This window comes from Paenibacillus sp. 2RAB27, from assembly GCF_052115445.1.
In the GTDB taxonomy this organism is placed as follows: domain Bacteria; phylum Bacillota; class Bacilli; order Paenibacillales; family NBRC-103111; genus Paenibacillus_E.
On record NZ_JBFRGR010000038.1, the window covers coordinates 1 to 51,427 of the forward strand.

General features: G+C 46.5%; 52 protein-coding genes, 2 pseudogenes and 1 other annotated feature. Of the genes and pseudogenes, 48 read left to right on the plus strand and 6 right to left on the minus strand.

Annotation, left to right across the window (positions count from 1 at the left end; genetic code table 11):
- The 3 genes from AB4114_RS30370 to AB4114_RS30380 form a co-directional block, all read left to right on the plus strand.
- A partial coding sequence (locus AB4114_RS30370; protein WP_441991755.1) for an RsiV family protein occupies positions 1-857 on the plus strand: 857 nt, incomplete at its 5' end.
- A gap of 59 nt (positions 858-916) precedes the next feature.
- A complete protein-coding gene (locus AB4114_RS30375) occupies positions 917-1,159 on the plus strand; it encodes a hypothetical protein (protein WP_441991756.1) in 243 nt (80 codons plus the stop codon).
- Positions 1,160-1,224: 65 nt separating this feature from the next.
- Positions 1,225-1,488, plus strand: coding sequence for a DUF3892 domain-containing protein (locus AB4114_RS30380; RefSeq protein WP_235550656.1), 264 nt, complete (start codon positions 1,225-1,227; stop codon positions 1,486-1,488).
- A gap of 103 nt (positions 1,489-1,591) precedes the next feature.
- Here the strand turns inward: AB4114_RS30380 and AB4114_RS30385 are convergent, their stop codons facing one another.
- On the minus strand, positions 1,592-1,876 hold the full coding sequence (locus AB4114_RS30385) for a hypothetical protein (protein WP_171635927.1): 285 nt from the start codon (positions 1,874-1,876) through the stop codon (positions 1,592-1,594).
- A 92-nt stretch (positions 1,877-1,968) separates the two neighbouring features.
- On the minus strand, positions 1,969-2,832 hold the full coding sequence (locus tag AB4114_RS30390) for an AraC family transcriptional regulator (RefSeq protein WP_441991757.1): 864 nt from the start codon (positions 2,830-2,832) through the stop codon (positions 1,969-1,971).
- A 363-nt stretch (positions 2,833-3,195) separates the two neighbouring features.
- On the opposite strand from AB4114_RS30390, the gene AB4114_RS30395 reads away from it, so the two are divergent.
- From AB4114_RS30395 to AB4114_RS30415, 5 genes are all read left to right on the plus strand, one after another.
- Positions 3,196-3,927, plus strand: a complete 732-nt coding sequence (locus tag AB4114_RS30395; protein ID WP_441991758.1) for a hypothetical protein — start codon at positions 3,196-3,198, stop codon at positions 3,925-3,927.
- A gap of 161 nt (positions 3,928-4,088) precedes the next feature.
- Positions 4,089-4,292 carry a YwbE family protein gene (locus AB4114_RS30400; RefSeq protein WP_056625563.1) on the plus strand — a complete coding sequence of 68 codons (204 nt, stop codon included), beginning with the start codon at positions 4,089-4,091 and terminating at the stop codon, positions 4,290-4,292.
- A gap of 23 nt (positions 4,293-4,315) precedes the next feature.
- Positions 4,316-4,567, plus strand: coding sequence for a YolD-like family protein (locus AB4114_RS30405; RefSeq protein ID WP_056625207.1), 252 nt, complete (start codon positions 4,316-4,318; stop codon positions 4,565-4,567).
- Positions 4,568-4,735: 168 nt separating this feature from the next.
- Positions 4,736-5,659, plus strand: a complete 924-nt coding sequence (locus tag AB4114_RS30410) for a tyrosine-type recombinase/integrase (protein ID WP_441991759.1) — start codon at positions 4,736-4,738, stop codon at positions 5,657-5,659.
- An 89-nt stretch (positions 5,660-5,748) separates the two neighbouring features.
- Positions 5,749-6,672, plus strand: a complete 924-nt coding sequence (locus AB4114_RS30415; protein WP_441991760.1) for a S66 peptidase family protein — start codon at positions 5,749-5,751, stop codon at positions 6,670-6,672.
- 624 nt (positions 6,673-7,296) lie between these two features.
- Here AB4114_RS30415 and AB4114_RS30420 read toward each other — a convergent pair.
- Positions 7,297-7,923: a C40 family peptidase gene (locus AB4114_RS30420; protein WP_441991761.1), complete on the minus strand. Its 627-nt coding sequence runs from the start codon at positions 7,921-7,923 to the stop codon at positions 7,297-7,299.
- 331 nt (positions 7,924-8,254) lie between these two features.
- Between AB4114_RS30420 and AB4114_RS30425 the strand changes: the two genes are divergently transcribed.
- From AB4114_RS30425 to AB4114_RS30460, 8 genes are all read left to right on the plus strand, one after another.
- The gene (locus AB4114_RS30425) at positions 8,255-9,058 is read left to right on the plus strand and encodes an ABC transporter ATP-binding protein (RefSeq protein ID WP_441991762.1); all 804 of its coding nucleotides are present in this window, start codon (positions 8,255-8,257) and stop codon (positions 9,056-9,058) included.
- Positions 9,059-9,223: 165 nt separating this feature from the next.
- Entirely contained in the window at positions 9,224-10,597 is a 1,374-nt protein-coding gene (locus tag AB4114_RS30430) for an aspartate aminotransferase family protein (RefSeq protein WP_441991763.1), read from the plus strand.
- A gap of 15 nt (positions 10,598-10,612) precedes the next feature.
- The gene (locus AB4114_RS30435; RefSeq protein WP_441991796.1) at positions 10,613-11,875 is read left to right on the plus strand and encodes a M20 family metallo-hydrolase; all 1,263 of its coding nucleotides are present in this window, start codon (positions 10,613-10,615) and stop codon (positions 11,873-11,875) included.
- Positions 11,872-12,615 carry a nitrilase-related carbon-nitrogen hydrolase gene (locus AB4114_RS30440; RefSeq protein ID WP_441991764.1) on the plus strand — a complete coding sequence of 248 codons (744 nt, stop codon included), beginning with the start codon at positions 11,872-11,874 and terminating at the stop codon, positions 12,613-12,615. Before AB4114_RS30435 ends, AB4114_RS30440 begins: the two co-directional genes overlap by 4 nt.
- Positions 12,616-12,635: 20 nt before the next feature.
- Positions 12,636-14,003, plus strand: coding sequence for an NAD(P)-dependent oxidoreductase (locus tag AB4114_RS30445; RefSeq protein WP_441991765.1), 1,368 nt, complete (start codon positions 12,636-12,638; stop codon positions 14,001-14,003).
- 33 nt (positions 14,004-14,036) lie between these two features.
- Positions 14,037-15,332, plus strand: coding sequence for an NAD-dependent dihydropyrimidine dehydrogenase subunit PreA (preA, locus tag AB4114_RS30450; RefSeq protein WP_441991766.1), 1,296 nt, complete (start codon positions 14,037-14,039; stop codon positions 15,330-15,332).
- A 2-nt stretch (positions 15,333-15,334) separates the two neighbouring features.
- On the plus strand, positions 15,335-16,777 hold the full coding sequence (gene hydA / locus AB4114_RS30455) for a dihydropyrimidinase (protein ID WP_441991767.1): 1,443 nt from the start codon (positions 15,335-15,337) through the stop codon (positions 16,775-16,777).
- Positions 16,770-16,985, plus strand: coding sequence for a hypothetical protein (locus AB4114_RS30460; RefSeq protein ID WP_441991768.1), 216 nt, complete (start codon positions 16,770-16,772; stop codon positions 16,983-16,985). Before hydA ends, AB4114_RS30460 begins: the two co-directional genes overlap by 8 nt.
- Here the strand turns inward: AB4114_RS30460 and AB4114_RS30465 are convergent.
- Positions 16,982-18,586: a PucR family transcriptional regulator gene (locus AB4114_RS30465; RefSeq protein WP_441991769.1), complete on the minus strand. Its 1,605-nt coding sequence runs from the start codon at positions 18,584-18,586 to the stop codon at positions 16,982-16,984. The two genes, AB4114_RS30460 and AB4114_RS30465, sit on opposite strands and share 4 nt — an antisense overlap.
- A gap of 123 nt (positions 18,587-18,709) precedes the next feature.
- On the opposite strand from AB4114_RS30465, the gene AB4114_RS30470 reads away from it, so the two are divergent.
- The 18 genes from AB4114_RS30470 (at position 18,710) to AB4114_RS30555 (ending at position 39,741) form a co-directional block, all read left to right on the plus strand.
- The gene (locus AB4114_RS30470; protein ID WP_441991770.1) at positions 18,710-20,152 is read left to right on the plus strand and encodes a CoA-acylating methylmalonate-semialdehyde dehydrogenase; all 1,443 of its coding nucleotides are present in this window, start codon (positions 18,710-18,712) and stop codon (positions 20,150-20,152) included.
- A gap of 389 nt (positions 20,153-20,541) precedes the next feature.
- Entirely contained in the window at positions 20,542-22,305 is a 1,764-nt protein-coding gene (locus tag AB4114_RS30475; protein WP_441991771.1) for an ABC transporter ATP-binding protein, read from the plus strand.
- Complete coding sequence (locus AB4114_RS30480) at positions 22,302-24,110, plus strand: ABC transporter ATP-binding protein (RefSeq protein ID WP_441991772.1); 1,809 nt, start codon at positions 22,302-22,304, stop codon at positions 24,108-24,110. The genes AB4114_RS30475 and AB4114_RS30480 overlap by 4 nt, the downstream gene beginning before the upstream one ends.
- A gap of 550 nt (positions 24,111-24,660) precedes the next feature.
- Positions 24,661-25,455, plus strand: coding sequence for a lipid II flippase Amj family protein (locus AB4114_RS30485; RefSeq protein ID WP_441991773.1), 795 nt, complete (start codon positions 24,661-24,663; stop codon positions 25,453-25,455).
- 86 nt (positions 25,456-25,541) lie between these two features.
- A complete protein-coding gene (locus AB4114_RS30490; protein WP_441991774.1) occupies positions 25,542-26,420 on the plus strand; it encodes a radical SAM/SPASM domain-containing protein in 879 nt (292 codons plus the stop codon).
- A gap of 114 nt (positions 26,421-26,534) precedes the next feature.
- A complete protein-coding gene (locus AB4114_RS30495; RefSeq protein ID WP_441991775.1) occupies positions 26,535-28,481 on the plus strand; it encodes an ATP-dependent DNA helicase in 1,947 nt (648 codons plus the stop codon).
- A gap of 455 nt (positions 28,482-28,936) precedes the next feature.
- Complete coding sequence (locus AB4114_RS30500; RefSeq protein ID WP_441991776.1) at positions 28,937-30,070, plus strand: acyl-CoA dehydrogenase family protein; 1,134 nt, start codon at positions 28,937-28,939, stop codon at positions 30,068-30,070.
- Between the two features lie 17 nt (positions 30,071-30,087).
- Positions 30,088-31,239 carry a citrate synthase gene (gene mmgD, locus AB4114_RS30505; protein WP_441991777.1) on the plus strand — a complete coding sequence of 384 codons (1,152 nt, stop codon included), beginning with the start codon at positions 30,088-30,090 and terminating at the stop codon, positions 31,237-31,239.
- Complete coding sequence (locus tag AB4114_RS30510) at positions 31,236-32,684, plus strand: bifunctional 2-methylcitrate dehydratase/aconitate hydratase (protein WP_441991778.1); 1,449 nt, start codon at positions 31,236-31,238, stop codon at positions 32,682-32,684. The genes mmgD and AB4114_RS30510 overlap by 4 nt, the downstream gene beginning before the upstream one ends.
- 37 nt (positions 32,685-32,721) lie before the next feature.
- Positions 32,722-33,630, plus strand: coding sequence for a methylisocitrate lyase (gene prpB / locus AB4114_RS30515; RefSeq protein WP_441991779.1), 909 nt, complete (start codon positions 32,722-32,724; stop codon positions 33,628-33,630).
- A 30-nt stretch (positions 33,631-33,660) separates the two neighbouring features.
- Positions 33,661-34,800, plus strand: a complete 1,140-nt coding sequence (locus tag AB4114_RS30520) for an acyl-CoA dehydrogenase family protein (RefSeq protein ID WP_441991780.1) — start codon at positions 33,661-33,663, stop codon at positions 34,798-34,800.
- Positions 34,801-34,823: 23 nt separating this feature from the next.
- Positions 34,824-35,990: an acetyl-CoA C-acetyltransferase gene (locus AB4114_RS30525; protein WP_441991781.1), complete on the plus strand. Its 1,167-nt coding sequence runs from the start codon at positions 34,824-34,826 to the stop codon at positions 35,988-35,990.
- 60 nt (positions 35,991-36,050) lie between these two features.
- Positions 36,051-36,905, plus strand: coding sequence for a 3-hydroxybutyryl-CoA dehydrogenase (locus tag AB4114_RS30530; RefSeq protein WP_441991782.1), 855 nt, complete (start codon positions 36,051-36,053; stop codon positions 36,903-36,905).
- Positions 36,906-37,033: 128 nt separating this feature from the next.
- Complete coding sequence (locus AB4114_RS30535; protein ID WP_441991783.1) at positions 37,034-37,459, plus strand: HIT family protein; 426 nt, start codon at positions 37,034-37,036, stop codon at positions 37,457-37,459.
- Positions 37,460-37,581: 122 nt separating this feature from the next.
- Entirely contained in the window at positions 37,582-37,980 is a 399-nt protein-coding gene (locus AB4114_RS30540; protein ID WP_441991784.1) for a hypothetical protein, read from the plus strand.
- Positions 37,973-38,233: a hypothetical protein gene (locus tag AB4114_RS30545; RefSeq protein WP_441991785.1), complete on the plus strand. Its 261-nt coding sequence runs from the start codon at positions 37,973-37,975 to the stop codon at positions 38,231-38,233. Before AB4114_RS30540 ends, AB4114_RS30545 begins: the two co-directional genes overlap by 8 nt.
- Before the next feature lie 463 nt (positions 38,234-38,696).
- Positions 38,697-39,254 carry a shikimate kinase gene (locus tag AB4114_RS30550; protein ID WP_441991786.1) on the plus strand — a complete coding sequence of 186 codons (558 nt, stop codon included), beginning with the start codon at positions 38,697-38,699 and terminating at the stop codon, positions 39,252-39,254.
- Positions 39,255-39,288: 34 nt separating this feature from the next.
- Positions 39,289-39,741: a GNAT family N-acetyltransferase gene (locus tag AB4114_RS30555; protein WP_441991797.1), complete on the plus strand. Its 453-nt coding sequence runs from the start codon at positions 39,289-39,291 to the stop codon at positions 39,739-39,741.
- A gap of 185 nt (positions 39,742-39,926) precedes the next feature.
- On the opposite strand, the pseudogene AB4114_RS30560 reads toward AB4114_RS30555, so the two are convergent.
- Positions 39,927-40,295 (minus strand): annotated as a pseudogene (locus AB4114_RS30560) (SDR family NAD(P)-dependent oxidoreductase); the annotation flags it as partial.
- A 581-nt stretch (positions 40,296-40,876) separates the two neighbouring features.
- Here AB4114_RS30560 and AB4114_RS30565 point away from each other — a divergent pair.
- Complete coding sequence (locus tag AB4114_RS30565; RefSeq protein ID WP_441991787.1) at positions 40,877-41,035, plus strand: hypothetical protein; 159 nt, start codon at positions 40,877-40,879, stop codon at positions 41,033-41,035.
- 220 nt (positions 41,036-41,255) lie between these two features.
- On the opposite strand, the gene AB4114_RS30570 is transcribed toward AB4114_RS30565, so the two are convergent.
- Complete coding sequence (locus AB4114_RS30570) at positions 41,256-42,059, minus strand: protein-glutamine gamma-glutamyltransferase (RefSeq protein WP_441991788.1); 804 nt, start codon at positions 42,057-42,059, stop codon at positions 41,256-41,258.
- 321 nt (positions 42,060-42,380) lie between these two features.
- Between AB4114_RS30570 and AB4114_RS30575 the strand changes: the two are divergent.
- The 13 genes and pseudogenes from AB4114_RS30575 to AB4114_RS30635 form a co-directional block, all read left to right on the plus strand.
- Positions 42,381-42,674, plus strand: a pseudogene (locus AB4114_RS30575) (MerR family DNA-binding protein); the annotation flags it as partial.
- A gap of 219 nt (positions 42,675-42,893) precedes the next feature.
- Entirely contained in the window at positions 42,894-43,376 is a 483-nt protein-coding gene (locus AB4114_RS30580; protein WP_171635990.1) for a DUF6530 family protein, read from the plus strand.
- A gap of 5 nt (positions 43,377-43,381) precedes the next feature.
- The gene (locus AB4114_RS30585; protein ID WP_441991789.1) at positions 43,382-43,765 is read left to right on the plus strand and encodes a GIY-YIG nuclease family protein; all 384 of its coding nucleotides are present in this window, start codon (positions 43,382-43,384) and stop codon (positions 43,763-43,765) included.
- A 158-nt stretch (positions 43,766-43,923) separates the two neighbouring features.
- Entirely contained in the window at positions 43,924-44,907 is a 984-nt protein-coding gene (locus tag AB4114_RS30590) for an aldo/keto reductase (protein WP_441991798.1), read from the plus strand.
- Between the two features lie 38 nt (positions 44,908-44,945).
- Positions 44,946-45,560 (plus strand): DUF3990 domain-containing protein, encoded by a 615-nt coding sequence (locus tag AB4114_RS30595; RefSeq protein WP_171635994.1) that lies wholly within the window; start codon positions 44,946-44,948, stop codon positions 45,558-45,560.
- Positions 45,529-45,825 (plus strand): hypothetical protein, encoded by a 297-nt coding sequence (locus AB4114_RS30600; RefSeq protein WP_171635996.1) that lies wholly within the window; start codon positions 45,529-45,531, stop codon positions 45,823-45,825. The genes AB4114_RS30595 and AB4114_RS30600 overlap by 32 nt, the downstream gene beginning before the upstream one ends.
- A gap of 65 nt (positions 45,826-45,890) precedes the next feature.
- On the plus strand, positions 45,891-46,709 hold the full coding sequence (locus AB4114_RS30605) for a class I SAM-dependent methyltransferase (RefSeq protein WP_441991790.1): 819 nt from the start codon (positions 45,891-45,893) through the stop codon (positions 46,707-46,709).
- A 43-nt stretch (positions 46,710-46,752) separates the two neighbouring features.
- A complete protein-coding gene (locus tag AB4114_RS30610; RefSeq protein WP_441991799.1) occupies positions 46,753-47,898 on the plus strand; it encodes an MFS transporter in 1,146 nt (381 codons plus the stop codon).
- 87 nt (positions 47,899-47,985) lie between these two features.
- Positions 47,986-48,474 carry an SRPBCC family protein gene (locus AB4114_RS30615; RefSeq protein ID WP_441991791.1) on the plus strand — a complete coding sequence of 163 codons (489 nt, stop codon included), beginning with the start codon at positions 47,986-47,988 and terminating at the stop codon, positions 48,472-48,474.
- 145 nt (positions 48,475-48,619) lie between these two features.
- Entirely contained in the window at positions 48,620-49,453 is an 834-nt protein-coding gene (locus tag AB4114_RS30620) for a sugar phosphate isomerase/epimerase family protein (protein WP_441991792.1), read from the plus strand.
- Positions 49,454-49,538: 85 nt separating this feature from the next.
- Positions 49,539-49,958, plus strand: a complete 420-nt coding sequence (locus tag AB4114_RS30625; RefSeq protein ID WP_441991793.1) for an HIT family protein — start codon at positions 49,539-49,541, stop codon at positions 49,956-49,958.
- Between the two features lie 69 nt (positions 49,959-50,027).
- Positions 50,028-50,253, plus strand: a binding site (T-box leader).
- 46 nt (positions 50,254-50,299) lie between these two features.
- The gene (locus tag AB4114_RS30630) at positions 50,300-51,112 is read left to right on the plus strand and encodes a class I SAM-dependent methyltransferase (RefSeq protein ID WP_441991794.1); all 813 of its coding nucleotides are present in this window, start codon (positions 50,300-50,302) and stop codon (positions 51,110-51,112) included.
- Positions 51,113-51,116: 4 nt separating this feature from the next.
- Positions 51,117-51,427: NUDIX hydrolase (locus tag AB4114_RS30635; protein WP_441991795.1), on the plus strand; the 311-nt coding region annotated here is incomplete at its 3' end.

Consider the following 51,427-nt stretch of genomic DNA (forward strand, 5'->3'; position numbering starts at 1 on the left):
CCTATATGGACATCCCCATTCCTGCAGAACTCGATTTCATAGTCAATCAAGCGATAAAACAACATAGAAAAAAGCCTAGGACTAATCTGAAATGGTCATCAGTTGCTGTCGCGGCTGCAGTAATTGTATTTGTTGCGGGTCTTAATACGAGCCCTACTTTCGCTCATTCGTTAGCGGAGATGCCCGTCGTTGGCAAACTGATCAAAGTGCTGACCTTCCGAGAATACCTATATGACGATGGCGCACATAAAGCAAAAGTAGAAATCCCCATCATCACGAATTTGGATAATAAAGCGTTAGAGGAATCCCTAAATACGAAATACTTGGAAGAGAGCAAGAATCTCTACACGGATTTCATGAGCGACATTGAGAAGATGAAAGCAAGTGGATTAGAGGGACACCTTGGGGTAGATAGTGGTTATATTGTAAAAGCCGACAATGATCAAATCTTAGCGGTGGGCAGATATGTTGTCAACACAGTGGGTTCTTCGTCCACAACCTTTCAATATGACACGATTGATAAGAAAAATCAGTTGCTAATCACCTTACCGAGCTTATTTAAGGATGAAGGATATGTTCAAGTGATCAGTGATTATATTAAAGCGCAAATGATACAACGGATGAAAGATGATCCAGCTAAAATTTATTGGGTAGAGGGTGTTCCGAATGATGTGAAGTTTTATTTTAGTTCCATTAATAAAGATCAAAGCTTCTATATTAATAAGGATGGCAAGCTTGTCATTGTGTTTCAGAAATATGAGGTTACACCAGGTTATATGGGGACACCGGAATTCATCATACCGACCAACCTTTTAGCTGATCAATTAAGTACACATGCTTATCTTTTGCCMGAATAAAAAAGGACTAGGTTGCCTACATTAATTGGGTATGCAAAACATCAGCTGGGGGTATAACCATGCCGCAACAAAAGGAACTTGGTTTAGCGCAAATCAAAGATGTTGCCCAGAAAGCAGAGCAAGCAGCCGAACAAACCTTGCAGGTTGCTCAGCAAATCTATTCACAAGCTACAGCAGCGGCACTTACGGAGGCCGAGCAGCAGTTAGAGGATCTTCAATCTCAAATCAAGCAAGCGCAGCAGAAAACAGAAGATCTGAAGCAGGAAATTAAATCGCAGAGTGAGTCTACACAGTCTGAATGAAGCTATAATGTGACCCCACTTTCGTGGGGTTGAACAACTTGCAGGAAGATAGAGGAGGAGACATTATGCCGCGACGTCGTAATAGTGGTCCACATACGATTGATCCGAATAAAGCCATGATCCAATCCGTACATTATGAAAATGGAAGTATTGGGGCTGTTCAATTTCAAAATGGCCAAGTGGTCGATGTCCAGACTGCAATTGAGATGACCGAAGCCGATTTAATTGAAGATGCGAATACGGGGGTCAATCGGAAAGGCGAGAAAACCTTGCGATCCTATCCGGATGGAGACCCAAGCAATAATTTATCAAATTTACCGCGATTTTAAAGGATTTGAGAAAAGCTGTTTACCATTCATTGGTAAACAGCTTTTTTGTGCATTAAAAAAGCTGCTGAGTATTATCTCAGCAACTTTGAATGCGATTGCAAAATTATTTTTTAAAATAGCCTCCAACATAATTGTAGAGGACGCCAAGCACACCGATATAATAGGCGATTTTGATAATGAAATCGGTATGATCTAGCGGCATCATGTTGGAAAGTAAGAATAAAGGGAACACAAAGTACAAAAGATCTCTCAAGTAATTTGTAATCGTAGAACTGGAAAACGTGCCAGATGAGAACGATTTGAACAAGTCTACTACAAAGCTAAGACCCATGACTCCCAAGACAAGCCACATTGCATAAAGCATTAAACCCGATAGTGTAAGTGCCATGTCTGATTCACCCCCACATACGAAGATTTGCTTTCAATCTATCATATGCGGCAATGTGACAAGTCGTGCTAGGTAGTCGGAAATTTTTGTGACTAGGTGTGCATCGTATTTCGGAAGATATGAGGGGAGACGCCTACATACTTTTTGAAAATACGCGAGAAATAGAAGACGTCTTTATAACCAAGCGAGTCGGCAATTTCCTTTACGGAATTCGACGTATTCAGTAAAATATTTTTGGCTTCCGCCATTTTCATTCTATGCATATAGGTATTTAGCGGATAACCGGAATAATCACTAACGATTCTACGAAGGGTAGAAAGTGAAATGTGATGTCGTTTCGCAATGCTATGTGCATCAAATGGTTGATATAACGAATCACTGAGCTCATTGATAAGATTGATGAATTGTCCCGACTTCGTTGTTTCCGTTGTGGCTTCCGCCCGCTGAATGAATTCAAATARTAATGATTCAATAAGTAATGCTGCTCGATCAATATTAGCAGGAATGCCGCTTTCCATTGCGATGAATATTCGCTCAATTCGATTATGCTGGGCAGCTTCCTCATAACCAACCTGCTTCACTTGATCTAAATCGGTCAACCAACTGTTCTGCCATTCCTTCACTCGGCTGCCTTCGAGCGTAAAATAATACTCATCCCAGAAGCCTCCGGGATCAGGGCCATATTGATAAACTTGATTTGGCCGGAAGAAGAATAGGCTGCCGCTTTCCACTTTTTGAACCGGTCCCTCATTGACTCGGTAAGTTCCCTTGCCCCCTGCGATATATACAATGGCAAAGCTTTCGAATTTGGCATGTCCACGAAACATAATCCGCCCAGGCAGATGTCCGACATGTTGAATCCGTAGGGATTGCAGCTTTAATTTACTAGCGTCGATAGGTAAAGTAATGATTCGAAGTGGATAAGGACTTATCGTATCGTCCATGAACCTAGGCATAACATACATTCCTTCCGAACGGACTCCGTGATATGATTGTGAAAGTTAAACCGCATAAACTTTCGTATATGTTCATTATAAGGGAGAATTAATGCCTACGTAACTAGTTTATAAAAATTCTAAAAATTCGTTCTGAAAGAGTGGACAACATGACGACCGCATTAAAACGACTATTATGGATGAATATAAGTTCTGGCATTATTTTTAACTATATGGGCATATTTATTAATCTTTTTATTTGGGAAAAAGGAAATCAAATCTTCGACGTTGCGTGGTTTAATCTCGTTATGTTCCTAGCTTGGGGAGTGGCCTTCATGTACGGTGCCAATCTTCTATCTAAATTTACGATAGGCTCCGTGATGGATGGGATTCACTGCGTCCTTCTTCATTATGTTCTTCTTCATCGCACTTATGATTTTCACATCGTATTTCGTTCCACCTATTTCGTTAAAAGAAGCGAATGAACCCGTTTTTCGTAAGTTCCGCTTGGGTCAAGTATTTGCAACTCCCCAATTGAAATGGATGATTCCTTCGCTTGTTGCCGGCGGATTTTTCATTCAGTTTCAGGGGATATTCTCACTGATCTTTACCTTTTCGGTCACACAAGATAAGCTCAACATTGCATTGTTGCAAATTATGTACACATCGTTCACGATTGCCTGTGTATTCATCTATCGACGTTTTAGTCGTACGCGTAAGATAAGTGACAATAAATGGTTAACCTTTGGGATGGCAGCCGCGGCGGCAGGTTTCTTGTTAGCGTTATTCCCGACACCTTTGATTCTGATTCTTTCCAACATACTAACGACGATCGGATTGTTTTTCTTCGGCACAATTTGGAGTTCCCGACAATTTCTTGTGACCTATCCATTAGAACCGATTCATCAAACGAGAGTGATGGTATGGCGGGAACTCATCCTTGTTATTTCAAGAATGTTCCTACTGGCATTGATCCTCGGGATTCAGGATTTTGATGGATACGTATTTAAGGCTGTCATGATCTTTAGTTTCTCAAGCGCCTTGTTAATCCCCTATTTTTCAAGAAAAAGCGATGAATCAGCAGAGAAGGMTGTCTTAAAAGGCGAGGAATCTTAGGATTCTCGTTTTTTGTGTGCAATATTTTAATTTAATGAGATGAATTATTAATGACATTAATTAAATATTCGTGGTAAAATCCTTCATCGAGATGGGGTAGATGGGGAAACTATGGTATAATGAATCAACATTATGGCATGAAAGCAGGCGACTTAGGCAGCATGAATGGACAAAATCGGAAAGACGTTGTACCTGGCAGAGAAGTGAACATTGTGTTAAAGCAAGACCAACGAAGCGGGAAACTTACACGCGGGATCGTGAAGGATTTATTAACGAACTCACCTACACATCCTCATGGTATAAAAGTAAGACTCACGGATGGCCAAGTTGGTCGCGTGAAAGAAATTATTACGCCGTCCAACTGACGGAACATGGAGGAGAATAGGGGATGGCAAAAGCAAAAGTAGCGAAACGGCCAACACGCGATGAATTTGTATTAGAAGAAATCGGGAACCAGTTGTCGGAAGCGAAGATGGAGAACTCCGAGATTGTGCTAACGGTTTGGGGACGCGAAGAAACCGTGCGAGGCACGATCTCGACGATGGATTCACGTACAGGAAGAGTACATATGGATTGTAAAGGCGAGCTGGATAAGGTGCCGTTTATGGATATTATGAAGGTGGAGTATCCGCGGGATTAATAGGTACTTCTGAGATTTTTCCAACATTACGCTTATTCTTAACTCTAGTAATTATCAGTGGATCGAAACTGGTTCTGAGTCTAAAGAATAAGCGATTTTTCATGTCAGAAAATTGCACTAAATCTATATTTAACGCAATTTAGTTTGTAACGAACGGAGTTTACTAGAATGGACACTAGATTCACATATGATGACGACTATTTGGAGCTTTTTGATACCTGGATGAAGGATCAGGGGTTCACGAAACGAACACAACAAGCGTACTTAGGAGATGTTCGTTTATTTCTGACGAGCCTTGGAGAGAAAGAGTTGTCTACGATTGAAGCGATTGATATCATGCGCTTCTTGACGAAGATGCGACAAGGTGGGGCAGGAGATGCTGCGAGGAATCGCTACCTCTCATCGATCCGAACATTTTTCTCAGCACTCATCGAATTGCAGATGGTGAAGTACAATCCTTCTATCGCAGTCAAGAAATCGAAGGTAGAGAAAAATTCCGTTCCGACCTTTCTGAGTGAGGAGCTGCTTTCTGTCTTTCTTCAATCCATCGAAGGGAAATACCAGATTCGCAATGTAGCGATGTTCCTATTGATGAGCTATGCGGGGCTTCGCGTCAGTGAATTGCATCGTATGAACGTTTCGGATTTTAATCGCGGCACGAATTCATTGATGGTCTTAGGGAAAGGACGCAAGTGGCGTGTCATCCCGCTTCCTAGTGAAATCGTTCAGGTGCTTGAGCGCGCACTCGTTGAGCGACTGGAGGCGAGGAGTGGGAGCGAGCAGCCGTTCTTTGTATCACAATTCRGTCGGCGTATTAGCATACGAATGATTCAATCGATTGCAGAGAAGCAATTTGAGCAATTAAAAGGGCAATATATGGAGCTGCGAGGGAAATCATTCTCCAGCCATAAGCTAAGGCATACATTTGCAACGATGCAAGTGTTAGCAGGCACGGATATTCGAACGCTGCAAGAGTTGCTTGGACATGCCAGTATTCAAACGACGCAAATATACACGCACGTAGGGGATAAACAAAAGCAGGAAGCCATGAATCGTGTTTCCGCATTTATTCCAGTCGGTATGGGAATCTAAGGATGTTGTCATAATTCGCTAATTCGGAGCATAAAAGGGATTGAGGGGAAGTTCCTTTTCACACAATGTCATTGGTAGGAGGTATAGCGATGGCAATACGCCCACCCATCTTACAAAGTGGAGATACCATTGGCATTGTTACTTTAGGAAGCCCACTTGATGCGAGCACGATTGATGCTAGAATAGGGACACTCGGAGACATGGGATTTAATGTTGTCGTGGGCAAATACACATATGCGTATGGAGGGATCGTTGCAGCGACGGCAGCACAGCGAGCGGAAGACCTAATGAGTATGTTTGTCAATCCAAATGTAAGTATGATTCTCCCAACACGTGGTGGTACAGGGGTTAAGGATATTTTGCCACTTCTCGATTATCACMTCATTAATAGTCATCCAAAAATCGTTACGGGATACAGTGATATTACGATTTTGTTAAATATTTTATTTCAATTTGCGAATCTCATTACGTTTCAAAGTCTGTTGTTGATTGATTTTAACTCCAATACACCAGCCTATAATTTCGATCAATTTTATGCGGCGACTTCCACGCTTGTAAGCCCAAGAGTTATTCAAAATCCACCTAGTATGCCGTTGAATGGCCTAGTGAAGGGTACGGTGAGAGGGCGAATTGTTGGTGGGAATCTCACCTCATTCGTTGGGACGCTTGGGACACCTTTTGAAGTAGATACATTGGGTAAAATAATTGTCATCGAAGAGACGCATGAACCGACGAATGCAATATATCGCTATTTGACGCAATTAATTTTGGCGGGGAAATTTCGAGATTGCGTGGGGATTGTGATGGGACAATGCACGAATTGTACCACGTCCTATGCGACGTCCTATAATGATTTAATTGCGGGGATAATCGCGCCTTTAGGGAAACCGCTTTTGACTAACTTTAGTACGGCCCATGGCTTATACAAAGCTGCCATTCCCATTGGCGCTATGGCTGAACTCGATACGTACGCGAATAAACTGACTGTTTTAGAACCAACCGTCACGGGTTAGATCGTAGTGAAATGATGGACAAAATAAGGGAAAGGCCGGTAAATACCGGCTTTTTTGAACTATTAGAATGTATATGTGTCAAATATGAAGTTGGATATATTTCTAGTTAGACGCCTTATCCTGTGAGGACGGCTCTGGATCTTCGTGCGCTAGCGCACAAAAAATGTGCGCAAGGGAAGTAGCTCCACCGGCCGTCGGGCGCTAGCGCACAAAAAATGTGCGCAAGGGAAGAAGCTCCACCGGCCGATGGGCGCTAGCGCACAAAAAATGTGCGCAAGGGAAGAAGCGCCACCAGCAGTCGGCGCTAGCGCACAAAAAATGTGCGCAAGGGAAGAAGCGCCACCGGCCGTCGGGCGCTAGCGCACAAAAAATGTGCGCAAGGAAAGTAGCTCCACCGGTAGTCGTGCACTAGCGCACAAAAAATGTGCGCAAGGGAAGTAGCTCCACCGGCAGTCGTGCACTAGCGCACAAAAAATGTGCGCAAGGGAAGTAGCGCCACTGGCTTCCGCGCTCCGGCGCACAAAAAATGTGCGCAAGGGAAGAAGCCCCATCGGCTTCTGCACGCTAGCGCACGAAGGACAAAAAAGGCGGCGCATGCCTGCCTTTTTTGTCCTTCGTGCGTAGTCAGTTAATCAAACGGCGTGCACCCCAATAATGCGCATCATAATAGGGCGTACCAAATAAAGTACTGACTTTCACTTCTCGTGTTCCCATTGTTCCTGCTTGAAGAATTTGATTATTGCCTAGATAGATAGCGACATGGGAAACACCAGTTGTGTAAGTTCCTTGTAGGAAAACTAAATCTCCTTTACGAAGGTTGCTCTTCTCCACAGGTGTTCCTAATTGACTTTGTAAAGCTGCAGAATGAAGCAAATTAAATCCTTGTTGATTAAACGCATATTGTACAAAACCCGAACAATCAAAGGCCACATAAGGTGTGCTGCCGCCAAAAACATAAGGTACACCAAGCTGCTTCATCCCAATTGCGATAATCGCATCGGCTTTGACTTCCCAGCTAGCTTTGGGAGTCGCTTTCGAAGGAATAGAAATGTTAACACCTTCATAAATGTTATCTGCATTCACTTTTGGATTACTTGCGATAAGATCGGATAAGGGCACATTAAACTTCTGTGAAATGGACCAGAAGGTGTCGGAATCCGTAGCTATGTACGAATTGGCGGGCGCGGCATTCGCGATTCCACTGAACATGAGACTCGTAGCAACAACTGTTGTAAGAATGATCTTTTTCATAGTCTTCCTCCTAGATGTCGAATGTGTTTACTTAGACATTCTATCAAATTGAAGAAATAGAGAATATGAACAATATATGGATATGAAGGCTAAGTTGATGATTTGTTTACAAAACATTAGTTATGTAAACAAAAAGAAGGCTATGTAACTAACCTGCGAACCCATGATACAGAATTAAACATATGATTTTACACTATGTCAAATATCAATGCTAATTTAGGAACAGAATGTATAATGAAAATGATGAAATTCGAGATATAATATAACATATAGGGTTACTAATACTCACAGATAGATAACGCGAAGATCAACGGATAGAAGGAGGAGCGCGGTGGATTCAGACTTTTCCCGTCAGAAAGTGGAAATTTCGTTGGATGGCGTCGGTATGGTGTTCGGCAAAAAAGGGAGGCAAGTGACCGTCCTTCAGAACATTACCTTCGATGTTGGGCAGAATGAATTCGTCACGTTATTAGGACCTTCAGGTTGCGGCAAATCAACGTTGCTTCGACTTATGGCTGATCTCTTACAGCCCTCCAGTGGGCAGATTACGATTCAGAAAGAGCACCCCAAGGAAGTGCGTCTGCGCCGTAAATTTGGCATCATTTTTCGCACGCCTAACTTATTTGAGTGGCGGACTGTACGAGAGAATATCGAGCTGCCACTGGAGGTTCACGAACAGTCTCGACATACGTATCAAGATCGGGTAGACCACTTACTCGATACAGTCGGTTTAACTAAATTTAAGGAATATTACCCCTGGCAGCTCAGTGTTGGTATGCAAATTAGAGTCGCTATAGCCCGAGCGTTATCCCTCGATCCTCCCATACTCTTCATGGATGAACCTTTCTCAACCTTAGACGAATTTACGAAKGAAAAATTACAACTCGATTTACTGGAAATGAAGAAGAAAATGAACAAAACCATCGTTTTTGTCACTCGAAGTACAACCGAAGCCGTATTCCTCTCGAATCGAATTATCGTCTTATCCGCAAATCCAGGTCGGTTGCATGCGATTCACCAGGTCCCCTTAGGTAATGATCGCACTTTGCAAACGCGGGAATCCCCACTTTTTCAGGAATTAACCGCTGCAATTCGAAAGTCTGTTAACGAGGGAATTGAATCCTCTGAAGCGTAACTTTTAAACATGGCTAAGGTTATCTTTCTTTTTACCTCCAATTTAATACACAGCCAAAACCAAATCTACCAATTGAAAAATAACAACTAAAACTAGGGATGACATCCTCTTTTTGAACATAGAAATAGTGTGAGAACGAATGGACAAGAGATGGAGGGACCGCTTATGAGTGCTCATGATGACGTTGATCCATTAGTTAAAGAGGAACTGCTAGAGAAGGATCGCAAATATGTTTGGCATCATATGTCTGCCCATAATGAGAATCCCATGATCATCGCTTCCGGCGAAGGCAGTTGGGTGACAGATATTGATGGCAATCGATATTTAGACGGAATGTCTGGATTATGGTGCGTGAATGTCGGTCATGGAAGGCGAGAAATTGCTGAAGCAGCTGCTGACCAAATGATGAAAATTGCTTATGCGACATTGGTTCAATCCCATATACCGGCTATTGAGTTAGCTGCGAAATTAAACGAATGGCTCGAAGGGGAGTATCGCATTTTTTACTCCAATTCAGGATCAGACGCGAATGAAGTCGCATTCAAAATCGCCCGTCAATATCACCATCAGAACGGAAAACCGAGTAAACATAAGTTCATCTCGCGTCATCGCGCGTATCATGGAAATTCCATGGGTGCATTGGGAGCCACGGGTCAAGCGCAACGGAAGCTGAAATATGAACCGCTTGGGGTAGGTTTCCAGCATGTGCCTCCGCCTTATTGTTATCGTTGTCCTTTTGGGCAGACGAAAGAGACGTGCTCCTTACAATGTGCCAAAGCGATCGAAAATGCCATCGTGTGGGAGGGCGCAGATTCCGTTGCTGGTGTGATCCTGGAGCCTGTTATTACTGGCGGGGGAATGCTTGTTCCTCATGACGGTTATTTACCGGCGGTTAGAAGTATTTGTGATAAATACGATGTGCTGCTGATCGTAGATGAAGTCATTTGCGGTTTTGGGCGATCGGGCAAGCCCTTCGGTCATCAGAATTATGGGGTAAGACCCGACATCGTTACGATGGCCAAAGGGTTAACAAGCGCCTATTCGCCTCTTTCAGCCACCGCTGTATCAGCTGAATTATACGATTCTTTCAAAGAGAAAGAAGTGACTAGCCATTTTAGACATGTCAATACGTTTGGTGGAAATCCGGTTTCTTGTAAAGTGGCCTTAGCGAATCTCGCCATTATTGAGCGCGAGGGGCTTGTTGAACGATCGGCTGAGATTGGGCAAGCATTCAGAGCTCGATTAGAACCGTTGAATGAGCATCCTCATGTCGGGGAAATTCGTATTTTCGGATCGGCCATGGGTATTGAATTGGTAGAGGACCGTAATTCGAAGATTCCCGCTTCGGTAGAACGGGTAACTAAGCTTATTCTAGCATGCAAAAGCAAGGGACTGCTCGTCGGTAAGAATGGGGATACCGTTCCTGGCTATGCCAATATCCTTACGCTCAGTCCGCCATTATCCTCCACGGATGAAGATGTGAATTTCATAATCGAAACCTTACTCAGTRTGTTTGGTAGCGAGCAAGAGAAAGGATGATCGGACTTGTCGACAATGCCACTGATCCAAATCAACGCAGAACGTCTTGGACAACATATTCATGATCTGGCGCAAATTGGGAAAATCGGCGAAACAGGCGTTTGCAGACTTGCTCTCTCGAAGGAAGATCGTGCAGGTGTGGAACTCGTGAAATCCTGGATGGAAGAAGCCGGGATGGAGGCTTATATCGATCCTTTCGCTAACCTAATTGGTGTATGGCGCGGGAGTGATCCGGGGGCTCCTGTCCTCATGCTCGGCTCCCACGTGGATTCACAGCCGTATGGGGGGCGATTTGATGGGGCAATCGGTGTGCTTGGCGCGATAGAAGCGGTGCAAACGATGGTGGAACAAGGTGTAACACCCGCTTGCAATGTCGAAGTTGTTGCGTTCTGTGATGAAGAAGGTAGTCGCTTCAATAAAGGGCTGTTCGGCGTTAGGGGCATGACCGGTAAACTTGAAGCGGATGAGTTGGAGCGTACGGACAAAAACGGCGTTACCCGCCGAGAGGCACTGTTGGAATTCGGCTGCGATCCAGCTGATTTCGAAGATTATACGTTCCAAGAGGGCCGGATTGGCGCTTTTCTGGAGCTGCATATCGAACAAGGACCTGTTTTGGAGTCTCTCAATGAGCCAATTGGTATCGTGAGCGGCATCTCCGGTCCATTATGGCTCACCGTGGAAATGACGGGCTTCGCGGGTCATGCTGGCTCCGTGCCAATGTCGATGAGGCACGATGCCTTGCTAGGAAGCGCCAAGATCATCGTTGCGCTTAACGAGCTAGTTTGTCGTGAACCAGGCGTCCCAACGGTCGGAACTGTCGGCTCACTCTCGGTATTTCCAGATTCTCGCAACATTATCCCAGAGAAGGTCAGCTTTACGATTGATCTACGCGACATCAACATTTGCCGCCGAAATGCACTTGAGGCGGAGTTACTTAGTGTCATCGAGAACGTAGCCAGCGAACATGGGCTTACTTATACGATTCGAGAAGATACGAACAGCGATCCTCGCTATTGTGYGAATTGGATCAAAGCTGCGCTGCACAAGGAAGCGGGTCTTATGGGGATGAAGCCGCCTGAGCTCATGAGCGGTCCATTCCATGATTCGCTAACCATGTCCTACGTGTGCGATTATGGCATGATTTTCGTGCGCTGCCTAGAGGGCATTAGTCACAATCCCAAGGAATATGCTAGCCCAGAGGATATTACTTTGGGGACGGAGCTTCTCTACCGAACCGCACGCCAGATTGTTGTAGACAAAGGGGGCTTCCGAACATGAGTATCGTCACCATCGGTCTCATTCAAGCCTCACATGACGTGCATGGAGATGCACCGATCGCCGAGCATAAAGAGCTCGCCATTCAGAAGCATCTTAGATTGGTACGCAAGGCGGCTGCTCAGGGAGCGCAAATCGTGTGCTTACAGGAGATCTTCTATGGTCCCTACTTTTGCGCAGAGCAAACGACGAAATGGTACGATGCGGCTGAGGAAATCCCGAATGGACACCGGAAGCATCATATCCMTCACGTTGCGGCAGGAGGCGGGTCCTGCGGGTTCTGGGAGAAGTATTATTTTAAACCGGGAAATCTCGGATATCCCGTATTCGATACTTCTTTTGCCAAGGTAGGCGTCTACATTTGCTATGATCGTCACTTTCCTGAAGGAGCAAGGGTGCTTGGACTTGGCGGTGCGGAGATTGTGTTTAACCCATCTGCTACCGTTGCAGGCACATCAGAGTATCTGTGGAAACTCGAGCAGCCCGCGCATGCGGTAGCCAACGGGTATTACGTAGCTGCGATTAATCGTGTTGGAACGGAAGCGCCGTGGAACATGGGTGAATTTTATGGGCAGTCGTACTTAGTGGATCCGCGGGGGTCTATCGTTACAATAGGCAGTCGGGATCAAGACGAAGTGATCATGGGAGAGATGGACAAAACGTTGATTCGTGAGGTTCGTAACGTGTGGCAGTTTTATCGAGACCGCAGGCCAGAAACGTATGATCAAATCACACAACTTTGAATGAGGGAGGAGGAGCGAAGATGGGTACGACATTTATTTCGCTGACGGAGTTGAAGCGTAATTTTGCCGAAGTGAAGGCGGGCATGAAGCCCAAAGAGGCGATCGAAGAATCCAACCGCTGCTTGTTCTGTTATGACGCTCCTTGCACGCACGCCTGTCCGACAGGCATAGATATTCCTTCCTTTATTAAAAAGATTGCCTCCGGCAATCTAAAAGGCTCCGCCAGAACGATTATGGATGCCAATCCAGTTGGAGCATCCTGCTCGAGAGTATGTCCCACAGAGGAATTATGCGAAGGGGCATGTGTTCTCAATCATTCGTCCAAGCCTATCCTGATTGGTCAGTTGCAACGTTATGCAACCGACTGGGCCATAAAGAATGAACAGATTTTATTTAAAGCAGGGACAAGTAACGGTAAAACAGTTGCGATCGTGGGCAGCGGACCTGCGGGACTTGCGGCAGCTCGTGAGCTAGCCCGCTTCGGTTTTAAGGTCACCGTGTTCGAAGCGAAGGAACAAGCTGGAGGCTTGGATACGTATGGCATCGTATCGTTCCGGCTGCCGCAGGAAATCTCGCTTTGGGAAGTCGAGCAAGTCAGGCAGCTTGGTGTGGAGTTTCGGATGAGCACGCGTGTCGGAGTGGATGTCAGTGCTGCTGAATTGCTAAGTGACTACGACGCAGTGGTACTCGCGGTTGGGATGTCTAAAGTGCCCATGCTAGGCATCGATGGAGAAGAATTGACCGGTGTCTATGATGCCATTGATTTCGTAGAGTCGACCAAAACGGCCCCAGATCTCGATGAGTCTTTCATTGGGAAGCGGATTGCAGTAATTGGTGCAGGGAATACCGCCATAGATGCAGCAACGTGCTCTGTCCGGCTTGGGGCAGACAACGTGCAAATTGTGTACAGACGAACACAAGAAGAAATGACAGCGTATGATTTCGAATATGAGTTTGCGAAGCTTGATGGCGTCGCATTTCAGTGGTTAACGGCGCCAAAACGGATCCTCGGTGACGAGCAGGGGAACGTCATTGGCATCGAGTGTGTACGGATGGAGCTTCTTGAGACAGATGGAGGGCGTAAACGACCAGTCCCGCTTGCAGATTCCGAATTTGTTATCGAAGTGGACGCCGTGATCAAGGCGATCGGTCAGACGAAACATAACTCGCTGATCGAGCAGTTCGGACTCGCACATTCAAGAGGCACAGTGACGTTGGTAGACGCAGCAGCAGGCATGACATCGAATCCGAAGGTGTTCGCAGCTGGTGATGTTATTTTTGGAGATGGACAGGGTGAAGCCATGGTCGTATCGGCAGCGCAACAAGGAAAACTGGCGGCTTATGCGATTTACAAGCAGTTGGTGAAGGGGCAAGAGGCGTCGGCATAGGTAGGGTTACTTCAGAATCAGGAGGGATTCAGCATGGCTGATTTACGTACGAATCTAGCTGGAATTAATTCACCCAACCCTTTCTGGTTGGCATCGGCTCCGCCAACGAACACGGGGTATCAGGTTCAGCGGGCTTTTGAAGCGGGATGGGGTGGCGCCGTATGGAAAACACTTGGCGATCCGATTATCAATACATCCTCGCGTTTCGCTGCTGTTCATTTTAACGGACAACGCGTTGCGGGCTTTAACAATATTGAGCTGATCACCGATCGTCCGCTTGAGGTTAATCTCAAGGAAATCTATGAAACGAAGAAGCGATTTCCGAATCATGCGCTGGTCGTGTCCTTGATGGTTGAGCCCAAGCGTGAGAAGTGGCACGAGATCGTCAAAAAGGTTGAAGCCGTTGGCGTAGATGGACTTGAACTGAATTTCGGATGTCCGCACGGTATGGCGGAGCGTGGCATGGGAGCGGCATCCGGGCAGCAGCCTGATCTTGTGGAGGCGCAGACGATGTGGGCGAAGGAAGCGGCCCAGACACCCGTGATCGTGAAGCTGACGCCGAACATCACGGATATCACAAGCACCGCTTTAGCGGCGGTTCGTGGCGGGGCAGATGCGATCTCGCTCATCAACACGATAAACTCGTTGGCAGGTGTCGACATTGACTCATGGAACACCATTCCTCATGTTGGCGGCAAAGGCTCACATGGCGGTTATTGCGGTCCTGCTGTGAAGCCCATTGCCCTTCATATGGTCGCAGATTGCGCGCGTAATCCAGGTGTCCATATTCCGATTTCCGGCATTGGCGGCATTTCCAATTGGCGCGATGCGGTTGAATTTATGCTCATGGGAGCAACAGGTGTTCAAGTGTGCACAGCTGCTATGCATCATGGCTTCCGAATCGTGGAGGATATGATTGATGGATTGAATAACTATTTAGATGAAAAAGGGTTAGCCAGCGTCTCCGAGTTGATCGGTAAATCCGTCCCGCGTTATTCAGATTGGGGAAATTTGGATTTGAACTATGCCGTCGTTGCCAAGATCGACACGGAAACGTGTATTAACTGCAATAAGTGCCATATTGCCTGCGAGGATACCTCGCATCAATGCATTGAGCGACATACGGATGAGCAAGGGAAGTCCTTTTTACAAGTGAGGGAAGAGGACTGTGTAGGGTGTAACTTATGCGCGATTGTGTGCCCCGTGGATGGTGCGATCTCGATGGTTGAGGTGATGGGGACCGAGGAGCCAATGACGTGGAATGAGCGTCAAACGGCTGTTGCCAAGCTGACAGAGGGAAAAGATGCCGATAAGAAGGAGGCTGTGTAGTCATGGCCAAACTCATTAAGAATGGAACGATTGTCACTGCAACGGATCACTATCAAGGGGATATTCTCATCGAAGATGGGTTGATTACCGGGATCGGTTTGAACCTTACAATTGAAGGTGCCGAGATTGTAGATGCCACAGGAAAATATGTTTTCCCTGGTGGTATTGATCCGCATACGCATCTGGATATGCCATTTGGCGGGACGGTCACTGCTGATGATTTCGAGACAGGCACGATAGCTGCGGCCTTTGGCGGAACGACGACAGTGATTGATTTTTGCCTGACGAATAAAGGGAAACCGCTTAGTCAGTCTGTTCAGACATGGCATCAGAAAGCAGAAGGCAAAGCCGTTATCGACTATAGCTTCCATCTCATGATTGCGGAAATCAATGATGAGGTGCTGGCTGAGCTTCCAAGCATGATTCATGATGAAGGTATCACGTCACTGAAGGTTTTTATGGCTTATAAGAACGTCTTTCAAGCGGATGACGGCACCCTATATAGGACTTTGCTTGAAGCGAAAAAGCATGGCGCACTCGTGATGGTACACGCGGAGAATGGCGATGTGATTGAGTATTTGATTAAAGAAGCACTCGAAGCGGGTCAGACTGACCCGATTTATCATGCGCTGACGCGGCCGTCCTTGATTGAAGGTGAAGCAACAGGGCGCGCTGCCAAGCTCACAGCATTAGCTAATTCGCAACTCTATGTGGTGCATGTGACGTGTGAAGAGGCTGTACAGCAAATTACAGAGGCACGCAATCGCGGTGTTGATATCTGGGGGGAAACATGTCCGCAGTATTTGATGCTCGATCAAACGTATTTGGAAAAGCCGGATTTCGAAGGCGCGAAATATGTGTGGTCCCCGCCGCTTCGGCCGAAGTTTCACCAAGACGTGTTGTGGAATGCGTTGAAAACGGGGCAGCTGCAGACGGTGGGTTCAGATCAGTGTTCATTTAATTTTAACGGTCAAAAAGATTTAGGGCTCGGGGACTTCAGCAAAATTCCCAACGGTGGACCTTGTATCGAGGATCGTTTCTCTATTCTGTTCTCTGAAGGGGTGGGAAAAGGTCGAATTACACTGAATCAGTTCGTGGATATTGTGTCGACGCGAAGCGCCAAGCTGTTTGGTTTGTTTCCGAAAAAGGGGACGATTGCGGTCGGCGGGGACGCGGATATTGTGATTTTTGATCCGAATGCGAAGCGCACGATTTCCGCCGAAACCCACCATATGAATGTGGATTATAATCCGTTCGAAGGCATTGAAATAACAGGGGAGCCTGTGACCGTATTGTCTCGCGGAGACTATGTCATTCGAGATAAACAATTCGTAGGAGAAGCGGGAAATGGCCAATTCATCAAGAGGGGAACATATGTTTCGTTGTCGTCGCAGGTGAGTCAGCCGAACAAAGAAACTGTCCAAGGTGGTGCTCCTTATGTCTGAATTTGAGCTTTTTCAATCAGAGAAGCAGAAACTTGACGGCTATGTCTCGCAGAAATTCAAAATAGTCGGTGTACTCGAGGATCTAGAAGGGGCATGGCTAGACCTCGAGCACCCCGGCGGTGAAACCGCGAGGCTTCATTTGACGACGTCGAACGCCAGGAAGTACTACGTCAATGTACTATTGTCGCAGGGCAAAACGAAAGCTTAATGGATGGCTCCGTTCAAATATTCATAGCCATGCAAGGCGAGTTCCAGTGCGATTCGCTTCTGCGGCTGCATGAAATCGTCTCCGAGGATCGCAGCAATTTTGTCCAGCCTATGGTATAACGTTTGCCGAACGATGAACAGTTCCTTCGCTGTTTCTTGTTTCGAACCGGATAAAGCTAGATACTTGTGCAATGTTTTCAGTAGTTGGCCATTTTTCTCGTGATCATAGGCGATAATCCCACTGAGATAACCGTCAATGAAGGAAGCAAGTTCGCCAGTTTGCTTCATGAGCAGGATCACTTTGTAGACGTGAAGTTCGTGATAGAAAGGCTTCGGGAGAACGCCGATATCCTTCTGGATCTCTAACGTTTGTAGGGCAGTTTCATAACTGACTTGAATGTGGAGCGGATCGCTAATTGTTTGGCCAATCCCGATTAGCGTCGGAAATAGCTGTGTTTCTTGCGTTTTGTGAAAGCGTTGGATCGTACGTAAAATTCGTTCATGGCTAGCACCAGAAGGCATTTGATCTATGAGGATGAAAACGATCCGGTGCTCGTACACCGTTGGGAGTAAATAAAAGCCTTCTCTTTCAAATAAGGAGCGGGCGATCATTTGTTTCTGAATTAGGAGTGTTTCCTGCTCTCTGGAACTATTGCTTCCTGCGGCTTTATCGAAGACACATAAGATGATTGGACCTAGTTTCATCGGAGGCTTGACGGACATGACATAGTCACGAATATCCTGAAGCGAATGCTTGCCGACTAACCAATCGGTCACCCATAGATCCTGTTTGAAGCGGGTTTTCTCTTCGATATAGGTTGTGCGCATCATCTCTTGGGCAATAGCGGTTGCACATCGATCCAAAGCAAGGATTTGGAACTCGCTCAGCTCTTGTTCGGCATATAAAAGTAGGTCTGCGAACAAGTGTTCTAATGCGAGGATGGGGCGATGGGCAAGCTTGTTTTTGACATCGGTAAGGTGAAACATTTCGCCGTAAATCCATTTCTCATAAAACGCAGCTCCATCCGCTTTGGGAAGTGAAGGGACGAAAACAGCTTCTGAATCGAATGGGAAAAAAGCGATCTGCGCTTGCGTCGTCTCGTGCAGCAGTTTGAGAAGTGGCTGCAAGCCTTTGCCTGATAAAAGCAATTGATTGAGCTTGGTGGAGAGTGATTCTAGATCGGAAACCATTTTGTGATGCTGGTGAATGAAATGCGTATGTAAATCCTGTGTGATATCAATGTAACGGACTTCCTCATGGAAAAAAATAAGCGGGAAGTTCGCTTGAAGGGCAAGCGCCTTCATGCTCTCTAGCGGCTGCTTCGTATAGGTACCTAGCTCGATACACAGACCGGAAGCACCGCTGTCGATCAATTGCTGTAGGAACGAAAGACTTGTTTCCTCATTATCCTGCCAACCAATCCCAGTGCTAAGAATAAGCTCATTTCCGTTCAAAAGGTGACCGACTTGCGTAACTTCCATGATGTGAACCCAGCGAACTTTACGGACCAGTGCTTCATCTGTTGCAATGGTTTCAGCCTTCTGAAAGAGCGGGCGCTGCAAAATATCGTGCACGGTTAATTGCAATAAGGTCTGTACCAAGCGAAATCACCACTTTCATGTAAGGAAAGTTAACGTAATTGCGAAAGTAAGGGAATGAACCTTATTATACAATGTGTCCAATGACTTGTGGAGAAAATTTATGGCCCCAGGAGATGAACGGCGATGACGGACCTGCAGAATTTTATTAATGGCGTTTGGGTAGACGCAACAAGTGGTGAAATGGGCGATGTCATCAATCCTGCAACAGGAGAAGTGATTGCCCGTGTACCACTTTCTTCAGCTGAGGATGTTAAGCAAGCCGTAGCTGCTGCCCAAGATGCGTTTGAATCATGGAGTAGAACACCTGTTCCTAAACGCGCGCGTGTCTTATTTCATTATTGGCAACTGCTTCAAGCTCACGAGCATGAACTTGCTGAACTGATAACGCGAGAGAACGGGAAAAGCTTCAAAGAGGCACTAGGTGAAGTGCTGCGCGGCATTGAGTGTGTAGAATTTGCAGCTGGTGCACCATCCCATATGATGGGGACTACACTCGCTAATATTTCTGCGGATATGGATTCCGAGTTATTTCGGGTGCCCTTAGGCGTAGTCGGAGGTATCACACCATTCAACTTCCCCATGATGGTGCCATGCTGGATGTTTCCGCTTGCGATTGCTCTTGGGAACACCTTCGTCTTGAAGCCTTCCGAACGCACACCGTTGACAGCGATGAAATTAGCCGCATTGCTACAAGAAGCTGGACTTCCTGATGGTGTGCTGAATGTCGTGCATGGTGCCCATGACGTGGTCAACGCGTTGACGTCGTCACCTTCTGTCAAAGCTGTATCCTTTGTTGGCTCGCAGCCCGTGGCTAAGTATGTGTATGAACGAGCATCCGCTGCTGGTAAAAGAGTGCAAGCCCTCGCAGGCGCCAAAAACTATCACATCGTCATGCCCGATGCGCATCAGGAGAAAACGATCGAGAATATCGTCATGTCTTCGTTCGGTTCCGCTGGCGAGCGCTGTATGGCTTGTTCCGCAGTCGTTGTCGTCGGCGATGGGGATGCGTTTGTTGGCGGGTTGACGGAAGCGGCTGCTCAGTTGGTGCTTGGCAGTGGGATGGAGGAGCAGGTGACACTGACTCCGATTATCCGAGATGAGCAGCGTACACGGATCACGAGCTACATCGAGAAAGGGATCGCGGAAGGTGCTGATCTGCTGATTGACGGGAGAACAGTTGAAGCGTGTGAAGGCGAGGGGTTCTTCCTCGGTGCTACGATATTCGATCATGTCAAGCCTGAGATGACGATTGCCAAAGAGGAGATTTTCGGGCCTGTCTTGTCGTTATTCCGCGCGGCGGATTTGACTAGCGCTTTGGCGTTAGTGAATCAGTCCCGCTTCGGGAACTCAGCGGTCATATACACGGAGAATGCGAAGGCAGTCCGCCAATTCCGCGAGGTAGTAGAAGCGGGTATGCTAGGCGTCAACGTTGGGGTGCCGGCACCGATGGCCTTCTTCCCCTTCTCAGGGTGGAAGGATTCGTTCTATGGCGACTTGCATGCTAACGGGAAAGACGGCGTTGAATTTTATACGAAAAAGAAGATGATTACCTCGCGGTATTTTTGAGTTTGGATGGCTGATGAACCTGAGGTGGAGCCTCAGGTTTTTCAGACTGTGGAGGCGCAGATCCGAGATTGAAAATCAGCCCAGCCTGATTTCGATGCCTGTAGTGATGAAAAACATCACTATTTACTCAAAATGGGGCAAGGCCAGCTGCGTCTAAGCTCAATAGTGATGAAAAACATCACTATTGAATCAAAAAGGGTCAAAAGCAGCTGCGTGTAAGCTGAATAGTGATGAAAAACATCACTATAGCTCAAAAGCCAAACTCCAGTGGATACCACGCCGCTCAGAAGGCGGTTTTTTTCATTTTAGCCAAACAGTCCGTTGTCGTGAAGGAGTCAATTTAGTATGATGGAGTGTACGTCGATAGGAATACGGAGGACTCCATAACAATGAAGAAAAACCGAAAAAACAGCAACTCCATGGGACAATACCGCGAGCTGCTGGGCCGCTATTTGTTCCCTCAGAAGGGGACGCTGATTGGATTAACACTCCTGTTGTTCGCATCCATCGGGCTGCAGCTTATTAATCCGCAAATTATCCGCTATTTTATTGATACCGCTCAGTCGCAAGGGGCGATGCAGCCTCTTTTTACAGCCGCGCTCCTGTTTATTGGCTTTGCACTGGTTCAGCAGCTGGTATCTGTGATTGCAACTTATTTTAGTGAAAATGTAGGTTGGAAAACAACGAATAAACTGCGGGTCGATTTAGCTTCCCATTGTCTGTCGCTGGATATGTCGTTTCATAAAAGTCATACATCAGGCTCGTTGATTGAGCGTGTGGACGGGGATGTGAATGCGCTTGCGAATTTCTTCTCCAGTATGATCATTCATTTATTTGGAAATGTGCTGCTCATGGCGGGTATTCTCGTTCTTTTATTCCGGGAAAGTTGGTTAATTGGTGCTGGAATGGCTGTTTTCGTCGTTTGCGCAATTTACATGATTGGGTGGATTCGTCAATTTGCTGTGCCTGTTTGGGCGGGTTGGCGGCAAGCAAATGCGGAGTTTTATGGTTTTATCGGGGAACATCTGGAGGGGACGGAGGATATTCGCGCCAACGGTGCAGTACGCTTCGTGATGAATCGCTTCTATACGATGCTCCGAAAAATGCTGCCGCTGCGCGTCAAAGCTTTCCTTGGTTTCTGTGCGATGTGGAACATGTCGATCTTTGTTTTCGCGTTAGGAAATGCGATGGCGTTCGGGATCAGCGCCTATTTGTGGCATGGCAATCATATTTCCCTGGGAACCGTCTATTTAATTTTCTTCTACACGGAATTACTTGCTAAGCCGATCGAGAAGATTCGGACGCAAATGGAAGATTTGCAAAAGGCAGACGCAAGTATTTCCCGAATCCGTGAGCTATTCGCGATTCCATCAAAAATTCAAGATGGACCTGGAGCACAGCTTCCGGATGGGCCGCTTGGGGTTGATTTCAAAGATGTCGTATTCAGTTATGATGACGATCAACCGACGATTGATCACCTGACGATGACTTTGAAACCTGGTGAAGTGCTTGGGTTGCTTGGTCGAACAGGGAGCGGGAAGTCTACGATTGCGAGGTTATTATTGCGATTTTATGATCCGCAAAGCGGTGTGATTGCTCTGAGTGGAACGGACATTCGCGCTTGTAAACTAGCTGAGCTGCGGAAGCGAGTCGCGCTAGTGACACAAAATATTGAAATCATCCAAGGGACAATTCGTGATAATTTAACCTTTTATGATGAGTCGATTCGGGATGAACAGATTGTTGCGGTACTTCATGAACTTGGTTTAGGTGCTTGGTTTGAAGCGATGCCAGATGGCTTGGATACGGGGCTTGCATCGGGGGGAAGCAGTTTATCTGCTGGAGAGGCTCAGTTGTTGGCTTTTGCACGCGTATTCCTGACGAATCCGGGACTGGTCATTATGGATGAAGCTTCATCGCGATTGGATCCTTTGACTGAACAACGGATGGAGAAAGCCGTTTCTAAATTGTTAACAGAGCGCTCCTGCATCATGATTGCCCATCGACTGGCCACCGTACAGCGTGCAGATCACATCGTTATATTGGATGGGGGGCGTGTGCTGGAATCTGGACGTAGAGAAGTTCTGGCTGCCGACCCGAATTCCCGCTTCAGCCAATTGCTCGCAACAGGGTTAGAGGAGGTGATGGCATGACAACGTTTCAGTATTTAAAAGGTCTTATTATGTATAAACCTTTCCGATATTTCATTAATGCTCTCGCATGGACTATCATTTATTTGGCTCCAATTGCGCCGGGTCTTATTACAAAAACTTTTTTCGATACGTTGACAGGGAATGCCACATTAAAGTTTGGCGTGTGGGGCTTGATCGCACTGTTGATCGGGGCAGCATTGGGACGAATCCTATTGATCATTATTGGATTTATTACTGATGTGCATTTCCGCTTTCGCATGGGGATGCTGCTTCGACGCAATTTGCTAGAGCATGTTCTCAAGCAACCTGGTGCACAAGCCATTCCCGTTTCACCTGGGGAAGCTATCAGTCATTTCCGGGACGATGTGGATCAATCCGAGGAAGCGGCGAGTTGGTCGGTTGATGTGTTTGGGATGACGGTTTTCGCCCTCGTGTCCGGATACATATTGATTCGCATCGATGCACAAATGACACTTCTCGTATTTATGCCAATCGTTATTGTCATCACGGCAGCTCAACTTGCAACCGTGCGTTTGCAGAAATATCGCGCTGCGAGTCGGGAATCCACCTCCAAAGTAACGGGGGAGATTAGCGAAATGTTCGGCAACGTGCAGGCCATTCAAGTGGCTGGTGCTGAGAAGCGAGTGATGGAGCGGTTTCACAGCTTCGGTGATCAGCGTCGTAAAGCGATGCTGAAAGATCGACTAATGAGTGAATTGCTCGACTCCGTTTTCTCGAATTCGGTTAATTTGGGGACTGGACTCTTGCTTCTTTTGGCAGGGACAAAAATGAGAGCAGGGACGTTCACCGTCGGAGATCTTGCGTTGTTCGTTTACTATTTGACTTTCGTGACGCAGTTTATTACGAATGTCGGGAAGTTTATCACGTATTTTAAGCAAATGAGTGTTTCACTGGAGCGATTGACCTTCTTGTTGCAAGGAGCGTCTGCGAAGGTGTTGACGATGGTGAAGCCGTTGTATTTGAAGACGGAGCGGGTGGAGGTAAAAGATCCAGAAAAAAATCAAGAAAAAGATCATGAGCAAGATCAAGAGCATGACAGCGTCGTTGCACCTCCGCTGCAACGATTGGAAGTGAATGGGCTCAGCTACACCTACCCGGATACGGGTAGAGGTATCGCTGACATTCACTTCGCCATGCAAAGAGGATCGTTCACCGTCATCACGGGAACGATCGGCTCAGGCAAAACCACGCTGGTTCGTTCCCTTCTTGGGCTGCTGCCCAAGGAGAGTGGAACGATAGCGTGGAATGGTGTGCCCGTCGAGGATCCGGGCACCTTCTTTACACCGCCGCAGAGCGCGTATACCGCGCAGGTGCCGCGGCTATACAGCGATACGCTGCGCAATAATATTTTGCTCGGGCAAGCCGAGCAAGGCGACAGCTTGCAGCAGGCTTTGAACGCGGCGGTGCTCGAGTTCGACGTCGCGCAGCTGCCTGGCGGGCTGGACACGGTCATCGGCCCGCGCGGGGTTAAGCTCTCCGGCGGCCAAGCGCAGCGGACAGCCGCGGCCCGGATGCTCGTGCGGGACGCCGAGCTGTACGTCTTCGACGACCTCTCGAGCGCGCTCGACGTCGAGACGGAGCAGAAGCTCTGGGAGCGGATGTTCCAGCGTCGCAGTGATGCGACGTGTCTGGTCGTCTCGCACCGCAAGACCGCGTTGACGCGTGCCGATCACATCATCGTGATGAAAGATGGCCGTATCGAAGCGGAGGGCACATCGGAGGAACTGCTACGACACAGCTCCACGTTCCGTGAGCTGTGGTACGGGGACGACCGCAAGGCTTAGTCAAAGGCGTAGTTTCTGCACCTAACGTGATTACCAATAAAGGGAATCCGAGCTGAGTCACGAATAGTGAAATAAAGGAAATTTTTTCGGTCGTAACTCGAAACACCAATGTCACCACCATCATCAACACCGAACACCTAGGCTCTTAAACAAATTAAATTAATTAACTGTAAAAACTACAGCTAATTTTTCAGATTTCTTACCTATATTCAATTTAACTGGATTTTCTGTAGTTAATTTCACCGTAATTCGCTGAAAACGTTGAAACCCGTGAAATTAGCTGCATATTTTCCATTTAATTTGGCCAGTGGGGTGAAATCGGCGAAATTAGCTACATGTTTTCCATCTATTTCAGGCAGCTCCACCGAATGGAGGAGATTGTGGCTAGCAAATGTCGCCCGTCCTCCAATCGGAGCACCCGAGGCTAGGTTTCGCCATTCGAACCTATCATTTCCCCACCACAAACACCAAGAAACCCACCCGATGCTAGCAACAGGAGGTGGGTTTTCGTTTTCGCATCTATMACTCTAGTAGAGGATGAACTATTCGCATGATCAACACGCTCATTTTGGTTTTCATATTGACCATGATTATTCACACAGCCGAGACACTGTCATACTCGATTCGTTATGCGGGGGTGCGGGTGAATAAACTCGCGGTAGCACTATCGCTGGTTGGTATCGTCGTGCTGGTATCGCGCACAGCGAACCTAATTCAGGCGCCGATGACAGCGAATTTTGTGGATTTTGCCAAGCATGAGCCCACATTTGATTTGGTGCGATATTTACGCATTTCTCTGCTGGCTTCGTCTATCGGGACGATTATTGCGATTGCGCTATTTCCTACTTTTATCAACTTAAGCGCTAGAGTCATTGCTCGTCTCGAACTTGCAGGATCATTGCCGAAGATGCTCACGAATGTGACCATTTCACAACTGAAGAACACGACTAAATATATCAAAAAGCCTAAAGTGAAGCTAAGTCAGTTCCGATATCTCGGCATTTCCAAAAGATTCCTATTCATCAATATTGTCGTTACAGCATTCTATTCCGTAGGTGTTCTAGCCTCTTTATATGCGGCTCATTTATGGCCAGATTATGCGACTACAGCCTCACAAGCGTCGGGCCTGATCAACGGAATTGCGACTATTTTGCTCACCATATTCATCGATCCCCAGTTGGGTCTCATCACCGATAAGGCATTGCATGACGAAGAACAACGAAAGCAGTTAGGCAAAATCTACGCTTTACTCATRACAACACGCTTCTTAGGAACGCTGTTAGCGCAAATTTTTCTCGTTCCGTCGGCGTACTTTATTGGCTGGATGGTCCAGTTGTTTTTCTAAAAAAGTGTGAAATCCTTTCATTAAGAAGCCTCGCTTGGTATAATAGCCTCTATCATAGTAGCGCAAACAAGAAACGGAGTCCGACCATGAAGAAGTTCAAGAAATTTTATATTGAAATTACGAGCGTATGCAATTTGGCTTGCACGTTCTGTCCGCAGACGAAGCGTCAAGCGAATTTCATCAAAATAGATACATTTACGAATATCCTTGATCAAATTAAGCCGCATACGGATCATATTTATTTGCATGTGAAAGGTGAGCCGCTGCTCCATCCCAAAATTGATGAATTACTCGACCTAAGCCATGAAAAGGGCTTCAAAGTAAATATCACAACAAACGGGACGCTCATTAATAAAAATAGGCACAAGTTGCTTGATAAACCAGCACTTCGCCAAATGAATTTTTCCCTGCACAGCTTTGACGGTCATGAAGGCTCCGAGGATAAGGAAGGTTATGTGACGAGCATCCTGCGTTTTGCCAAGGAAATCGTCGCGAAATCGAATGTCATTATTTCCTTCCGATTATGGAATTTGGATACCGATAACCAGACGAATTTGGAACGGAATCGGAATCGTGAAGTGCTGGAATTGCTAGAGAAAGAGTTCGAACTCGATTACAAAATCGATGAGAAATTCGTCCGCGGAACTGGCGTAAAGCTCGCTGATCGTGTTTATCTGAATCAGGATCACGAGTTCCAGTGGCCGGATTTGAAGGCGGAGGAGATTGAGGGACCTGGCTTTTGCCATGCGCTGCGCAATCAAGCAGGTATTCTMGTTGACGGAACCGTTATTCCTTGTTGTTTAGACGGGGAAGKGGTTATTAACTTAGGGAATATTAATCACACACCATTCTCCGAAATCGTAGAGGGTGAACGAGCGAATCGGTTATTCGAAGGCTTTTCAAGACGTGAAGTGGTTGAGGAACTATGCCGTAAATGTGGATATCGCGAACGTTTTAGCATGTAAAATAAAAGCTCATTCCGGACAGCATGTAGGCTGAGGAATGAGTTTTTGCTTTTAACCAACATTCATGAGATAATACAAGTTTGATTCTTAACTTAGAGGGTTGGGGGCACACACGTGGGACGTTATCCATTTGCATATGATCATGCACAGCCATATATGCAGCAGGTGTCCGACTGGATCGCGGATATCTTTTATGACATTTTACCTGAAGCGGGCTTTGAGGTTCGGGATGAACAGATTTACATGGCGTTTCAGCTAGAGCGGGCTTATGCGGAGAAGCAGACGATTTTTGCGGAAGCCGGCGTTGGGACAGGCAAAACGTTAGTCTATTTATTATATGCGCTATGCTATTCGCGCTTTACGAAGAAGCCGGCCATCATTGCTTGTGCCGATGAATCACTCATTGAGCAGCTTGTGAAACCTGGCGGGGATATTGATAAAATTTCTCGCCATTTGAATATGGAAATCGATGCACGACTGGCAAAATCACCAGATCAGTATGCCTGTTTGGTCAAGTTAGATGAGGCCAGATTCGGTCATGAAGATACGGGGCTGTACCGTGAGGTGTATGAGGGACTTCCTGATTTCGTGCATACGCGTGAAGCGCTACAAACATTCCATGCCTACGGGGATCGCAAGAACTATCCGCAGCTGAACGATGAGCAATGGCACCGCATGAACTGGGATGCTTATCAAGACTGTTTTGTGTGTGATAAGCGGCATCGTTGTGGACAAACCTTGTCGCGTGAATCTTACCGGAAATCGGCCGATTTAATCATTTGTTCGCATGATTTCTACATGGAGCATGTATGGACATATGACGGTAGGAAGCGTGAAGGACAGCTGCCACTATTGCCGGATCATTGCACTGTTGTGTTTGACGAAGGACATCTGATGGAATCCGCTGCTCAAAAGGCGTTGACCTATAAGCTGAAGCATATGGTATTCGAGGAATTGGTCATTCGCTTGTTAAAAGGGGAAGTTCGTGAAACATTAGCTGTCTGTATTGATCGTGCGATTGAGCAGAGCGAACGTATGTTTGAAGTGTTGGAGGGCTGTTGCCGCCCGATTGCGGGCTCTGACCGTAAACAAATCGTGATGAGTGATCTCTTGAAAAGAGAGATTCTTACGCTCTGTGATATTTTATCCGAGATTGAAGAGGAGCTTGTCTTTGAGGGGGAAATGTTTACTCTTAATGACTATCAGCTGAAAATTGTTGAAGAGCATCTGGAGATGATGCAAAAAGCGTTCGCGTTATTCCGCAACGATCAATCCTTCATTTGCTGGGCGACGGAAAGTATTACAGGACTCAGTCTCGTTGTAATGCCAAGAACGGTGAAGGAAGTGCTGAAGGAGTATGTTTTTTCCTCCAAAATGCCAATCGTGTTCTCATCGGCTACACTATCTGTAGAGGGTAAGTTCGATTATGTAGCGAACAGCTTAGGCTTAGAGAAGTATCTCTCGTTCTCAGTAGACTCACCGTATGACTATGCGGAACGGATGGAAGTCATTGCGCCACGCTTCACAGAAGGCGGAACGTTCCAAGAGAAGATGAATTCAGCCGCCAGCTTGTTGAAAAGAACAGAAGGCAGAGCGCTTATTTTGTTCCCGACACATCAGGAATTGCAGCGTTTCAAAAAAGAGATGGCTGACCGTTCGGATTGCAAGGAGTTAACCTTCTTCTACGAGGGAGATCAAGAAATCTCGCATGTGATTGCCTCGTTCCAAGAGAATGAGCACAGTGTGCTTGCTGCGGTTAGCCTATGGGAGGGACTTGATATTCCTGGTCCATCGCTATCCAACGTCGTTGTCTGGGCACTGCCGTTTCCTCCACAAGATCCGGTATTTAATGCGAAACGTGAAGCCGCTGTTTCTCCGTATGAAGAAGTCGATATTCCTTATATGCTGCTCAGACTGCGTCAAGGGATGGGTCGATTGATTCGAACGCGAGAAGATAGTGGGATCATTGCGATTTTCAGCGATGAGTTGTATACGAATGCATCGCTGCGTGAACATGTGGAGCGGGTTCTGCCGGCGGGCGTTGTGATGAAGTCGGAGTAAAGGTTGAAAATAGTTAGCGAAAGAGGAGCAGATAACTGCTACTCTTTTTCTGATGTTTTGCATTAAGTTTACTCGGAAAAATGCAATTAACTGGAAATTGTACAGCTAATTCAGCTGTTTTCGGACTAAATAATGGAATAACTGGATTTTTTGACGTTAATTTGGTGCGGAATGGGCAGAACCAATGAAAACTGCATAATTAACGGCGTATTTTCCATCTAATCGTTCTAAAATCAAGTTTTCCGCTGAAATAACTGTATGTTTTCCATCTAATCCCAGTTGGGGGGTGTGCATTCATCATTTTTTGCCGCGGCACAGTCTAATGCCTAACAAAAGCGTGTATATATAACATATAATTGAAAGCGTTTACAACTTGTCCAAAGAATTACGATCGACCCAATCAACCTCGGCCAATCTGGTGTTAGCAGCATGAACACGTCGAAGGAGGTCGTCGCATGCAATTCTCTTATACCCAAGATCAGCAGGATATTAGGGCCAAAGTCCGTGAGTTTGCACTCGCGAAGATGGAGCCTACTTCAGAGGAAAGGGATGAATATGAGCGGTTTGATCGTGGGATTTTCGACAGGATCGGTGAGCTTGGATGGTCTGGGATCCCTTGGCCACGTGAATTTGGCGGAGGTGGCTCGGATTTCCTAACTTATGCGATGGTGATTGAGGAGCTCTCGCGTGTTTGTGCGTCAACAGGCGTGATGCTCTCTGTGCATACGTCGCTGGCCAGTTGGGCGATTCATACGTATGGGACAGAGGCGCAGAAACAAAGATATCTACTCCCCATGGCACAAGGGAAAAAGCTCGGCGCCTACTGTCTGACGGAAAGCGATTCCGGCTCAGATGCCGGTGCTATGCGCACGACAGCAACGAAGGAAGGAGACGCTTATGTACTTAATGGCTCCAAACTATTCGTTACGAATGGCGGGGAGGCGGAGGTATATATTGTTTTCGCCATTACGGATGCACAGAACAAGTCGAAGAGTTGTACGGCTTTCATCGTGGAGAAAGGCATGGAAGGACTTATTTTCGGCACCAAAGAAAATAAGTTGGGCATACGTTCATCCACTACGATGGAGTTGAGGTTTGAGGCATGCAGCGTGCCTGCTGACAACCGATTAGGTCCGGAAGGCGAAGGTTTTCGCATCGCGATGCGAAGTCTGGATGGCGGGCGAATCGGGATTGCCGCACAAGCCACGGGCATCGGCCAAGGGGCCTTGGACGCTGTTATTGCTTATGGTGCGAGAGCCAGCGCACTCAGCGGCGAGCAATTCCATGCTCATGTATCGGAGATGGCCACGCACATCGAAGGCGCAAGACTGTTGACCTATCAAGCCGCTTGGCGCAAAAGCCAAGGGTTCTCGTATGGGAAACAGGCTGCCATAGCGAAGCTTTTTGCCAGTGATATGGCTGTCAAAGTATGTTTGCGTGCTGTCCAGCTCTGCGGCGTATGGGGTTGCCTGAAGGAGTCGAAGGTGGAGCGTTATCTGCGAGATGCCAAAGTGACGCAAATTTATGAAGGGACGAATGAGATTCAGCGTATTGTGATTTCGCGTTTGCTGCTTTCTGAAAGTACGTAGGAAGGGAGAGCGAAAACATGAGTGATCACTATTTGCCTGGACTTGAGCATGTGATAGCCAGTGAGACTAGCATTTCATATCTCGATGTGGAGAAGGAAGAGATTGTGATTCGAGGGTATGATCTGATGGAGCTTGCTGAGCAAATGACCTATTTAGACGTAGTTGGATTGCTGTTAGAAGGTGAATTGCCGAATGAGACGAGGCGCCTAGCGATTGAATCACAGATACAAGCGGTCTACGGATTACCGCCAAATGTGCGTGCCATGCTCCATTTGATGCCGGATCGGGCAGATATGATGGATGTGCTCCGAACGAGCATTTCCGCGCTAGCGAGCTTCGATGACGAACTCGATGATCGATCGCCCGAGGCGAATGGACGTAAAGCGCTACGTCTGTTGGCCAAAGTACCGCAAATTGTCGCCTACGGTTATCGAGCTATCACGAAGCAGCCGCTCATTGAACCAGATCCCAAACTGTCTTATACAGCTAATTTTCTGTACATGATTACGGGAACGATTCCGTCGCAGGTGGAGGTGGCGATATTTGATCAATCGCTGATTGTGTACAGTGAGCATGAATTGCCGAATTCGACCTTTGCGGCGCGCGTTATCGCCTCCACGCAGTCAGATATTTATGGTGCGCTTGTTGGCGCGGTTGCTTCACTGAAAGGAACGTTGCACGGAGGAGCGAACGAAGCGGTCATGCACATGCTGCTCGAAGCGGGTTCAGAAGATGATTTGGAAGCGTTGATTCGTTCTAAGCTTGCACGGAAGGAGCGCATCATGGGCTTCGGACACCGTGTGTATATGCGAAAACCGGATCCACGCGCCTTGCTGATGAAGGAGGCGCTGGCGAAGCTCGCACCGGCATGTAATCAACAGGAACTATATGACATGTGCGTACGTGGGGAAAACGTGATGCGGACAGAGAAAGGGCTGCATCCCAATTTGGATTATTATGCCGCGCCTGTCTATTACTTGCTTGGCATTCCAATTGAGCTGTTTACACCTGTTTTCCTTGCAGCGCGCACTGTTGGCATTAGTGCACATGTGATGGAGCAGCATGCGAACAATCGCCTCTTCCGACCACGAGTTCGTTATACGGGCACGCGAGATTTACATCCGCCTCATGGGGATATTCTTTCAGAAAGTGAGGACGAGATCGTATGAGTACGTCTAGAGAACCTGTTCAGAGGGAGATGATTTTTGACCCACTCATTGTAGAGATTGCTGACTACGCCTTGCATGCCGAGATTGAGAGTGAGGAAGCGTATCAGATTGCTCATCATGTGCTCATGGACTCACTGGGAACTGGCTTACTCGCACTGCGTTTTCCAGCTTGCACGAAACATCTCGGTCCGATTGTTCCAGGTGCAGATGTGATCGGCGGCGCTCGCGTACCTGGTACGCGATACGAATTGGATCCCGTTCAAGCGGCTTTCAATATCGGCTGTATGATTCGGTGGCTCGATTACAACGATACGTGGCTAGCGGCAGAATGGGGGCATCCATCCGACAACTTAGGCAGTATCCTTGCAATTGCCGATTATGTGAGTCGGAAACGTATGGGTGAGGGGCAACCACCTTTTACGATCAAAGACGTCTTAACAATGGCGATCAAAGCGCATGAAATACAAGGGGTACTCGCGCTGGAAAATAGTTTAAACGCGGTTGGCTTGGATCACGTACATCTGGTGAAAATCTCCTCCACCGCAGTGGCTACCGTTATGCTTGGAGGGACGAAAGAAGAGGTTTGCAACGCCGTATCCAATGCATGGATTGATGGAGCGAGCTTACGCACCTATCGGCACGCGCCGAATACAGGCTCAAGGAAATCATGGGCTGCGGGAGATGCCACGAGTCGGGCTGTCCGCTTGGCTTTGATGGCAGTCGGAGGTGAGATGGGATATGCCTCTGCATTGACAGCGCCGAACTGGGGATTCCAGGATGTGCTTTTCGAAGGCAAGACACTTACCTTGGCTAGACCTTTAAGCAGCTATGTGATGGAACATATTTTGTTCAAAATTTCATTTCCAGCCGAGTTTCACGCGCAAACCGCTGTTGAATGTGCACTTACGCTTCATGATCTCGTTAAAGAACGTTTAAGTGACATAACTAAAGTTATGTTAACAACTCATAAATCAGCGATTCGCATTATTGATAAAAAAGGTCCTTTGCACAATCCAGCGGATCGTGATCATTGTTTGCAGTACATGGTGGCCATCGGACTTCTGTATGGTACGTTGACTGCGGAGCATTATGAAGATGATGTCGCTGCTGATCCGCGTATTGATGCACTTCGGGAACGTATGGTTGTTGTCGAGAATGAGCAGTACAGCAAGGATTATTTGGACCCAGATAAGCGATCTATCGCGAATAGCATTCAAATTTATTTTAAGGATGGAACGTCGACGGGAAAAATTGATTGTGAATACCCCATCGGACACCGCAAGCGGCGGGAGGAGGGTCTGCCGAAAGTGATCGATAAGTTCAAAGCGAATTTGCAAACGCGGTTTCCAAGGAAGCAAACGGAAGAGATTATGGGGCTATCACTCGATTACGAGAAGCTCATTCAGACACCTGTGCCTGCGTATATGTCGCTTTTCGTCATTTAAATGTGGACAGATCGGCTGAATGAGGCAGGAGGTTACTATGTCATGGTTGATTGAGGAGGAGCCGAGTCAAGAACAGTTAGCTGCGGGGTGGCGTCGTTTCGTTGAAGCGGGTCCTATTGTCCAAATCGTTGGCACCCACGATGGCATGGCAGCTAGAATCGCTAAGCAAGCAGGGTTTGGGGCTCTTTACTTATCTGGTGCCGCTTATACGGCCAGTCGAGGATTGCCTGATTTGGGACTTATTTATTCCAATGAGGTTGCAGAGCGAGCAAGGGAGCTCGTCCGAGCAACAGGACTTCCGTTATTGGTCGATATCGATACGGGATATGGCGGCATTCTGAATGTTGCGCGGACCGCAAAGGAGATGGTGGAGGCGAAAGTTGCCGCCGTGCAAATTGAAGATCAAGATATGCCGAAGAAATGCGGACATCTCAGTGGTAAAAAACTCATTTCCACCGAGGAAATGTGTCAAAAAATCCGCACGCTCAAAGCCGTCAGCCCGACGCTTTATATTGTTGCACGGACAGATGCGAAAGGGGTAGAAGACATGGCGGAAGCCATCACCCGTGCGAAGCAGTATCTCGCCGCTGGGGCGGATGCTATTTTTCCAGAAGCACTCGAGAGTGAGAAGGACTTTCAGCATTTTCGAAAGGAAGTGGATGCACCACTTTTGGCCAATATGACGGAATTTGGACGTACACCGTACTATACGGCTGCGCAATTCGAAAGTTGGGGCTTTCGGATGGTTCTCTATCCGGTAACGTCACTGCGTGTCGCTGCTAAAGCTTATGAGCGGGTATTTGAAGAGATTCGTCAGCAAGGGACGCAAATCGGATCGCTAGCTGACATGCAATCGCGCAACGAGTTATATCAAGCCATTCGCTATGAGGATTATGAGGCTTTGGATGGTTCTATTGCACGATCAACTTGGGAGGATAAGAGTTAGAAGTGCAAGCGGCTTGAGGGAGGGCTCCACATGGATTATAGCCTTTCAGAGGAATTAGAAATGATTCGCACGATGGTACGTGATTTTGCATCCGAGGAGGTTGCGCCGACGGCAGCGCTTCGAGATGAAGAGGAACGGTTTGATCGTCATCTATTCAAAATGATGGGGGAGCTTGGCTTAACTGGAATTGTAGTGCCTGAGTTATATGGCGGACTTGGCTCGGATGCTCTGACGAATAGCTTGGTTCTGGAGGAATTAGCTCGTGCGTGTGCTTCTACGGGGTATACACTTTTCGTGCACAGCGTGTTGGCGGGTGCGGCAATTTCCATGTTCGGCACCGAGGAACAGAAGAAGTTGTTTCTGGGTCCGATGGGAAGTGGGCAAAAGCTAGGGGCTTATGCGTGGACTGAAAGTATGCAAACAGCCAGGGCTTCTAGCGTACTCCTGCATTCGCAAGCGTTGCGTGATGGGGACAATTACGTGCTGCAAGGCGCGAAGTTTTTCGTTTCAAATGCTGGTGAAGCGGATATATATGTGGTTTTTGCATTGACAGGAAATGTTTCTACGGCGCACGAGTGTAGCGCTTTTATCATTGAGAAAGGCACTCCAGGCTTCTTATTAGGCAAAAAGGAAAGAAAACTCGGACTTCTTGGCTCACCTAGCATGTCAATTGAATTGGCTGATTGCCGAATTCCAATAGCGAATCGGCTTGGCGAGGAAGGAGACGGCCTGCGGATTGTGCTGCAGACACTGGAGTCTGCCTGCAGCGGCATCGCTGCACTGGCGGTTGGGCTCGCACAAGCAGCAATGGATGTATCTGTCTCCTATGCGAAGACACGCAAGCAATTCGGTAAGCCAATCGCGCAGCAGCAGGCCATCGCATTCAAGCTAGCGAATATGGCTACGCAAATTGAAGCTGCGAGGTTGCTTACGTATCAAACCGCATGGCGTGAGAGCCAKGGAGCAGTTGGAGGGGCGTATTCCAACCTATTTGCTGGGGATACGGCAATGGCGGTTGCGATTGAAGCTGTTCAAATCCACGGTGGTTATGGATATACGAAAGCTTTCCCTGTTGAACGATATTTGCGTGATGCGAAAATGCTCCAGATGGTAGAAGCATCAATGGATGGGGAGCGGAGAGCAATTGCTCGTTTGATCAAGATGATGTGAGCTTGGACTGGAGGGCGAGGTGTATGCGAGAAAGCGTCATTGTTGGCGGTGCGAGAACCCCATTCGGTAAGTTTGGCGGCGCTTTGAAGGATGTCCCAGCTGTCGAGCTGGGGGGAATCGTCATCAAGGAAGCCATACGACGTGCGTCTCTGGATCCTTCATTGATCGAAGAAGTCATCATGGGCATGGTGCTGCAAGGAGGTGCAGGGCAAATTCCTTCGCGTCAGGCGGCTCGTAGGGCGGGACTGGCGTGGAGTGTGACCTCGGAGACGATCAACAAAGTGTGCGCCTCGGGGATGCGCAGTGTAACCATGGCTGACCAAATCATCCGTGCAGGAGATGCATCGCTACTTGTGGCAGGCGGCATGGAAAGCATGAGCAACGCGCCATATTTGGCGACGCATGCGCGTTGGGGCGCACGGATGGGCGAACAGCGACTGATCGATTTGATGATTCATGATGGTCTGACATGTCCTTTCGAACGCGTGCATATGGTGCTCCATGGCAGCCGCATTGCTGCTGAATGCAAGATTGGACGTCAGGAGCAGGATGAGTGGGCTTTGCGCAGTCACCAATTAGCCTTGCAGGCGATGTCCGATGGTTACTTTGCAGAAGAAATCGCACCTGTCCAAGCGGGTGCAATTGTGGTGGATCGTGATGAGGGACCTCGTGCGGATACGAGTTTAGCTAAACTGGCCGGATTAGTCCCTGTATTCGATAAGCAAGGCAGCATTACGGCTGGAAATGCGCCAGGTGTGAATGATGGCGCAGCAGCTTTGGTCGTTATGGCGAGAGAAGCAGCATTCGAACAGGGCGTAATTCCGCTTGCTACGATACTCGGCCATGCCAGTGTAGGCGAGCGAGCGCCATATATCGCGACGACACCTGCGTTGGCGATTCGGAAGCTTCTGCAGCAAACGGGCATGACACTGGATCAAATTGCTCGATTCGAGGTGAATGAGGCTTTTGCCGCTGTCGTGCTCACATGCGAGCGTATGCTAGGGTGGGATTCGCAGCGCGTTAACGTCAACGGCGGTGCCATTGCTCTCGGTCATCCCATTGGCGCGAGTGGAACACGCATCATTCTCACTTTAATCCATGAGCTTCGCAGAATTGGCGGTGGTTATGGGATTGCAGCGATATGCAGCGGCACGGCGCAAGGTGATGCGATCTTGCTTCGTGTGGAGTAGCCGAGGAATCCTATTCGGTGCTGGTAGTTCGGTTCAATGAAGCACTAGGAGCGATGAACGATGTCTATACAAACCATCATGGTAATTGGAGCAGGGCAGATGGGAAGCGGCATTGCGCAAGTGGCTGCCTCTGCAGGCCGCAAGGTACTTTGGCATGATCTATCTATGCCTTTGATCGATAAGGGCTTGTTGGTCATTAGCAACCAATTAGATCGGAATGTTGTGAAAGGGAGGTTGACGGAGGAATCGAAAGTAAGCATTCTTAGCCGCATTCAACCGACGGGAGCAATTGAAGAGGCTGCTCAGGTGGATCTGGTGATCGAGGCGATATCTGAGAATATGGCTTGGAAAACAGCACTTTTTCAGAAGTTGGATGGGATCTGTCCCCCTAATGTGATTATGGCAACGAATACATCATCGCTGCCGATCACTGAGATTGCTGCGGCGACAACACGTCCTTCGCAAGTTATCGGGATGCATTTCATGAACCCGGTTCCTGTGATGCCGCTGATTGAAATTATACGAGGTCTCGAAACGTCCCAGCTTGTATTTGATGCTATATTCCAGCTTAGTAAGGAACTTGGTAAAACACCGGTTGAGGTGCAGGATTTTCCAGGATTCGTTTCGAATCGTATTCTCATGCCGATGATTAATGAAGCCATTTTTACAGTATATGAAGGTGTAGCAACGGTTGAAGCTGTAGATACGGTGATGAAGCTCGGGATGAACCATCCGATGGGACCGCTGGAGCTCGCTGATTTCATTGGGTTGGACACATGTTTATCGATCATGGAAATTCTCCACGAGGGGTTTAAGGATTCCAAATATCGACCCTGTCCGCTCCTTAGGAAATATGTGAAGGCGGGGCGACTCGGACGCAAGTCAGGGCAAGGATTTTATTCGTATTCGAGTTGAACGTTTTGCTATGCAGTCACTCTGTAGAGGGACTGTTTTTTTGTTTGGGCAGGTACATTCAGGGGATGAGTGGAATTGATAAATAGCGAATTGCGCTAATCTGAAGTCTGGAAGGATGAATGTGTAAGATGGAAAGTACGTGCTTAGGTTGCCAGCTAGCGAATGGACAAGTTCAAGCTCACGTTGTCTATGAGAATGAGTGGATGACCTGCCTTTTAGATATCGCTCCGTTAAATGAAGGACATGTTCTATTGCTTCCCAAGCACCACGTGGCTGAATTGGAAGAACTAGAGGTAGAGACATCAGCAGCCATTCTGAAAGCAGTCATGAAGATGTCACGCGTGATTAAAACACTCTATCAACCAGATGGCGTTACGATCCTCCAAAATGGTGGTACATTCAATGATTTAGGCCATGTGCATGTTCATATTTTCCCGAGATATGTTGGGGATGGCTTTGGTTGGTTGGAGCCGGAAGATCGAAATGACAATAGAAATCGATTGACAGAGACGAGATTAAAAATAATTAATGCCATTAATGATTTATGCGATTAAATATAAAAAGTTGGCATCTATCAGCTAACATGATAAACTGCTAGGGGCGACACTGCAGCGGATTGATCTGTTTTGACGGAATCAGCAGATGTAGCTGGTGTCCAACAAAGGAGGCAATTTCCGTGAAATTTCGTGCTGTATCGCATGAGACCAAAATGAATTATATGCTTTGGAGTATAAAGAATGAAATCAGGAAAGAGAATAAGTACTTAGCATCCTTACCATTTGATCCTTCGCCAATCATTGGCGTTGTGAAGTATCATCTGGATCAGTGGGACCCGATTCAATTACTAGACGATGGAAGTCAAGACGATGAATACGATGGTGAGGCTCGCAGCGTTACCATTTATATAATTAAGCATATGGAAGAGATAAGTGTTGCCGGGTTGGGGCAAGAGATCCAACGCATTTTCAAGAAATCCTTTCTGGATGAATTTCAATCTGAGGCGGATACTTTTGAAATCGCAATTGGCATATTGCGTGATTTGACTAATGGAAATGAGGATGTTTCGAGTGAGTGAAATGGTAGGGAAGTACTGTGCGAAGTTTTTTGGTAAGACAGGTGTCATTCTTGAAATTGGTGTTGTGAAAAAGGTAGCGAGTCGTACTATACATGTGGATTGGGGTCCGAAAACGTGGGTGTACCAGAATCGTGATTTCAATTGGACACCTCTGACGAAGGAAGAGTTCGAAGCTAAATACAAAAAGCCGAAATTCTCTGACGCAGCACTGGTGCGTGCCGCAGAATTGGGCCTCAAAATTACGTATAATTAAGTTGCGGCTGCCTCGGGGCGGCCGTTTTTTTCATTAGAATGTACCAGCGGGGGATCGCGGTGCTGCGAAATGGAACTACGTTCCGTAACTTCGGCGTGGCGCAGAGATATCGTGCTCTATCTTCACTACAGATCAACTTGGCGCTTCGCTGGAGGTTGCGTTAGTCCGATTTCTCCGAACTAAATCACGAATTACCTGTAAAAAGGACCAATAGTCCGAATCTGCCGAACTATTTACCTATTTTCCCTGCATGAGGCTTTATTGGGTTGATTTAGTTGGGCTATTTCGGACTAAATAGGTTATATTGACACGGACAGAGGGATTAGATCGGCAAAGTCGGACTAAAAGTGGGCGGGGGTTGTAAGTCTAACTCGGAAAGATTCAATTTACTTATTTTATACAAATAAAACGCCATTAGGCATGATAAAATAGGAGTAGGGATGAACAATTGTGAGGTGCTGCTATGAAATTTGTGCTCATTTTCGGTCCGCAAGCTGTTGGTAAAATGACAGTCGGCCACGCACTTGAAGAAACAACCGCGTTGAAGCTCTTTCACAATCATATGACGATTGATCTCCTCCATCCCTATTTCGGGTTTTCCCAAGAAACGTGGCGGTTAGTTGATTTATTTCGTTTTGAAATTTTTGAGGCTGTCGCGAAAAGTGAGTTGTATGGATTGATTTTCACGTACGTTTGGGCTTTAGATAAGCAAGCCGATTGGGATTTCGTGCAGAAAGTTTGTGCTATTTTCGAATCCAAAGGTGGCGAGATCTATTTCGTTGAACTTGATGCACCTATGGAAGAGAGAGTGGAACGGAACAAAACCCCTCATCGACTCGCGCATAAGCCTACCAAACGAAATGTTGCACAATCGGAACAGAATTTACTAGAAAGCATGGAAAAGAACCGATTAAACTCATTAGATGGTGAAATTACTAGAGAAAATTACATGCGTATCAACAACGCAGGGGTAAGTCCAGAGGATGTCGCAGCCATGATTTCAGCAAAGTTTCATTTCTGAAACCCATCACACTTGGATGGAGGCATACAGCATGTTGCATATTCGAGAATTACAGGTAACGGAAGAATATCCGATTCACTTATTTCTATTAGCTGACCCAGAGCTTGCGATGGTCGAGTCCTATGTTTACCAAAGCAAATGCTACGTCTTGGAAGAAAACCATGAAATTATCGGTGCTTATTTGCTGCTTCCAACGAGACCGAAGACGATTGAACTGGTGAATATCGCAGTGATTACGAAGAAACAAGGCCGTGGTTATGGCAAGGAACTCGTGAAACATGCGGTGGAAACTGCAAGAATGTTAAATTATAAGACGATAGAGATCGGCACAGGCAATTCTGGTGTCCAACAATTGAGTCTCTATCAGAAGTGCGGATTTCGTATCTTTGGTGTGGATCTCGATTTCTTTACAAGGCATTATAAGGAACCTATTTTTGAAAATGGTATTCAGTGCCGCGATATGATTCGCCTTAGTCAGGACTTATAGGTGAGTAGGAAAAACTCCTGCAACAGTGCTAGTAAAGCACGATTGCAGGAGTTTTTCTGTATAGATAACGCCGTTCGCGTCTACTCATTATTTCCCAACTTCACTATACATATACTCATAAATGGCTCGAACTTTCTCTAGCACCCGCGGTGCATGCTGGATGAATTTCAGAGCTACAAGATGGGGAGATGGGGAGCGAGTTCTTGTGTCCATAAGGATAGCGCGAGTTTAGACGCCGCATAAGGGCCGAAGAACATTTTATTTTGCGCGGGGCTATCTAAAGTTTCAGGATCAAATCGCTTCATCGTATTGAACGCGTTAGTKGAGGTATGCACGACTCGCTTCAGCGTACCATTCTTCAAAAGCGTCTTTAACTCCATCGTGATGATATAGAGTACGACGGTTTGCAGTTCATAATGCAGTTCACGACCATGCTTCGAATACATTAACTCGGGGAAGCTGCCACCTGCATTGTTGAAAAGGAGATCAATCTTCTGCTCTTTGTTTTTAATTTGCTCTAATGCCGCCCATAAGCTTGTAAAATCACTCAAATCTGGGATCCAGCCAACATTTTAACCAAAATATACGCTATGACATTAATACAAAACCTAAATTAATCCCTTCTTATGCAGGAGAACAATTGAAGATACATGTTGAAATTGAAGAGGAGGGAACGATTGTGGAAAATAATTGTAAGGACTTGCCGTATGTGTCCTCAGATATTTTGCTCAAAAAAATGCAGCTTTACGATCAAAAGAAGCCCGCGAAAGACCGAGGTATCGGATAATTTGCCGATTGGTCTAGGTTATACTCGTTACAGCAAACTTTAAAAAAGCTAACCGCAAATTGGATAACTTTTTTAAAGTTGCTTAGCATGTGGGATAGAAATTCACGCTATCTGGTAAAAAATTTGAAGAAATCGATGGATTTATACAGCTCATTGACGCGGTAACATACTGCTATTGTTGATTTGTATGATGAGTATGATGCTGTGGCTGAGTATGATGAGCATGATGCTGTTGATGTGGCTGAGCATGATGAGTAGGGTGTGGATGATGCGGATGCAGATTATGATGTGGATAGTAGGCAAGGTGATGATGCATAGGATGGTAAGCCACATGATGCATAGGGTGATATGCTAGATAGTGCATGGGATGATAGGCATGATGATGGTGTGGGTGATAAGCATAGTGGTGATGCGGGTGGTACATGTGTTGAGGCTGCGCATGGGAAACATGTTGTAGATGCATCGGAGATTGCTGTCCGGGATTTACGGCTGGTTGTTGATATATAGGAAGATTATCCCCCGTCCAAGTCGGAGTTTGCTGAGCTGGCATATGGGACTCCATTCTAGTCTCAGATGGATAAATCGGGAGGTTACCCTCAGTTGATGAATTTCGTTGTGTCATTTTCTTTCCCCTTTCGGTGTAGGCATACGTCATCCTATGCAAGAAAAAGTAAACAGGGCACATGTCTAAGCAAATTGGGCTTATCTTATTAATAGTTTTAAATAATCAATTGTTTCGAACATATATCCATTCTCCTATTTTTGCAATAAGGGGTTTCTTTCGTCCGGTATTTTGAAAAAGTGCATAAAAAGAGAAGTCTGGATGTACATAACGGTCCGCCAGATGGGCTGATATTGTACTACCAGGTATTCTGTGTTTATTCAGGACAGTAATAACTTCTTTCGAAGTCGCGATTCCGAGGCCGTAACCATGTCCATAAAAGAGCCCTTTTTCCATCATGACGACATTTTCTCCTTTGCCCCAGGGAATCATAGGATCGTACTCAGGGTTTTCGAAATAGAGAACGTCACCCATCACAGATTCCTCATGGATAGTCCGGTCGATCAGACGTAAATTACTGTTAGAATGCCAATTAAATAATAAAAGATCCGAAAACAGTATGTCAAAATGTCTAGGATCTATGGACTCTAATATAGCTTTGTATAAGACAACGACGACAGCCATTGAACATTCAAAACCGTATGAGGTTCCATTCGTGAATATATCCCTTATTGCATCTTGAGGAGCAACATCACTTTTCAGCTGAAACTTACCCTCATCTGTAATGGTCCAATACGTCTGGTTGCATAGCGTGTTTTTGAAATCAGCAAAATAAACACCGCTTTTACTCAGCAAACTAGAGGACTCCACGATTTGGGTTCGCATGTACAATTCAAACAACAAGGTGAATACCGAATCATAACGATACATAAAAGGGCTATTCTGCTTCTTTTGATAAATGGCGAGTTCTAACTCTGACAGCGTTCCTTCTTCAAAGGCTATTTTACTGATACCTTCGATTACAATCATGGGCTTCTCCTCATTTTAAAAAATCAACAAGCGTTTTCACCTATTTTTATGTTGAATAGGGATGTAATGTGCTTTATTATTTCCCGACACAGGTGATGGGAAATAATAAAGAGCAGATGAATACCGGGTCCAGCCGACATGCGTGAAAAATAGCTCATTGACTGGATGCTGTTTCCAATTACCGATATTATCATGTGTAACGCCCATTGCTTGACCATATTGGAGCAGTAATCCGCTCAAACTTGCCTCATAAATATGACTGAATCAATCTGCACTTGCGTTCGTATAACTTCCTGAGTTGTTGTTACCAATAAAAAGAACCGTCATCGTATTTATCATCCGGAAGATCTCACTGTAATGAAACTAATCACTTGTCTGAAGAAGACAGGTATGTCTTTGGACGAGTTGAAGCCGTTTCTAGGTCTAACTTATGAGTCCGATTTGACTGAGCATCCCGATCTACAAGTCAAGCTGCAGCAGCATAAGGAGAATATTCAAAATCAGATTAACTCCTTACAAATGATCATAGATGTGATTGATTCGAAAATGACGTCCGGCAACATGCTTCCAGAGGCATGCGTGCTTGCTGAGCCGACAAAACGGATACCGCGTTAGGGTAAAGCGGATAAGAAGGAAACAAACACAGTRCTTCCCTGTTGGGGGGGCCTGTGTTTGTTTCGGCGCAGATTTCCTAGTAGCTGTCATACCGCTACATGCAGGCATCCATTGACTTGAAAAAGAAGCTGAGGTATACTTCAATCAACGGTTTTGTATTTAGTAAATTAGTAAATTACTAATAACAAACAACTTATTTTCTAACATGGAGGAATCACAATGAAAATCCCAACAACACTCAAACATAAACCTGTTATCGTAGCTGAGAACTATGCCAATATTGACGGTAGATACACGCAAAACACGGATACGCAAGGTCTTTCCTTAGGTCTAGCTCAGTGGAATGACAGAGGAAAGGTTGATATTTCGGCTAAAGTATGGCGCTACACGGGCGAGAAATGGTCACGCCAATCGGAAGAGTTGCCTTTGCACCGTGTGTTAGATCTAGCTATCCTCGTATGTCGTACGAAGCTTCATTTCCAAGAGGACGCTTATCGCTTTGAGAACGGGTATGACGCGGAGAATCCTATCATTGACAGAATCGGCCTGCAAGGGGATGCGATGACGGTAGGCGTATGTACAGATAATGAGAAAATCAATGAAGATATCAAGCTTTTCAGTCAAGCTTTGAGTGATGATGGAGAGTTGATTGGGGAGCGTTTAAGTACGCTTTCCAGGATTCTAAAAGAAATGGGGTATTAATCAACATGTTAGACAAACAGAAGAAAAAGGAGCTTGCGACTAATTATAAACAAACGTTTCGTGCCATGGGTGTTTATCAAATTCGCAATACCCAGAACGATAAAATATTTGTAAACGGCAGTATGGATCTCGATGGCATGAAGAATCGGCTTGAATTTTGCAAGCAGATGAATACCAATACATTCAATGAGCTCCAGAAGGACTGGGCGACGTTCGGTGGTCAATCGTTCGTATTTGAGGTGCTAGATCGCATCGAACCTAGGGATGAAATTATGCTGGATGCCGTGGATCTGAAGAGCTATCGAGCTGAGGTAGATGCGTTGCTTGAATTATGGCTCGAGAAGTTGGAGCCATACGACGATAATGGTTACAATAAACGAAAACGCTAGTCTTTCGTTTACTCCATCCCAAAAGGGGGTTCCGTCATAAGCGGGCTCCCCTTTTTTTGCATAAAGAGGGAGGTTTCCTCTTATCCTATGGCGAAATGGTGGTAGATGAAAATTATTAGAAACAGCTTGATAATATTTACATAGAAGGAGTGGGAATGATGAAATACCGTCAACTTGGCGATACAGAGCTTCGAATTAGTGAGGTTAGCTTCGGTACTTGGGCGATTGGTGGAGGCTGGGGTGAGGCAAATGACGATGAATCGATTCGAGGCTTACACCGTGCCATGGAGGCAGGTGTGAACTTTTTTGATACGGCGGATGTATATGGCTCGGGTCATGCAGAAGAGCTCTTAGCGAAAGCGACGAAAGGGAAAGAAGATGAGGTACACATCGCCACGAAGTTTTGCCGTTCGGGTGATATTCATGACCTTGCGACTTACTCGGAGCAAGCGGTTCGCCAATTTGCGGAAAACAGCTTGAAACGGTTAAATCGCGAGCGAATTGACCTGTATCAAATTCACTGTCCGCCGCTAGCGATCTTGAAGGATGGTTCGGTCTTCGAGGTGCTTGAGAAATTGAAAGCGGAKGGTAAAATTCGCCACTATGGCGTAAGCGTGGAGACGGTGGAAGAAGGTTTGTTCTGTCTCTCTGTTCCCGGTGTTAAAGCGCTGCAAGTGATTTTTAACTTGTTCCGTCAAAAGCCTGCCGACCTCCTCTTTCCGCAAGCGAACGCTGCTGKGGTAGGTATTCTGGTTCGGCTTCCCCTAGCCAGCGGCCTACTAACAGGGAAATTCACGACATCTAGCACATTTGCAGCGGATGATCACCGGAACTTTAATGCGAATGGCGATCAATTTAACGTGGGTGAGACGTTTGCAGGACTGCCATTTGCGAAAGGCGTAGAACTCGCGCAGGAATTGGCATGGATTGGCGAAGGTCGTGGGAACATGGCACGTGCTGCAATGCGTTGGATTTTGGAGAATCCCCACATTACTTGTATTATTCCTGGTTTTAAGAACGTCAAGCAAATTGAAGATAATTTAGCTACCCTTGAAGTTCAGGCGTTCTCTTCGGCAGAGCTAGTCCGTCTGAAGAGCTTCTATGCGACTGACGTACACGAACATATTCGTGGTGCTTACTAGCCTATTTAGAAGGGAAAGGGGTTTCAGAGGAAAGCGAAATGGATATAATAACACCACAACGTTTATATCATGGAACAACGGATAATCTCGTCAACCTTTTCAAAGATAAATTATTGGATAGCAGGTATTGGCGACCTGGCCGTGATTTCGGCGAAGGATTTTATACAACCATCTCAGCAGCGCAGGCGCGAAATTGGGCACGTAAGGCAGCGGCTCGATCGATTATGGGGCATGAGCTTGCCTGTGTGCTTGAAATTGAGCTGATCTCGATTCCTGCGAAGATGGAGCCGCTCATTTTTCTAAGTGATTCCTTAGCATGGGCTGAATTTGTAATGTCGCATCGCAGTGTCATGAATAAGGGAGAAGCGGACCCATGCCACAAGCATCCGGATATCATTATAGGACCAATGGCGGATGGTGATACTGGACGAATTATTGAAGAAGCAGTACAATTAAATAAAGATGTACATTGGTTTTATGATCAAATTTTACGCACCACACGCGGTCGGAAATTGGATGCGTTGCGTCTTGGCAATCAAGTGGTATTTTCCTCTGAGAAGTGGGAAGCATCCCTTAGGTTTGTAGGTTATAACATTTTTACGGGAGGCAGGTGGATCTACTATGAAAACACAAGTTCGGCTGAGTCTGTATGAACGCGGAATCGTTGATGCTCTTGTTCAGAGTTTCGGTTACACCTCGCAAGGTGCTCGAAAGCTTGTTGTCGAATATGTCGAGGTCATTCGTAAATTAGGTGGCTATGACACCTGTTATGATCATGCAGAGCGATTAGTCCAAGCAACAACCAACAATTATAAGCCAGAAGAGTGGTTGAAACGAATCAATGTCCTCGCGAAGGAAGCCGTCCAAGATAAAGGCATACTTCATCTAGAGGGACGATTACACGTTCATGTACGTTAAATATGTCGAGTAGAAGCTCATCCTATGGTTGAGCTTTTTTTGTCATGACTCAGAGGAGGGAATCTATGATTGAACATATTCGCACGAGTAATGTACAGCGATTTACCGGGTTCGGTGCGTTGTATGATGAAAGCCGGCCAACTGCGCCGCAGGAATTGATCAAGATTGTGACATCATATTTGGGAAGCAAACCTCAAACCGTTGTAGATGTAGGCTGCGGCACAGGGTTATCATCGTTTATCTGGTTGAATGATGCGGAGCGGATCATCGGCGTAGAGCCGAGTGATGACATGCGCGCAGTAGCGCTAGCCAAATGGGAGAGTATGAACCAGCCAGAGGCAATCCAATTTGTTAACGGGTTGTCTCATGAACTGGAGCTGCCATCCGATTCTGCAGACGTTGTCACGTGCTCACAATCGTTTCACTGGATGGAGCCGCAAAGCACTTTGCGTGAATTCGCGCGTATCCTTCGCCCTGGTGGCGTTTTCGCAGCTTATGATTGCGATTGGCCGCCTGTCGTTGACTGGGAAATTGAGCAGCAATATATGAAGCTTACATCATTAGGTGATCAACGGGCTGTTGAGCTGGCACCCAAGCATGAGCAAGCGCACAAATGGAACAAGGACGAGCACTTGAAGCAAATTCAATCATCGAGTTTATTCCGCTATGCAAGAGAAATTGTGTTTCATAATTGGGAGTCATGCGATGCAACCCGCTATGCCAATCTCGCGTTAAGTCAGGGCAGCTTACAATCCGCGATAAAGTTAGGTGCGAAAGAGCTTGAGGCAGAGGCAGCAGCGTTTCGCCAGTTTGTGGAGAAGGTATTCGCTGGTGAAGAACGATCCATCTTATTTGGATACCGCATGCGGATAGGCATCGTTTAGCTCTCACAGCTCTCACAGAAGAAAGAAGGGAACAGCTACGAAACTGAATGCATTTGTATTATTCTATGTCGTTATTTATATGGGGAACGCGGTTTATGGCACTTTCATGCCGGTGTATCTTAACAACGCGAAGTTTTCTCAGGAGCAGATCGGAGTCCTACTTAGTCTCGGACCCTTGATTGCCATGATTGGCCAACCTGTATGGGGCGCGTTAGGGGACCGTGCCAAATCCAAGAATCACATCCTGCGGTTATTAATTATAGGCAGCGGTATTTCGATTCTGTTCTTTCCGATCTCGCATCAATTTCTCTTTATTCTTGTCATCATTTGTATTTTTACTTTTTTCCAGACTTCCATATTTGCGTTAAGTGATGCCATTACCTTAGAGGAATTAGATCGACAGCCTACATGGAGCTTTGGCTTGATTCGGCTGGGAGGAACCGTTGGCTTCGCCATGATGTCACTCCTTTTCGGGTTCGTTGCCAAATCGTACATCGATTCCATGTTCCCGGTTTACGCTTGTACAATGGTAGCCGCTTTGCTTTGCTTATGGCGGTTTCCAGCTGCCGCTGGGCGACCAGCGAATGTAATGGGGCGGAAATTCCGTGAGCTGTTCAAAAATGGTAAACTCATGTTCTATATAGGCATGAATTTTATTATCCAAATTACGCTAGGCTATTATTATGCTTTCTTTCCGATTTATTTCAAGCAAATGGGCGGGGATAGTGTACTGTTAGGCTGGTCGATGACGATTTCGTCCTTGAGCGAGCTGCCTTTTCTATTATTTTCAGCAAAAATATTCAAGCGAATCCCTATCTCGATCATTTTACTCGTGGCTGCTCTGGCGTCATCCTTACGGTGGTTCTTATTCTCCCAGATTGAAGTGGCCCACTGGTTATTACCAGTTCAAGTCTTGCATGGCGTTATCTTTATCGTACTATCTGTGACGATTGCCACGATCATTAACCGCGAAGTACCAGCGGAATGGAAGGCAAGCGGACAAACGCTCAACGGCTTACTAAGCCTTGGAGCCGCTCGAATTATTGGCAGCTTCTTAGGTGGCTTCATGAGCGCAGCTTATGGGATGAGACAAGTATTCCTATACAGCTCATGGCTATCTATGGCGTGTGTCGTGGTGATTGGCGTCGTATTATTTACCCGAAGAAAGCACAATGAACTAGGGATATAGGTTCTCAAAACTTTCCGGAATTGGATGTCGTCCTAGAATTCGATATGATAGTAGCATATTAGTGTAATGAAAAGGAAGTGAACGGTTATGATCGAGAATGAAGCGATTCTTACCTATGAGCCTGAAGGTCAGCAGATCTGCATGACACGCGTGTTCAATGCGCCACGAGAGTTAGTGTTTAAAGCGTTTACGGATGCGGCGCTGATCGTGGAATGGCTTGGACCCCGCAAGCTAACGATGAAATTGGACACGTTTGAGCCGAGAAGCGGTGGCAACTGGCGGTATATTCATCTGGATAGCAATGGAAATGAGTATGCATTCCGCGGCGTGTACCATGAAGTTACTGCGCCTGAGCGGATTATTCAAACGTTCGAGTTTGAAGGACTTCCGGAGAAGGGACATGTTATCCTCGAATCGGCTAAATTCGAAGAACTCGAAGGCGGAAAGACCAAGCTAGTGATGGAGTCTGTGTTCCAATCGGTCGCTGATCGAGACGGCATGCTGCATTCAGGCATGGAGCAAGGGATGCAGGATTCGTATGAGCGGTTAGCGGAGCTTTTGGATCGCATCAAATAGTTGGGAGGAGAGCAGGCGCTGAGGCGACCTGCTTTTTTTCTTGAAAAATAGCATAATAAGATATCTTTTTGCGCATTCGAATATGGCGATTCCAGAACGACTTTGATAAGATATGACAAAATAGAGGAATGAAGGGATGGTAGCTATGCCATTTTTATCGCTAACGAGTTGGAGTTTACATCGAAATTTAGGTCCTTTGCGTTGGACTCGATGGGATGACAATAAGCAAACGCAATTCACGGAAGCTCAAGATCAACCAGAACTGCTTGCTTTGCTCGAACTACCAGCTGTACTAGCGGAGAAGGGGTTCACCTCGCTGGAAGTGTGTCATTTTCATTTTCCAGAGATGAATGAAGCATATCTGCTTGCGTTGAAAGGGGCATTTGCGGATGCGGGACTTCGATTTTACACACTACTGCTTGAATATGGGGATATCTCTAGTCCAGATGAGGTTCGTAGACAATCCGATATCGCATGGATCAAAGGTTGGATCGATGTCGCGGCCTTAGCAGGTGCGGAAAGAGTACGTATAATTGCAGGGGAAGCGGATCCATCGGACAGGGATGCCTTAGCACGATCGATCGAAGCCCTGCGTGAGTTAGGACAATATGGGAAGGATCATGGCGTACGCGTCGTGACAGAAAATTTCAAATCCCTATCCTCAACAGGTGATAACTGTCTTGCGATTTTGGAAGGATGTGGAGAAGTCATTGGATTTACTTCCGATTTCGGGAATTTCAAAGGTGAACAGAAATTCGATGAGTTAGTCCAGACGATTCCACTTAGTGAATCCATCCATGCCAAAGCGCAAACCAATACCGAGGGAGTTCCAGATGAGGCGGAGTTTATTCGCTGCTTAAACATCGCCAAACAGGCAGGCTATGAAGGGCCGCTTACGCTTGTCTATGATGGCCCAGGTGATATGTGGGACGGTATTGAGCGTGTTAGGAAGCTGGCGGATCCCTATTGTTCCATATAGGAAGTGTATCTGCTCCGATGTGAAGTATGCTATGATACTAGTAATGTTATCCATTAACTAATCGCTAGAATAGGAGACTTCCACCATGACCCCAGTATGTAATTATTGCAGCAAGAACGAGGCATTATCGAACTTAATGATTGAAATCGGACAATTGCGTGTATCTACGTTGTACTTATTCAAAGAGCAAACGTATAAGGGGCGCTGTATTGTTGCTCTGAATGAGCATCACAGCGAATTCTTTCACTTGTCTCAAGAGAATCAGGATCTGTACATGCGCGATGTGGCTCAGGCTGCAGCTGCAGTGGAACGTGCTTTTTCTCCGGATAAAATCAATTATGGCGCCTTTGGCGATACGATGCCTCATGTGCATTTCCATATTGTTCCGAAATATAAGGATGGGTACACGTGGGGGAAAATGTTCGAAATGAATCCCGCGGACAATAAGCAATTGTCTGAGCAAGAATATGAGGAAATCATTGGTCAATTGAAAGAACATTTGTAGCGTCAAAGAATCCATTGACAGGAAGTATTTGGGAATATACACTTACATCACATCCAACTTTATACATATCCAAACGCAATGATTGGGACCAGTAAGGAACACCTATTGTCCAGAGAGCTGTCGCTTCGGTGGAAGTCAGCCAATAGCTTCCCCAACTCACCCTTGAGCGGTAAGATCGAAATGTCTTGTAGATCTTAACGGTTAACCTCCGTCATCAGGTCTCAAGGATTTGTAACGATTCATGTTGCGAATCAAGAAGAGTGGTACCGCGAAGGTTTAACCTGTCGCCTCTTTGTAGGCGATGGGTTTTTTGGCATTTTCAAAAAGGGAGGGAAAAATGAATGAAGAATGTGATCGATTACTATGCCAAGTTTGATGAATGGGGAAGACTAGATCGCGAACCTATTGAGTTTACGGTAAATTGGCACTACATGAAGAAGTATCTCCCTCGTGGTGGCCATGTCCTAGACAACGGGGCAGGACCAGGCAAATACGCAATGGAAATAGCGAAACTCGGCAATCATGTAACGCTTACTGATCTTACGCCTGATCTCGTCGAGATTGCGAAAGATAAAGCAAATGAGCTTGGTTTAGTAGACATGTTTAATGGTTTTCATGCGCTGAACGCAACGAGTTTAGAGGGGCTATCAGATGCAACCTTTGATGCTTCATTGATGTTGGGACCATTGTATCATTTGCAAGTAGAAGAGGATCGCATTGCTGCCGCAAGGGAATTGTATCGTGTGACCAAGAACGATGGCATCGTGTTTGTCGCTTTTCAAAGTCGGATGCGAATGCTTCTAACTTCGTTGCTCTCCCCAAATGCTTGGAAACCGAATGACAACATGGCTGCGATTGAGCATTTTATAGAGGAAGGTATTTTTAATCATACAGATGCAGGTCGTTTCACGGGGGCTTATTATTACAATGTGGAAGACATCAAGCCTTTTATGGAAAGCCAAGGATTTGAGACATTAGATCTGATTGGTTCTTCTAATCTTGGGGCATTGTTATCGCAAGAACAGAAGCAATATTGGACGGATCGTGGGGAAAAGGACGCGTTTATTGATCTTCTCATTCGACTAGCGCGTGATCCATCGGTGTTAGGGGTTTCCTCGCATTTGTTATATATCGGGAGAAAAGTAGGAGTGTGAAGAGATGACAGAACGTGATGTAAGCCTTAAATGGTTAGACTGGGCCAAACAAATACAAGCGATTGCCCAGATCGGTTTAACGTACTCGAAGGATGTCTACGATTTGGAACGTTTCCAGGGGCTTCGGGAAATAAGTGTTGATATTCTAGATACGTACACGTTGGTGGGTAAGGATACGATTAACCTTAGCTTTGCCAATGAAACCGGGTACGCCACACCGAAGGTTGATATTCGAGGCGTTGTTTTTGAAGAGGATAAAATACTACTTGTGAAAGAAAAAGCAGATGGTGCCTGGGCTCTACCAGGGGGTTGGGC

Bases quoted from the DNA above. Each gene is read 5' to 3' on its own strand.
- prpB (WP_441991779.1), top strand. From the start codon at position 32,722: ATGTCATGGTTGATTGAGGAGGAGCCGAGTCAAGAACAGTTAGCTGCG.
- AB4114_RS30525 (WP_441991781.1), top strand. From the start codon at position 34,824: ATGCGAGAAAGCGTCATTGTTGGCGGTGCGAGAACCCCATTCGGTAAG.
- mmgD (WP_441991777.1), top strand. From the start codon at position 30,088: ATGAGTGATCACTATTTGCCTGGACTTGAGCATGTGATAGCCAGTGAG.
- AB4114_RS30605 (WP_441991790.1), top strand. From the start codon at position 45,891: ATGATTGAACATATTCGCACGAGTAATGTACAGCGATTTACCGGGTTC.
- preA (WP_441991766.1), top strand. From the start codon at position 14,037: ATGGCTGATTTACGTACGAATCTAGCTGGAATTAATTCACCCAACCCT.
- AB4114_RS30420 (WP_441991761.1), bottom strand. From the start codon at position 7,923: ATGAAAAAGATCATTCTTACAACAGTTGTTGCTACGAGTCTCATGTTC.
- AB4114_RS30585 (WP_441991789.1), top strand. From the start codon at position 43,382: ATGTTAGACAAACAGAAGAAAAAGGAGCTTGCGACTAATTATAAACAA.
- AB4114_RS30580 (WP_171635990.1), top strand. From the start codon at position 42,894: ATGAAAATCCCAACAACACTCAAACATAAACCTGTTATCGTAGCTGAG.
- AB4114_RS30625 (WP_441991793.1), top strand. From the start codon at position 49,539: ATGACCCCAGTATGTAATTATTGCAGCAAGAACGAGGCATTATCGAAC.
- AB4114_RS30380 (WP_235550656.1), top strand. From the start codon at position 1,225: ATGCCGCGACGTCGTAATAGTGGTCCACATACGATTGATCCGAATAAA.
- AB4114_RS30550 (WP_441991786.1), top strand. From the start codon at position 38,697: ATGAAATTTGTGCTCATTTTCGGTCCGCAAGCTGTTGGTAAAATGACA.
- AB4114_RS30460 (WP_441991768.1), top strand. From the start codon at position 16,770: ATGTCTGAATTTGAGCTTTTTCAATCAGAGAAGCAGAAACTTGACGGC.
- AB4114_RS30500 (WP_441991776.1), top strand. From the start codon at position 28,937: ATGCAATTCTCTTATACCCAAGATCAGCAGGATATTAGGGCCAAAGTC.
- AB4114_RS30375 (WP_441991756.1), top strand. From the start codon at position 917: ATGCCGCAACAAAAGGAACTTGGTTTAGCGCAAATCAAAGATGTTGCC.
- AB4114_RS30620 (WP_441991792.1), top strand. From the start codon at position 48,620: ATGCCATTTTTATCGCTAACGAGTTGGAGTTTACATCGAAATTTAGGT.
- AB4114_RS30530 (WP_441991782.1), top strand. From the start codon at position 36,051: ATGTCTATACAAACCATCATGGTAATTGGAGCAGGGCAGATGGGAAGC.
- AB4114_RS30600 (WP_171635996.1), top strand. From the start codon at position 45,529: ATGAAAACACAAGTTCGGCTGAGTCTGTATGAACGCGGAATCGTTGAT.
- AB4114_RS30630 (WP_441991794.1), top strand. From the start codon at position 50,300: ATGAAGAATGTGATCGATTACTATGCCAAGTTTGATGAATGGGGAAGA.
- AB4114_RS30535 (WP_441991783.1), top strand. From the start codon at position 37,034: ATGGAAAGTACGTGCTTAGGTTGCCAGCTAGCGAATGGACAAGTTCAA.
- AB4114_RS30470 (WP_441991770.1), top strand. From the start codon at position 18,710: ATGACGGACCTGCAGAATTTTATTAATGGCGTTTGGGTAGACGCAACA.
- AB4114_RS30570 (WP_441991788.1), bottom strand. From the start codon at position 42,059: ATGATTGTAATCGAAGGTATCAGTAAAATAGCCTTTGAAGAAGGAACG.
- AB4114_RS30400 (WP_056625563.1), top strand. From the start codon at position 4,089: ATGAATGGACAAAATCGGAAAGACGTTGTACCTGGCAGAGAAGTGAAC.
- AB4114_RS30595 (WP_171635994.1), top strand. From the start codon at position 44,946: ATGGATATAATAACACCACAACGTTTATATCATGGAACAACGGATAAT.
- AB4114_RS30565 (WP_441991787.1), top strand. From the start codon at position 40,877: ATGCTAGATAGTGCATGGGATGATAGGCATGATGATGGTGTGGGTGAT.
- hydA (WP_441991767.1), top strand. From the start codon at position 15,335: ATGGCCAAACTCATTAAGAATGGAACGATTGTCACTGCAACGGATCAC.
- AB4114_RS30405 (WP_056625207.1), top strand. From the start codon at position 4,316: ATGGCAAAAGCAAAAGTAGCGAAACGGCCAACACGCGATGAATTTGTA.
- AB4114_RS30510 (WP_441991778.1), top strand. From the start codon at position 31,236: ATGAGTACGTCTAGAGAACCTGTTCAGAGGGAGATGATTTTTGACCCA.
- AB4114_RS30385 (WP_171635927.1), bottom strand. From the start codon at position 1,876: ATGGCACTTACACTATCGGGTTTAATGCTTTATGCAATGTGGCTTGTC.
- AB4114_RS30480 (WP_441991772.1), top strand. From the start codon at position 22,302: ATGACAACGTTTCAGTATTTAAAAGGTCTTATTATGTATAAACCTTTC.
- AB4114_RS30445 (WP_441991765.1), top strand. From the start codon at position 12,636: ATGGGTACGACATTTATTTCGCTGACGGAGTTGAAGCGTAATTTTGCC.
- AB4114_RS30475 (WP_441991771.1), top strand. From the start codon at position 20,542: ATGAAGAAAAACCGAAAAAACAGCAACTCCATGGGACAATACCGCGAG.
- AB4114_RS30615 (WP_441991791.1), top strand. From the start codon at position 47,986: ATGATCGAGAATGAAGCGATTCTTACCTATGAGCCTGAAGGTCAGCAG.